This window comes from Streptomyces endophyticus (genome assembly GCF_035798155.1).
Taxonomy (GTDB): Bacteria; Actinomycetota; Actinomycetes; order Streptomycetales; family Streptomycetaceae; genus Streptomyces; species Streptomyces endophyticus.
This window is the reverse complement of the sequence record NZ_JAOZYC010000013.1, coordinates 1-57671: the sequence shown is the minus strand read 5'-3', so window position 1 is coordinate 57671 and position 57671 is coordinate 1. Positions and strand designations below refer to the sequence as shown.

Sequence of the window (57671 nt, the reverse complement as noted above, 5' to 3'; positions counted from 1 at the left end):
GGCTTCGAGGCGATCGCCATCCAGGTGCCGAACGCCGAGGAGGCCAAGACCGCCGAGGTCGCCGCGTACTGCTGGAAGGCCCTCGGGCAGTCCAACTTCACGCGCTCCGACGTCGTCGTCGGCGTCGGCGGCGGCGCGACCACGGACCTCGCCGGGTTCGTGGCCGCGACCTGGCTGCGCGGCGTGCGCTGGATCGCCATCCCGACGACCGTGCTCGCCATGGTGGACGCGGCGGTCGGCGGCAAGACCGGCATCAACACCGCCGAGGGCAAGAACCTGGTGGGCGCCTTCCACCCGCCGGCCGGAGTCCTCTGCGACCTGGCGGCTCTGGACTCCCTCCCGGTGCACGACTTCGTGTCCGGTCTCGCCGAGGTCATCAAGGCCGGTTTCATCGCCGACGAGAAGATCCTCGAACTCATCGAGGAGGACCCGGAGTCGGCCCGCACACCGACCGGCAAGCACACCGCCGAGCTCATCGAGCGCGCCATCAGGGTCAAGGCCGAGGTCGTCTCGTCCGACCTGAAGGAGGCGGGCCTGCGCGAGATCCTCAACTACGGGCACACGCTCGCGCACGCCATCGAGAAGAACGAGCGCTACAAATGGCGGCACGGCGCGGCCGTCTCCGTCGGCATGCTCTTCGCCGCCGAACTCGGCCGCCTGGCCGGGCGGTTGGACGAGGCGACCGCCGACCGCCACCGCACGGTCCTGGAGTCGGTGGGTCTCCCACTGACCTACCGCTACGACCAGTGGCCCAAGCTCCTCGAAACGATGAAGGTCGACAAGAAGTCCCGCGGCGATCTGCTGCGCTTCATCGTCCTCGACGGCCTCGGCCGGCCGACCGTCCTGGAGGGGCCCGACCCCGCCGTGCTGCTCGCCGCGTACGGCGAAGTGGCGGAATAGGGCGGTCCGTTCACGTTCGGGCACGTCGTGACCTCCCCGGCCGTTCACACAACGGCGGCCGGGGACGGTACCGTTCAGTAGCGCCCCGTTCGCCGGCGCCCAAGTGACCGTCGTACGAGATGGAGTGGCACCGGATGCAGCACGCAGGGGGGTCTCCGCTGCCGCCGCCCCATCGGCCGGGGCACATGTCGGCAGGCCCCTTGCCGCAGGCGAGTCACGCACAGCAGCCGCCACCGCCCGGCGTGCCGGGCTTCAGCGGAGCGCCGCCGCACCACCCGCCCGCCCAGCCGCCGCACATCCAGGCGCCGCAGGCCCCGGCCCCGCCACCGCCGCAGGTCGCGCATCCGCAGCAGCAGCCGCCGCGTGAGACCACCGGCCATGTGCAGCTCCCGACCGGGGCTCCCGTCGCCGTGCCGAGTCCGCCGCCCGCGCAGGCGCCCGCCGACTCGACCTCGACCACGCTCGCCGTACTGCTCATCGGTCCCGCGGGCGCGGGCAAGACGAGCGTCGCCAAGTACTGGGCGGAGAGCCGTCGGGTCCCGACGGCCCACATCAGCCTCGACGACGTACGGGAATGGGTGCGCTCGGGCTTCGCCGACCCGCAGAGCGGCTGGAACGACAACAGCGAGGCGCAGTACCGGCTGGCCCGCCGCACCTGCGGTTTCGCCGCGCGCAACTTCTTGGCGAATGGAATCTCCTGCATCCTCGACGATGCGGTGTTCCCGGACCGGCCGGTGGTCGGCCTGGGCGGCTGGAAGCGGCACGTGGGCCCCGGCCTGCTGCCCGTGGTCCTCCTCCCCGGCCTGGAGATCGTCCTGGACCGCAACTCCCGGCGCAGCGGCAACCGTCGCCTCACCGACGAGGAGGTCGCCCGTATCCACGGGCGCATGGCGGGCTGGTACGGCTCGGGCCTCCCGATCATCGACAACTCCCAGCTGGACGTCCCCGGCACGGCCCAGGTCCTGGACGAGGTCCTGGCCCGAGCGATCACGAGCCCACCGAAATGGTGACGACGCCGTAGGCAGGCGGGGTGGGCCGGGGTTCCCCCGCCACCCCCAGGGACCCGTCCGGACGCGCTGAGACGGCCGCGTCGCCCACCCGCTCGTACGCTCGGCGACATGGCAGAGGTGCACGCGGCCCGACGGGACCGGCTCAGAGAGCGCGCGACGGCTGGTGGCAGCGCGGCCGCCCTCGTCTCGCGGCCCGCTAACGTCCGCTACCTGGCGGGAACGGCACCGAACGGCGCCGTCCTCCTGCTGGGCCGGGACCTCGGCGGCGGTGACGACCTCCTGCTGTGTGCGCAGGCGCCCAGCGACGAACCCGTCGAAGGACGGCTCGACGAGGCGCTGCGGGTCCAGGTCCTGGACGTACCCGCAGGCGACCCGGCCGTCGCCGCCGCGGACGTGGCAGCGTCCCGCGGAGCCGACTCGCTCGCCGTCGAGGAGCACCACCTGACGGTGGCCCGGCACCGCGCGGTCGGCTCTGTGGCCCCCCGGCTCCGTCTGCTGGACCTCAACAGCGGGGTCGAACAGCTGCGTCTCGTCAAGGACGAGGAGGAGATCTCCTGTCTGCGGATCGCGGCCGAGATCGCCGACCAGGCTCTCGGTGAGCTGCTCGAGTCCATCCTCGTCGGCCGCACGGAGCGTCACCTCGCCCTCGAACTGGAGCGTCGACTTGTCGACCACGGCGCCGACGGTGCCGCCTTCCCCACCTCCGTGGGCACGGGTCCGAACTCGGGGCGGGTGATCCACCGGCCCACCGACCGCCGGGTCGAGGAGGGTGATTTCCTCTCCGTGTGCCTGGGAGCGACGTACCGCGGCTACCGCTGTGAGATCGGCCGTACGTTCGTCATCGGAACCTCGCCCGCGGACTGGCAGATCGAGCTGTACGACCTCGTCTTCGCCGCTCAGCGGGCCGGACGCGAGAGTCTGGCGCCCGGCGTCGAGTGCCGCGAAGTGGACCGGGCCGCCCGTCACGTCCTGGACGCGGCAGGGTATGGTGACGGGCTCGCGCCGCTGACCGGACACGGGGTGGGACTCGAAATCGACGAGGACCCGCAGTTGGCCCCCGCGGCCATGGGTAAACTGGAGACTTGTGTGCCGGTCACCGTCGAGCCGGGGGTCCACCTCCCGGGTCGGGGCGGCGTCCGGATCGATGACACGCTCGTCGTCCGCCCCGAGGCGGACGGCGGACCCGAGCTACTCACCATCACGACCAAGGAGCTGCTCGCGCTCTAGCCCGCAAAGGCTGTTCGCGTGCCCCTGGGTCGTCCACGTCAGTCCAGGAGATTCCGCAACCGTGGCTTCCACGAACGACCTCAAGAACGGCCTGGTGCTCAAGCTCGACGGGGGCCAGCTCTGGTCCGTCGTCGAGTTCCAGCACGTCAAGCCCGGCAAGGGCCCTGCCTTCGTGCGCACCAAGCTCAAGAACGTGCTCTCCGGCAAGGTCGTCGACAAGACGTTCAACGCCGGCGTCAAGGTCGAGACGGCCACCATTGACAAGCGCGACATGCAGTTCTCGTACATGGACGGGGACTACTTCGTGTTCATGGACATGGAGACGTACGACCAGCTGCACGTCGACCGCAAGGCCGTCGGCGACGCCGCCAACTTCCTGATCGAGGGCTTCACCGCCTCCGTCGCGCAGCACGAGGGCGAGGTGCTCTTCGTCGAGCTGCCGGCCGCCGTCGAGCTCGTGATCAAGGAGACCGAGCCGGGCGTCCAGGGCGACCGCTCCACCGGCGGCACCAAGCCCGCCATCCTGGAGACCGGCCACCAGATCGGCGTCCCGCTCTTCATCACGCAGGGCGAGAAGATCAAGGTCGACACCCGCACGAGCGACTACCTCGGCCGGGTGAACAGCTAACCGTGGCTGCCCGTAATACGGCCCGCAAGCGCGCCTTTCAGATCCTCTTCGAGGCAGACCAGCGCGGCGCCGACCCCCTGACGGTCCTCGCGGACTGGATCCGGCACTCCCGCAGCGACACGCGGCAGCCGCCCGTCAGCGAGTACACGATGGAGCTGGTCGAGGGGTACGCCAAGCAGGCGTCCCGGATCGACGAGCTCATCTCGCAGTACGCCGTCGGGTGGACCCTTGACCGGATGCCGGTCGTCGACCGCAACATCGTGCGGCTCGGCGCCTATGAGCTGGTCTGGGTCGACGGGACCCCGGATGCCGTGGTGCTCGACGAGGCCGTTTCGCTGGCCAAGGAGTTCTCCACCGACGAGTCCCCGGCGTTCATCAACGGACTGTTGGGTCGCTTCAAGGACCTGAAGCCGACCCTGCGCCGCGACGAGGCCTGAGCCCCGCCGCCGCACGCAGCATCGTTTCGCGGGCCCGGAGCAGAACATGAACAATGTTCTGCTCCGGGCCTGGTGCGTTTCCAGGGATCTTCATTAAGTTCTGGTCATGTCACCGACAGGCCTCCCCGCGCGCGTGCGCATCGGCTACGGGCTCGGCTCCTTCGCCACCGGCACCTTCGGCACGGTCCCGGGCCTGTTGCTGCTGTACTACCTGACCGACGTGCTCGGCATCGGGGCAGGCCTGGCCGGGCTGCTCGTCTTCCTGCCCAAGGCGTGGGACGTGCTGTTCAACCCGTGGGTCGGCGCACGCTCCGACCGCAGCACCCGATCACGCCTGGGCCCGCGCCGCTCCTGGATGCTGCTCGGCGCGCTCACCCTGCCGGTCTGCTTCGCGGGCATGTTCGCGGCGCCCGCGGGCCTCGAAGGCGGGCCCGCCGCCACGTACGTGGCCGCCCTGTTCCTGCTCAGCGCCTCCGCGTACGCCTGCTTCCAGGTCCCGTACGTCGCGCTGCCCGCGGAACTCACGGCGGACCCGGACGAACGGGCCCGCGTCATGGCCTGGCGCGTCGCCTTCCTCGCCGTGGCCATCCTGCTGTCCGGATCCGTCGCCCCGGTGCTCGCCGACGCGGGCGGCTACCGGCTGATGGGTGTGGTGATCGGTGCGCTGCTCGCCGCCGGGATGCTGGCCGCCGTGTGCGCGACGGCCGGAACGCGCAGCGTCGTCCGGACAACGAGCGAGGCCGGCCTGCGCGCGCAGCTGCGCGCCGCCCGGGGCAACGCACCCTTCGGATGGCTGTTCGGCGCGTACGTCGTGCAGGCCGCCGCGTCCGGCCTGATGCTCGCCGGCACCCAGTACTTCGCGACGTACATCCTCGGCCGGCCGGGCGCCACCACCGTGCTGTTCGCCTGCCTCATCGTGCCGTCCCTCCTCGCGATGCCCCTGTGGCTGGCCATGGGCCGGCGAACGGGAAAGCGGAACGCGGCACTCGGGGCCTCCGTGTGCTTTCTGCTGGGGGCGCTCGGCGCCGCCGCGGGACGTGAACTGCCGACGGCGCTGATCTACGCGGCCGTGGCCGTGGCCGGCATCGGGTACGCGGGCATGCAGATGCTGCCGCTCGCGATGCTCGGCGACGCGATCGCCGCCGACGCCTACACCAGCGGGCGGCGCAGAGCCGGCGTCCTCACCGGCCTGTGGACCGCCGGCGAGACACTCGGACTCGCCCTGGGCCCCGGCCTGTTCGGCCTCGTCCTCGCGCTCGGCGGGTTCGTCTCGTCCGACGCCACCGACCGGGTCACGCAGCCCGGCTCGGCGCTGACCGCGATCATCATCGGCTTCGGCGCGCTGCCCGCCCTGCTGCTCGCCCTGAGCCTTCCGCTGTTGGCGAGGTACCGCCTCACCGAGTCCGAACTGATCCGCCTGCGCGCCGACTTCGACGCGTCCTTCGCGCCAGGCGAGCACCAAGAGCCCACCCAGCGAGACGAGGAGTCCGCATGACGACCGACGACCCGATACTGGCGCGGCTGACCGCACTGCGCGCGGGTGACCTGCCGGTACACGGCGGGCGCACCATGGCGTACGTCTACGACTCCGGCCTCGAAGGGCTCGACGAACTCGCGAACGCCGCGCAGGCCGCCTTCGCCGGGGTCAACGGGCTCGACATGACAGCGTTCCCGAGCGTCGTGGAGCTGGAGAACGACCTGGTGCGGCGCGCCACCGCGCTGCTCGGCGGCGGTGCGGGCACGTTCACCAGCGGCGGCACCGAGAGCTGTCTGCTCGCCGTCCTGACCGCGCGTCAGTACGCCCGCAAGGAGCGCGGGGTGACCGAGCCCGAACTCGTGCTGCCGGAGACGGCGCACGCCGCTTTCCACAAGGCCGCCGAGCTCTTCGGGCTGCGCGTGGTGAACGTCCCCGTCGACCCGGACACCTTCAAGGTGCGCCCGGCCGACATGGCCGCGGCGATCTCCGACCGCACCGCCCTGGTCGTCGTCTCCGCCCCCTCGTACGCGCACGGAGTCATCGACCCGGTCGTCGAGGTGGCACGGGAGGCGGAGCGGCGTGGGGTGCTGTGCCACGTCGATGCGTGCATCGGCGGGTGGTACCTCGGGCATCTGCGGCACGCCGCGCGGCAGGGGCAGGACGTACCGGGCGTCCCGGAGTTCGACCTGTCTGTCCCCGGCGTGACGTCGCTCTCCGTCGACCTGCACAAATACGCGTACACGGCGAAGGGTGCCTCGCTGCTGCTGTTCCGCGACGCGGGGCTGCGCCGGCACGGCTGGTTCGCGCACGCCGCCTGGCCCGGCTACCCCGTGGTCAACTCCACGCTCCAGGGCACCAAGTCGGCCGGGCCCCTCGCGGCGGCCTGGGCGGTGACGGAGCGCGTCGGCGCCGGAGGTTACGCGGTGCTGTCGACGCGCGTACACCGGACGACCCGCGTGCTCGCTGACGGTGTCGAACGGATCGAAGGTCTGCGGCTCGCCGCGCGGCCCGAGGCTTCCCTGATCGCTGTCGCCTCCGACGACCCGGACATCGATGTCTTCGTGGTGGCGGACGAGCTGCGGGGGAGCGGCTGGTATCTGCAGCCGCAGCCGGCCTTCGGGGCCTCACCGGCCACGCTGCATCTGACAGTGACCGCGGCGGTGGCGCAACCGGAGACGGCACGGCTGCTCCTCACCGAACTGGAGAAAGCGGTGGAACGGGCTCGTGAGCTGGGGCCCGTTCGGGTGGATCCCGAGGTCGTCGAGGCCGCGGCCACACTGGATCCGGACGCGCTGACCCCGCAGGAGGTCGAGATCGCGCTCGCGCTCGCCGGGGTGGGGGAGGGCGGTCGGCTGCCGGAGCGGATGGCGCCCGTGCTCGCGGTGCTCCAAGAGCTCCCGCCGAGGCTGAGCGCCCGCCTGCTGCCCGAGGTCATCGGGCGGCTCTTCCGGACCTGAGGGACAGCAACGAGGCCCGGGGACACCTGAGGGGGCGGAGCCCAATCGCTCCGCCCCCTCAGGGCTGTGACGTTTCTGCTGGGTGTGGCGGGATCAGACGTCGTCGTGCGCCACCGCGCGACGTGCGTCCGCGTCGAGCACGCCCCAGCTGATCAGCTGCTCGGTCAGGACCGAGGGCGACTGGTCGTAGATGACGGCGAGGGTGCGCAGGTCGTCCTGGCGGATCGACAGCACCTTGCCGTTGTAGTCACCGCGCTGCGACTGGATCGTGGCGGCGTAACGCTGCAGCGGGCCCGCCTTCTCCGGCGGCACGTGGGCCAGCCGCTCCAGGTCGAGGCGCAGCTTCGGCGGCGGCTCGGCGGCGCCACCCGGGGTGGTGCCCGGCAGCAACTCCTGCACCGGCACGCCGTAGAAGTCCGCCAGTTCGGCGAGGCGCTGCACGGTCACGGCACGGTCGCCGCGCTCGTACGACCCCACCACGACCGCCTTCCAGCGTCCCTGGGACTTTTCCTCGACACCGTGGAGGGAAAGGCCCTGCTGGGTACGGATCGCGCGGAGCTTGGCCCCGAGCTGTTTGGCGTATTCGCTGGACATATAGCTCCCCGGACACTGCATCACTAAGCGGCTGCGCCGCGTGGCTGTAACTCACTGTGAGGTTACGCAGCGTTACTTGGCCGCGTCAAGCCGAATGGTCCGTACCGACCTTCTCGTGAATTCGTCGCTCTCGCACCTCCAGGCGGGTGATCAGCGATGTTGTGGAGGCTGGTAGTGTTGACGACGCAAATCCGACGTCCTTTAAGGTCCGTCCCGTGAGGCGGAGAAGGGGGTCCGTTTCGTATGGACACACAGCATTCCGATGCCCGGCCGGTACTCGAAGGCCCTGACATCGCGCGGGTACTGACCCGCATCGCCCACGAGATCGTCGAGCGCGCCAAGGGTGCCGAGGACGTGGTTCTCCTGGGCATTCCCACGCGAGGCGTCTTCCTCGCCCGCCGACTGGCCGAGAAGCTCGAAGAGGTCACCGGCCGCGCCATCCCCGTCGGCTCGCTCGACATCACGATGTACCGCGACGACCTGCGCATGCACCCGCCGCGCGCGCTCGCCCGCACCGAGATCCCGGGTGACGGCATCGACGGCCGCCTCGTCGTCCTCGTCGACGACGTGCTCTTCTCCGGCCGTACCATCCGCGCCGCCCTCGACGCCCTGAACGACATCGGGCGCCCGCGTGCCGTGCAGCTCGCGGTCCTCGTCGACCGCGGCCACCGCGAACTTCCCATCCGTGCCGACTACGTCGGCAAGAACCTCCCCACGTCGCTGCGGGAGACGGTCAAGGTCCAGCTCGCCGAGGAGGACGGCCGCGACGCCGTGCTGCTCGGTGCCAAGCCGGACGCCCAGGCGGCCGAGCAGTAGCACCCCTTCACTGTCGTGCGCGCGCCCGCGCACGGCCCGACAGGTGTGCCCTCGCGCGCCCGTATGTCCTGAATCTCCTGAACTGCCTTACGGAGCACCCCAGATGATGCGACACCTCATCTCGGCCGCCGACCTCTCCCGCGACGATGCCGTACTCATCCTCGACACCGCCGAGGAGATGGCCCGCGTCGCCGACCGGCCCATCAAGAAGCTGCCCGCGCTGCGCGGCCGGACCATCTGCAACCTGTTCTTCGAGGACTCGACGCGTACGCGGATCTCGTTCGAGGCCGCCGAGAAGCGCCTGTCCGCCGACGTCATCAACTTCGCCGCCAAGGGGTCGAGCGTCTCCAAGGGCGAGTCCCTCAAGGACACCGCCCAGACCCTTGAGGCCATGGGCGTCGACGCCGTCGTCATCCGGCACGGCGCGTCCGGCGCCCCGTACCGGCTCGCCACCTCCGGCTGGATCGACGCGCCGGTCATCAACGCCGGCGACGGCACCCATCAGCACCCCACGCAGGCGCTGCTCGACGCCTTCACGATGCGCCGCCGGCTCGTCGGCAAGGACGCCGGGATCGGCCGGGGCCTCGACGGCAAGCGCGTCACGATCGTCGGCGACGTGCTGCACAGCCGCGTCGCCCGCTCGAACGTCGACCTGCTGCACACGCTCGGCGCCGAGGTCACCGTCGTCGCGCCGCCCACCCTGGTGCCGGTCGGCGTCGAGAGCTGGCCGTGCGAGGTGTCGTACGACCTGGACTCCACGCTCACCAAGTCCGACGCCGTGATGATGCTGCGCGTGCAGCGGGAGCGGATGAACGCCGCGTTCTTCCCGACCGAGCGCGAGTACTCGCGCCGCTACGGGCTCGACGGCGACCGCATGGCGAGGATGCCGGAGCACTCCATCGTGATGCACCCGGGGCCGATGGTCCGCGGCATGGAGATCACCGCCGAGGTCGCGGACTCCGACCGCTGCACGGTCATCGAGCAGGTCGCCAACGGCGTGCACACGCGGATGGCCGTCCTGTACCTGCTTCTCGGCGGCAACGAGCCCGCCGTCAGCCACACCCGCCCCACCACTGGTTCCGAGGAGAGCAAGTAATCATGAGCAAGACCCTGATCCGTGGTGCGAAGGTGCTCGGCGGCGAGCCGCAGGACGTCCTGATCGACGGCGGCGTGATCGCCGAGGTCGGGACCGGGCTGAGCGCCGAGGGCGTCGAGACCGTCGTCGAGGCCGAGGGCAAGGTCCTTCTGCCGGGCCTCGTCGACCTCCACACCCACCTGCGCGAGCCCGGCCGCGAGGACTCCGAGACCGTCCTCACCGGCACCCGCGCCGCCGCCTCCGGTGGCTACACGAACGTGTTCGCCATGGCCAACACCTTCCCGGTCGCCGACACCGCCGGTGTCGTCGAGCAGGTCTACCGGCTCGGCCAGGAGCACGGCTACTGCGACGTGCAGCCCATCGGCGCCGTCACCGTCGGCCTGGAGGGCGTCAAGCTCGCCGAGCTGGGCGCCATGCACGAGTCCGCCGCCGGCGTCACCGTCTTCTCCGACGACGGCAAGTGCGTCCACGACGCCGTGATCATGCGCCGCGCCCTGGAGTACGTGAAGGCCTTCGGCGGCGTCGTCGCGCAGCACGCGCAGGAGCCCCGCCTCACCGAGGGCGCCCAGATGAACGAGGGCACCGTCTCCGCCGAGCTGGGCCTCGGCGGCTGGCCCGCCGTCGCCGAGGAGTCGGTCATCGCCCGCGACGTGCTGCTCGCCGAGCACGTCGGCTCCCGCGTGCACATCTGCCACCTGTCGACCGCCGGTTCCGTCGAGATCATCCGCTGGGCCAAGTCCCGCGGCATCGACGTCACCGCCGAGGTCACCCCGCACCACCTGCTCCTCACCGACGAGATGGTGCGCTCGTACAACCCGGTCTACAAGGTCAACCCCCCGCTGCGCACCGAGAAGGACGTCATGGCGCTGCGCGAGGCGCTGGCCGACGGCACGATCGACATCGTCGCCACCGACCACGCCCCGCACCCGGAGGAGGACAAGGACTGCGAGTGGGCCGCCGCCGCCATGGGCATGGTGGGCCTGGAGACCGCGCTGAGCGTGGTGCAGCAGACCATGGTCGAGACGGGCCTGCTGAGCTGGGCCGGGGTCGCCGACCGGATGTCCGTGAAGCCCGCCGAGATCGGGCAGGCCCACGGCCATGGACGTCCCGTCTCGGCAGGTGAGCCCGCGAACCTGGTTCTGGTCGACGCCGACTACCGTGGTGACGTGGACCCCGCGGGCTTCGCCTCCCGCAGCCGCAACACCCCGTACGAGGGCCGTGAGCTGCCGGGGCGCGTCACCCACACCTGGCTGCGGGGCAAGGCCACCCTCGCCGACGGGAAGCTCGCGTGACACCTCTGCAACCACTCGCTGTCCTCGCCGCCGAACAGAAGTCGGCGGACGTGACGGACTGGCCGAACAGGATCGGCTGGATCGTCGGTCTGCTGCTGTTCATCGCGCTCGTCTACTGGCTGATGCGTCAGGGCTGGAAGTGGCGCGGCACCCTGCAGGGTGACCTGCCGCCGCTGCCCGACGCGCCGACCGAGCAGGGCCCGGTGAAACTGGAGCTGAGCGGCCGGTACCACGGCTCCACCAGCGCCGGGCAGTGGCTCGACCGCATCGTGGCGCACGGCCTCGGCACCCGCAGCCGCGTCGAGCTGACGCTCACCGACGCGGGTCTGACCGCCGTACGCCCCGGAGCGAACGACTTCTTCGTCCCGGCGGAGGCGCTGCGCGAGGCCCGGCTCGACAAGGGAATCGCCGGCAAGGTCCTCACGGAGGGCGGCCTGCTCATCGTCACCTGGGCGCACGGCGACAAGCTGATCGACTCCGGATTCCGCTCCGACCACGCCGCCGAGCAGGCGGAGTGGGTCACCACCCTGAACGACATGATCAACACGACGGAAGGCACCGCACGATGACCACCTCCACCAGGGGAACTGAGAAGGTTCCCGCCGTGCTCGTCCTGGAGGACGGCCGGGTGTTCCGCGGCCGCGCCTACGGGGCCGTGGGGGAGACCTTCGGCGAGGCCGTGTTCTCCACCGGCATGACCGGCTACCAGGAGACCCTCACCGACCCGTCGTACGACCGCCAGATCGTGGTCGCGACCGCCCCGCAGATCGGCAACACGGGCTGGAACGACGAGGACGACGAGTCGAAGCGCATCTGGGTCTCCGGCTACGTCGTGCGCGACCCCGCGCGCGTGCCGTCCAACTGGCGCGCCACGCGCAGCCTGGACGACGAGCTGGTCGCGCAGGGCATCGTCGGCATCTCCGGCATCGACACCCGTGCCCTCACCCGCCACCTGCGCGAGAGCGGCTCCATGCGCTCCGGGATCTTCTCCGGCGAGACGCTCCCGGCCGACGCCGAGCTCGTCTCCCGCGTGCAGGCGCAGCCCGCGATGAAGGGCCTGAGCCTGTACGAGGAGGTCGCCACCAAGGAGGCCTACGTCGTCCCGGCGATCGGTGAGAAGAAGTTCACCGTCGCCGCCATCGACCTCGGCATCAAGGGCATGACCCCGCACCGGATGGCCGAGCGCGGCATCGAGGTGCACGTACTGCCGGCCACCGCGTCCGTCGACGACGTGTACGCCGTCAACCCCGACGGTGTGTTCTTCTCCAACGGCCCGGGCGACCCGGCCACCGCCGAGGGCCCGGTCGCGCTGATGACCGCCGTCCTGGAGCGGAAGACGCCGCTGTTCGGCATCTGCTTCGGCAACCAGATCCTCGGCCGCGCGCTCGGCTTCGGCACGTTCAAGCTGAAGTACGGCCACCGCGGCATCAACCAGCCGGTGCAGGACCGCACCACCGGCAAGGTCGAGGTCACCGCCCACAACCACGGCTTCGCCGTGGACGCGCCGCTGGACAAGGTGAGCGACACCAGGTTCGGCCGCGTCGAGGTCTCCCACGTGTGCCTCAACGACGACGTCGTGGAGGGGCTCCAGCTGCTCGACCAGCCGGGCTTCTCCGTCCAGTACCACCCCGAAGCGGCGGCCGGTCCGCACGACGCCGCGTACCTGTTCGACCGCTTCACCTCTTTGATGAGCACAGTTCTGATGGAGTCCGCCCGTGCCTAAGCGCAATGACCTGAATTCCGTACTCGTCATCGGCTCGGGCCCGATCGTCATCGGCCAGGCCGCGGAGTTCGACTACTCCGGCACCCAGGCCTGCCGGGTGCTGAAGCAGGAGGGCCTGCGGGTCATCCTGGTCAACTCCAACCCGGCGACGATCATGACCGACCCGGAGATCGCCGACGCCACGTACGTCGAGCCGATCACCCCCGAGTTCGTCGAGAAGATCATCGCCAAGGAGCGCCCCGACGCGCTCCTGCCGACCCTCGGCGGCCAGACCGCGCTCAACACCGCGATCTCGATGCACGACCAGGGCGTCCTCGAGAAGTACGGCGTCGAGCTGATCGGCGCCAACGTCGAGGCGATCAACAAGGGCGAGGACCGCGACCTCTTCAAGGGCGTCGTCGAGGAAGTCAACAAGAAGATCGGGCACGGCGAGTCCGCGCGCTCGTACATCTGCCACACCATGGACGACGTGCTCAAGGGCGTCGACGAGCTGGGCGGCTACCCCGTGGTCGTCCGCCCCTCCTTCACCATGGGCGGCGCGGGCTCCGGCTTCGCGCACGACGAGGAGGAGCTGCGCCGCATCGCGGGTCAGGGCCTCACGCTCTCGCCGACCACCGAGGTGCTCCTGGAGGAGTCCATCCTCGGCTGGAAGGAGTACGAGCTGGAGCTGATGCGCGACAAGAACGACAACGTCGTGGTCGTCTGCTCCATCGAGAACTTCGACCCGATGGGCGTGCACACCGGTGACTCGATCACCGTCGCCCCGTCGATGACCCTCACCGACCGCGAGTACCAGCGGCTGCGCGACATCGGCATCGCGATCATCCGCGAGGTCGGCGTCGACACCGGCGGCTGCAACATCCAGTTCGCGATCAACCCCGAAGACGGCCGCGTCATCGTCATCGAGATGAACCCGCGCGTCTCGCGCTCGTCCGCCCTCGCCTCCAAGGCCACCGGCTTCCCGATCGCGAAGATCGCCGCCAAGCTGGCCGTCGGCTACACGCTGGACGAGATCCCGAACGACATCACCGAGAAGACGCCGGCCTCCTTCGAGCCGACGCTCGACTACGTGGTCGTGAAGGCCCCGCGCTTCGCCTTCGAGAAGTTCCCGAGCGCCGACTCCACGCTGACCACGACCATGAAGTCGGTCGGCGAGGCCATGGCCATCGGTCGCAACTTCACGGAGGCGTTCCAGAAGGCGCTGCGCTCCCTGGAGAAGGCGGGCTCGCAGTTCACCTTCGTCGGCGAGACCGGCGACAAGACCGCCCTCCTCGAAGAGGCCGTGCGCCCCACCGACGGCCGCATCAACACCGTCATGGAGGCGATCCGCGCCGGTGCCACGCCCGAGGAGATCTTCGACTACACGAAGATCGACCCGTGGTTCGTGGACCAGCTCTTCCTCATCAAGGAGGTCGCCGACGAGCTCGCCGCCGCCCCCGAGCTGACGCGTGAGCTGATCGCCGAGGCCAAGCGGCACGGCTTCTCGGACCACCAGATCGCCGAGATCCGCGGCCTGCGCCAGGACGTCGTCCGCGAGGTCAGGCACGCCCTCGGCGTCCGCCCGGTCTACAAGACGGTCGACACCTGCGCCGCCGAGTTCGCCGCCAAGACGCCGTACTTCTACTCCTCGTACGACGAGGAGAGCGAGGTCGCGCCGCGCGAGAAGCCCGCCGTGATCATCCTCGGCTCCGGCCCGAACCGCATCGGCCAGGGCATCGAGTTCGACTACTCCTGCGTCCACGCCTCCTTCGCGCTCAGCGACGCGGGCTACGAGACCGTGATGGTCAACTGCAACCCGGAGACGGTCTCCACGGACTACGACACGTCCGACCGCCTCTACTTCGAGCCGCTGACCCTCGAGGACGTCCTGGAGATCGTCCACGCGGAGTCGCTCGCGGGCCCGATCGCGGGCGTCATCGTGCAGCTCGGCGGCCAGACCCCGCTGGGCCTCGCGCAGGCGCTCAAGGACAACGGCGTGCCCGTCGTCGGCACACCCCCGGAGGCGATCCACGCCGCCGAGGACCGCGGCGCGTTCGGCCGCGTGCTCGCCGAAGCGGGCCTCCCGGCCCCGAAGCACGGCACCGCCACGACGTTCGCGGAAGCGAAGGCAATCGCCGACGAGATCGGCTACCCGGTCCTCGTCCGCCCGTCGTACGTGCTCGGCGGCCGCGGCATGGAGATCGTCTACGACGAGACCCGCCTGTCCTCGTACATCGAGGAGTCCACCGAGATCAGCCCGTCGCGCCCGGTCCTGGTCGACCGCTTCCTCGACGACGCCATCGAGATCGACGTCGACGCCCTGTACGACGGCGAGGAGCTCTACCTCGGCGGCGTCATGGAGCACATCGAGGAGGCCGGCATCCACTCCGGCGACTCGGCGTGCGCCCTGCCCCCGATCACGCTCGGCGGCTACGACATCAAGCGCCTGCGCGCCTCTACGGAGGGCATCGCCAAGGGCGTCGGCGTGCGCGGACTCATCAACATCCAGTTCGCCATGGCGGGTGACATCCTCTACGTCCTGGAGGCCAACCCGCGCGCCTCCCGCACGGTCCCCTTCACCTCGAAGGCGACCGCGGTGCCGCTCGCGAAGGCCGCCGCCCGCATCTCGCTGGGCGCCACCGTCGCCGAGCTGCGCGCCGAGGGCCTGCTCCCGAAGACCGGCGACGGCGGCACGCTGCCGATGGACGCGCCGATCTCCGTCAAGGAGGCCGTCATGCCGTGGTCGCGCTTCCGCGACATCCACGGCCGCGGCGTCGACACGGTCCTCGGCCCGGAGATGCGCTCCACCGGCGAGGTCATGGGCATCGACTCCGTCTTCGGCACGGCGTACGCCAAGTCGCAGGCGGGCGCCTACGGTCCGCTGCCGACGAAGGGCCGGGCGTTCATCTCCGTCGCCAACCGCGACAAGCGCTCGATGATCTTCCCGGCGCGCGAGCTGGTGGCCCACGGCTTCGAGCTGCTCGCCACCTCCGGCACCGCCGAGGTCCTCAAGCGCAACGGCATCAACGCCACGGTCGTGCGCAAGCAGTCCGAGGGCGAGGGCCCGAACGGCGAGAAGACGATCGTCCAGCTGATCCACGACGGCGACGTCGACCTGATCGTCAACACCCCGTACGGCACCGGCGGCCGCCTCGACGGCTACGACATCCGGACGGCGGCGGTCTCCCGCTCCGTGCCGTGCCTGACCACGGTCCAGGCGCTCGCCGCGGCCGTCCAGGGCATCGAGGCGCTGGGCCACGGCGACGTGGGCGTGCGCTCACTGCAGGAACACGCGGAGCACCTGACGGCGGCCCGCGACTAAGGATCCAGCAGCCCAAGAGGGGGACACCACAAGGTGTCCCCCTCTTCATGAGGCCACCGCCTCATGAAGACCTATAGGACTTCAGGCATGTACAAGCTGTTCTTCAACCTCGTCTTCAAGCGCATGGACCCCGAGAAGGCCCACTACCTGGCCTTCCGCTGGATCCGCCTCGCGGCCCGCACACCTGTTCTGCGCACCTTCGTAGCCGCGTACTTCGCGCCGCGCCACAAGGAGCTGCGTACGGAGGCGCTGGGTCTGCGCATGCACGGCCCCTTCGGGCTCGCCGCCGGCTTCGACAAGAACGCCGTCGCGATCGACGGCATGTCGATGCTCGGCTTCGACCATGTCGAGATCGGCACCGTGACGGGCGAGGCCCAGCCGGGCAACCCCAAGAAGCGGCTGTTCCGCCTCGTGCAGGACCGCGCGCTCATCAACCGCATGGGCTTCAACAACGAGGGCTCGCTGGCCGTGGCGGCCCGTCTGGCCTCCCGCAACCCGGTCTTCAGGACCACGGTCGGCGTGAACATCGGCAAGACCAAGGTGGTGCCGGAGGACGAGGCCGCCGGCGACTACGTGAAGTCCACCGAGCGGCTCGCCGCGTTCGCCGACTACCTCGTCGTGAACGTGTCCTCGCCGAACACGCCGGGGCTGCGCAACCTCCAGGCCACGGAGGCGCTGCGGCCGCTCCTGAGCGCCGTGCGCGAGGCGGCCGACCGCACGGTCACGTCGCGCCGTGTCCCGCTCCTCGTGAAGATCGCGCCCGACCTCGCCGACGCGGACATCGACGCGGTCGCCGACCTGGCCGTGGAGCTCGGCCTCGACGGCATCATCGCCACGAACACGACGATCACCCGCGAGGGCCTCGCCACCAAGGGCGACGTCGTGAACGAGACCGGCGGGCTGTCCGGCGCGCCCCTCAAGGACCGCTCCCTGGAGGTCCTGAGGCGTCTGTACGCGCGCGTGGGCGACCGGATCACACTCGTGGGCGTCGGCGGCATCGAGAACGCCGAGGACGCCTGGCGGCGCATCCTCGCCGGTGCCACGCTCATCCAGGGCTACTCGGCCTTCATCTACGAAGGCCCCTGTTACGCCCGCGCGATCCACAAGGGCCTCGCCGCCCGCCTGCGCGACTCCCCGTACGCCACGCTCGCCGACGCGATCGGCGCCGATGCGAAGAAGGTTTCCGCATGACAGTCATGGAGCCCTTCGGCGCCCGCCTGCGCCGTGTCATGGACGAGCGGGGCCCGCTCTGCGTCGGCATCGACCCGCACGCGGCCCTGCTGTCCTCCTGGGGCCTGAACGACGACATCAAGGGCCTGGAGACCTTCACGCGCGCGTGCGTCGACGCGCTGGCCGACACGGTCGCCGTGGTCAAGCCGCAGATGGCGTTCTTCGAGCGGTTCGGCTCGCGGGGCGTCGCCGTCCTGGAGCGGGCCGTGGCGGACCTGCGCGCCGCCGGGACCCTCGTCGTCATGGACGCCAAGCGCGGCGACATCGGCTCCACCATGGCCGCGTACGCGGAGACCTTCCTGCACAAGGACTCCCCGCTGTTCTCGGACGCCCTGACCGTCTCGCCGTACCTGGGCTACGGGTCCCTGAAGCCCGCCGTGGACCTGGCCCGCGAGTCCGGAGCCGGCCTCTTCGTGCTCGCGCTCACCTCGAACCCCGAGGGCGGCGAGGTCCAGCACGCGGTCCGCGCCGACGGCCGCAACGTAGGAGCGACGATGCTCGCGCACCTCGCGCAGGAGAACGCGGGGGAGCACCCCATGGGCTCCTTCGGAGCCGTGGTCGGCGCGACGCTCGGCGATCTGTCCTCCTACGAGCTCGACATCAACGGTCCGCTCCTCGCCCCCGGCATCGGGGCGCAGGGTGCCACGGCGGCCGATCTCCCGTCGGTGTTCGGCTCCGCCGTGCGCAATGTCGTACCGAATGTGAGCCGTGGAGTTCTCAAGGCGGGACCCTCGGTCGCCGCCCTTCGGGACGCCTCCGTGCGGTTCGCGGACGAGGTGCGCGAGGCCGTCGCGGGGGCCTGACGCGAGAGGTTTAGGGGTGGCACTCCGTGCCGACCTTGGGTTTTGCGTCCGAATCCTGTCCTGTTTACCGGTCGATTTGTCCAGAATGTACGGCTCGGCAGAGGCTGACCAGGACTTTTCGTCTGTTCTCGCTGACTCTGGCGGCCATGCCCGCTAGTCTCCGTCGAGAGTCAACGGCCAACTGCACGCCAGCGGGTTGTTCGTTGCTCCCCAGGTGTGGGGCGACTAGGTTCCTCACCGGTCCGTATCCGACAGTTCGACATCCGAGGTGACGTAGGCGTGGCTCTTCCGCCCCTTACCCCTGAACAGCGCGCAGCCGCGCTCGAAAAGGCCGCCGCGGCTCGCCGGGAGCGGGCCGAGGTCAAGAATCGACTCAAGCACTCCGGCGCCTCCCTCCACGAGGTCATCAAGCAGGGCCAGGAGAACGACGTCATCGGCAAGATGAAGGTCTCCGCCCTCCTGGAGTCCCTGCCGGGCGTGGGCAAGGTCCGCGCCAAGCAGATCATGGAGCGGCTCGGGATCTCCGAATCCCGCCGGGTGCGCGGTCTCGGTTCCAATCAGATCGCCTCCCTGGAGCGCGAGTTCGGCAGCACCGGAGCCTGAGTGACCGCGGCCACCCCGGGTTGGTTCCCGGGGCTGGTCCGGGCACTCCGGAACAACTGGAATAATCGCTGCATGAGTGAACGTCCGCGGCTGACCGTGCTCTCCGGCCCCTCGGGGGTCGGCAAGAGCACGGTTGTCGCCCATATGCGCAAGGAACACCCCGAGGTCTGGCTCTCGGTGTCGGCCACGACCCGCAAGCCGCGCCCCGGCGAGCAGCACGGTGTCCAGTACTTCTTCGTCACCGACGAGGAAATGGACAAGCTGATCGCCAACGGTGAGCTCCTCGAGTGGGCAGAGTTCGCGGGGAACCGCTACGGCACCCCGCGCCGGGCCGTGCTCGACCGCCTTGAGGCGGGGGAGCCGGTGCTGCTCGAGATCGACCTCCAGGGTGCACGCCTGGTCCGGGAGTCGATGCCCGAGGCGCAGCTGGTCTTTCTGGCCCCGCCGAGCTGGGAGGAGCTGGTCCGCCGGCTCACCGGGCGCGGCACGGAGGCACCGGAGGTCGTCGAGCGCCGTCTCGAGGCCGCCAAGGTGGAGCTCGCCGCCGAGTCGGAGTTCGACACCACGCTTGTCAACACCTCCGTCGAGGGTGTGGCCCGTGAGCTGCTAGCCTTGATGAAAGTTCTTTGATCTTTAACCCCATCGGAAGGCAGAGAGTGTCCTCTACCATCACCGCGCCCGAGGGCATCATCAACCCTCCGATTGATGAGCTCCTCGAGGCTACCGACTCGAAGTACAGCCTGGTCATCTACGCCGCCAAGCGCGCGCGTCAGATCAACGCGTACTACTCGCAGCTCGGTGAGGGCCTGCTCGAGTACGTCGGCCCGCTGGTGGACACGCACGTCCACGAGAAGCCGCTCTCGATCGCTCTTCGTGAGATCAACGCGGGTCTGCTGACGTCCGAGGCCATCGAGGGCCCGGCACAGTAACGCTCGTAGTTTCGGTACTTCAGGCCCGGCAGCGCAGCTGTCGGGCCTGTGGTGTGTCATGGAGTCGTACGTTTCCGAAGTCAGGGGAGAACCGGTGTCGTCGAAGCCGAAGGTCGTACTGGGGGTCAGCGGTGGAATCGCCGCCTACAAGGCGTGTGAGCTGCTGCGTCGACTGACGGAGTCGGGCCACGACGTGCGCGTCGTGCCGACGGACTCGGCGCTGCACTTCGTCGGCGCCGCGACCTGGTCGGCGCTCTCCGGCAACCCGGTCTCCACGGAGGTCTGGGACTCGGTCCACGAGGTGCCGCACGTGCGCATCGGCCAGCACGCGGATCTGGTGATCGTCGCGCCGGCCACCGCCGACATGCTCGCCAAGGCGGCCCACGGCCTCGCCGACGACCTTCTGACGAACACGCTCCTCACCGCCCGATGTCCGGTGGTCTTCGCCCCCGCGATGCACACCGAGATGTGGGAGCACCCGGCCACCCAGGAGAACGTCGCCACGCTGCGCCGCCGCGGCGCCCTCGTCATCGAGCCGGCGGTCGGCCGCCTCACGGGCGTCGACACCGGCAAGGGCCGCTTCCCCGACCCGGCGGAGATCTTCGAGTACGCACGCCGGGTCCTTGGGCGCGGCGACGCCCCGCGGGACCTCGTCGGCCGCCACGTGGTCGTCAGCGCCGGCGGCACCCGTGAGCCCCTCGACCCGGTCCGCTTCCTCGGCAACCGCTCCTCCGGGAAGCAGGGCTACGCCCTCGCCCGCACGGCGGCGGCGCGCGGCGCCCGCGTCACGCTGCTCTCCGCGAACGCGGACCTGCCGGATCCGGCGGGCGTCGACGTCGTCCACGTAGGGACGGCCGTTCAGCTGCGCGAAGCGGCCCTCAAGGCGGCCGCCGACGCCGACGCGGTCGTCATGGCCGCGGCCGTCGCCGACTTCCGCCCCGAGGCCTACGCCACCGGGAAGATCAAGAAGAAGGACGGTGAGGAGCCCGCGCCGATCGTCCTCGTCCGCAACCCGGACATCCTCGCCGAGCTGTCCGCCGACCGCGCCCGTCCGGGGCAGGTCGTCGTCGGCTTCGCCGCGGAGACCGACGACGTCCTCGCCAACGGCCGTGCCAAACTCGCCCGAAAGGGCTGTGACCTGCTCGTCGTCAACGAGGTGGGGGAGCGCAAGACCTTCGGCTCCGAGGAGAACGAGGCCGTGATCCTGGGCGCCGACGGGCACGAGACGCCGGTCCCCTACGGCCCGAAGGAAGCGCTCGCCGACCGTATCTGGGACGAGGCGGCGCGGCGCCTCGCGCCCGCGACGGCCGACTGAACCTTTGTCGAACACGCGCGAAACCGGATCGGTGCGTGAAATTCACATTCGTCGCGTCTGACGCAGGGAAACCCCGAAAACACGCCAATTTCGGGCGAGCAGTACCCTTCCGAAGACCGATCGTCGTATCGCACAATGCGGTGTCGCAGGTCACAGCACTCCCAGTAGGCGAGACACGTGACCCGGCGGCCGAGTACGACCGATAAACTGTTCCCGGACGGTGCCGGGCGCAGCCCCCCGCACCAACCGTCAAATGATCAGCCAGCAGCCGCTGCAACCACAGGGAGCGTTGTGTCCCGTCGCCTGTTCACCTCGGAGTCCGTTACCGAGGGTCACCCCGACAAGATCGCTGACCAGATCAGCGACACCATTCTCGACGCGCTGCTCCGCGAGGACCCCTCGTCCCGCGTCGCCGTCGAGACGCTGATCACCACCGGCCTGGTGCACGTGGCCGGCGAGGTCACCACCAAGGCGTACGCCCCGATCGCGCAGCTCGTGCGCGACAAGATCCTCGAGATCGGCTACGACTCGTCGAAGAAGGGCTTCGACGGCGCGTCCTGCGGCGTCTCGGTCTCCATCGGCTCGCAGTCGCCCGACATCGCGCAGGGCGTCGACACGGCGTACGAGAAGCGCGTCGAGGGCGATGAGGACGAGCTCGACAAGCAGGGCGCGGGCGACCAGGGCCTGATGTTCGGCTACGCGTGCGACGAGACGCCGGAGCTCATGCCGCTCCCGATCCACCTCGCGCACCGCCTCTCGCGCCGCCTCTCCGAGGTGCGCAAGAACGGGACGATCCCCTACCTGCGCCCCGACGGCAAGACCCAGGTCACCATCGAGTACGACGGCGACAAGGCGGTCCGTCTGGACACGGTCGTGGTCTCCTCGCAGCACGCGAGCGACATCGACCTGGACTCCCTGCTCGCCCCCGACATCCGCGAGTTCGTGGTGGAGCCGGAGCTGAAGGCGCTGCTCGAGGACGGCATCAAGCTGGAGACCGAGAACTACCGCCTGCTGGTCAACCCGACCGGCCGCTTCGAGATCGGCGGCCCGATGGGCGACGCCGGCCTGACCGGCCGCAAGATCATCATCGACACGTACGGCGGCTACGCCCGCCACGGCGGCGGCGCCTTCTCCGGCAAGGACCCGTCCAAGGTCGACCGCTCGGCCGCGTACGCGATGCGCTGGGTCGCCAAGAACATCGTGGCCGCGGGTCTCGCCGCGCGCTGCGAGGTCCAGGTCGCGTACGCGATCGGCAAGGCCGAGCCGGTGGGTCTGTTCGTGGAGACCTTCGGTACGGCGACGGTCGACACGGACAAGATCGAGGCCGCGATCTCGGAGGTCTTCGACCTCCGCCCGGCCGCGATCATCCGCGACCTCGACCTGCTGCGCCCGATCTACTCCCAGACGGCCGCGTACGGCCACTTCGGTCGCGCGCTGCCCGACTTCACGTGGGAGCGGACGGACCGCGTGGACGCGCTCCGCAAGGCCGCGGGGCTCTAGGCCTTGCGTCATTGATCGGCCCGTAGGGCCCGGTTCTCCTCTGGGAGGGCCGGGCCCTACGGCGTTTCCGGGCCGCTTCGGGGCGGGCCCGGTGTCAGTCCCCTCTGGTAGGAATGCACGTGTGAGCAGCGAGAACGACAGGGGCGACGAGGGCGGGGAGCCGGAGCAGCTTGCGTTGATCCGGGAGAGCGTGCGGGCCGCCAAAGTGCCGAAGGCGAAGCCGCGGACGTGGCGGGGGGCGCCGTTGGCCGGGGAACTGCCGGTGGCGCGGGTGCTCGTGGACAAGGGGGTGCTGCATCTCGACCGGTACTTCGAGTACGCGGTGCCGAAGGAGCTGGACGCCGCCGCGCAGCCGGGCGTGCGGGTGCGGGTCCGGTTCGGTGCGGGGAACCGGAACGTGCGGGACGGGCGGCGTGAAGGGGGTGGGTTGATTGACGGGTTTCTTGTCGAGCGGGTGGCCGAGGCCGAATATCAGGGCCCGCTCGCCGCGATCGCACAGGTAGTGTCGCCGGAACCCGTGCTCGATGCGGAGTTGCTCGGGCTGACCCGGGCCGTTGCCGATCGGTATGCGGGGAGCCTCGCCGATGTGCTGCAGCTCGCGATTCCGCCGCGGCACGCCAAGGCCGAGGCCCGGGAGTTCGCGGCTCCTCCCGCCCTGCCGGGGGCACCGGAGACCGGTTCCTGGGCGCGGTACGAGCGGGGGGCCGATTTCCTGGCCTCGCTGACGGCGGGCGGCGCGCCTCGGGCCGTGTGGACCGCGCTGCCCGGGCCCGAGTGGGCCGACGAGATCGCTCGGGCCGTGCGGGCGACGCTCGCCTCGGGGCGGGGGGCCCTGGTCGTCGTGCCGACCGTGCGGCTCGCGGCGCGCGTCGATGCCGCGCTGCGGGAGGAGTTGGGAGACGGGCAGCACGCGTTGCTGACCGCTGACGCCGGGCAGCAGCGGCGGTATTCCGAGTGGCTTGCCGTGCGGCGGGGGACCGTACGGGCCGTCGTGGGGACGCGTGCGGCCATGTTCGCTCCCGTACGGGACCTGGGACTCGTCGTGGTGTGGGAGGACGGGGACCAGCACCACAGCGATGATCACGCGCCCTTCCCGCATGTGCGGGAGGTTCTGGAGCTGCGGGCCACGCGCGACAAGTGTGCGTTCCTGCTGGGGAGTTGGAGCTGCACCGTCGAGGCCGCCCAGCTGGTGCGCAGCGGGTGGGCCGCTGCCATGAGCGCGCCGCGGGACGTCGTACGACGGGTCGCTCCGCTCGTCCGCACCGTGGGGGACCGGGACGTGGCGCGCGACGAGGCGGCGCGGGCCGCCCGGTTGCCGAGTCTCGCGTGGGAGGTGGCGCGGACCGCGCTGCGCGAGGGCCCGGTGCTGGTGCAGGTGCCGAGGCGGGGATACGTTCCGCGGCTCGCGTGTCAGCGGTGCCGTGAGCCCGCCCGGTGCCGGCAGTGCGCGGGGCCGCTGGAGGCACGGGAGGCGACCGGCGCGCTCGCGTGCGGGTGGTGCGGGCGCGAGGAAGGGCGCTGGCAGTGCGCCGAGTGCGGGGGGACCCGGTTGCGGGCGCAGGTCGTCGGGGCGCGACGCACCGCCGAGGAGTTGGGGCGGGCGTTCTCCGCTGTACCGGTGCGGACGTCGGGGCGGGAGCAGGTGCTCGACACGGTTCCGGGGACACCCGCGCTCGTCGTGAGCACGCCGGGGGCCGAGCCGGTCGCCGAGGGCGGGTACGCGGCGGCGCTGCTGCTCGACGGGTGGGCGATGCTGGGGCGGGCCGATCTGCGGGCGGGCGAGGAGGCGCTGCGACGGTGGATCGCGGCGGCCGCGCTGGTGCGGCCGCAGGAGGTGGGGGGCGCGGTGGTCGTGGTCGCCGAGCCAACGCTCCGGCCCGTGCAGGCGCTGGTGCGGTGGGATCCCGTGGGGCACGCGGTGCGGGAGCTCGCGGACCGGGCCGAGCTCGGGTTTCCGCCCGTGTCGCGGATGGCGGCGGTCACGGGGACGGCGGAGGCGGTCGCCGGATTCATGGGGGCGGTGGAACTTCCGGGGGACGCGGAGGTGTTGGGACCCGTACCGGTGCCCGAGGCGATACCCGGTGCGGCTCGGCGGGGCGGGGGGCCTCCGGCCGGGGAGCAGTGGGAGCGGGTGCTGGTGCGGGTGCCGCCGGGGAGCGGCTCCGTGCTCGCGCGCGCCCTGAAGCAGGCGCAGGCGGCGCGGATGGCGCGGGGTGCGGGCGAGCCCGTACGGGTGCGGGTGGATCCGCTCGATATCGGGTGAGCGGGGGCTTCTGGTCGGCCGTGGTTGGCGCCGTCCGGCACCGTGGTTGACGCCGTTTGTGGGTGTGCGCGGCACCGGGGTGCCGCCTTGCCCACCCTGCCGCCCAAGGCGGCAGATTGCCCAAGGCGGGGCGGGGCGGGGCGGGGTGGAAGTACTGCTGCCTCCCCGTGCGCGACCGGGCGTACGGGGAGGCAGTGGTATGCGTGGCGTGGTGGCTCAGCCGTGGCTCAGCCGTGGCTCAGCCGTGGCGCGGGCCGGGGAAGGCGCTGGGGCGCGCGTCGTCGCGCAGGCCCGTGGTGACCGCGGACGGCTGGGTGGGCAGCGCGCGGGCGGCCGGGACCGATGACAGCGGGCCCGCTCCCATCGGCATGGGGGGACGCGGGGCTCCCGCCGGAGACGGCACGGCGGATGCCGGCGACGCCGGGAGCTCCGCCCCGCGCTCGGCCTCGGCCGCCGCCTGGGTGACCGCCCTGCGCGCCCCGTACCTGCGGTGGACCGCCTGCTTGGTGACGCCGAGCGCGGAGCCCACCGCGTCCCATGAGAAGCCCAGCGAACGGTCGAAGTCCACGGCTGCGGTGACCAACGTCTCGACGCTGTCGCGCAGTTCCTGGGCGAGACGGACGGTGGGGGCGGGCGCCCTCCCGTAGACGACGAACCCCGCGGAGGGGCCCGAGCGGCGCGGGCGGTAGACGTTGCCCAGCTGTGCGGTGAGGGTGCGCAGCGCGTCCACCTGACGGCGGACCCGCTCGATGTCCCGCACAAGAAGATGCAGGCTGGCCCGTGCCTGGGCGTCGTGGGTTGCGTGGTCGGCCATGAACAAGCCTCTCGAACCGGCGATGAAAAAGGATCGGGCCACGCTCGCGTCAAGCGACACCGACGAAGGCGAGTGAACGATGACGGATGACTGATTGCGGCCCATTGACTGGTCAACTCTTTCTTGACCAACGCGCCATTCGGTGAGTGGTCACGCTGTTCGGGCGCATCCGCATATGCGAGGGGCGCACGTCATGACGTGCGCCCCCTGCGCGCCCGCCGCACGGCGCCCATAGACTGGTGCGCTGCCCTTGACCCTGCCCCGAGAGGCTGTAAGCCACCGATGAAGCTCGTCTTCGCAGGCACCCCCGAGGTCGCCGTTCCCGCCCTGGACGCCCTGATCGCCTCCGGCCGGCACGAGGTGGCCGCGGTCGTCACCCGGCCCGACGCACCGGCGGGGCGCGGCCGTCGTCTGGTCGCGAGCCCGGTCGCCCAGCGGGCCGAGGAGGCCGGCATCGAGGTGCTCAAGCCGGCCAAGCCGCGCGACGAGGAGTTCCTGGCGAGGCTGCGGGAGATCGCTCCCGACTGCTGCCCGGTCGTCGCGTACGGGGCGCTGCTCCCGAAGGTCGCGCTCGACGTGCCCGCCCACGGCTGGGTCAATCTGCACTTCTCGCTGCTGCCCGCGTGGCGGGGCGCCGCGCCCGTGCAGCACGCGGTGATGGCGGGTGACGAGATCACCGGCGCGTCCACGTTCCTCATCGAGGAGGGGCTCGACTCCGGGCCCGTGTACGGGACGGTGACCGAGACGGTCCGTGCCACCGACACCAGCGGTGACCTGCTGACCCGGCTCGCGTTCGCGGGCTCCGGGCTGCTCTGCGCGACGATGGACGGGATCGAGGACGGCACGATCGAGGCCGTGCCGCAGCCCGCCGACGGCGTCACCCTCGCGCCGAAGATCACCGTGGAGGACGCCCGTATCGACTGGCACGCGCCGGCTCTGCGGGTCGACCGGGTCGTGCGGGGCTGCACGCCCGCGCCGGGTGCCTGGACCGAGTTCCGCGGCGAGCGGCTCAAGGTGCGCACGGCCGTCCTCGCGCCCGACAGGACCGACCTGGCGCCGGGTGAGATCGGCGCGGGCAAGAAGAACCTGTACGTGGGCACCGGTTCGCACGCCGTCGAGCTGCTCTGGGTGCAGGCGCAGGGCAAGAAGCCGATGGCCGCGGCGGACTGGGCGCGGGGCACCCGGATCGCCGAGGGGGAGACCCTGGGCTGACGAGCCCACGAGGACCGCTGTCGGGCCGGGACGTACCCTGGGAGGGTTCATCCCGGCGTACGACCCGTGCGTAGCGCCCGTACGATCCCAGCAGCGGAGCACCTTTGAGCGACCAGCCCGGCCGGCCCCCTCGTAAGCCCGGCAAGCCCCACCGTCGTCCCAAGAAGGACGCCGTGCGCATCCTCGCCTTCGAGGCGTTGCGCGCGGTGGACGAGCGGGACGCGTACGCGAACCTCGTGCTGCCGCCGCTGCTGCGCAAGGCCCGCGAGAAGGGCGACTTCGACGCACGCGACGCGGCGCTCGCGACCGAGCTCGTGTACGGGACGCTGCGCAGGCAGGGGACGTACGACGCGATCGTGTCGGCCTGTATCGACCGGCCGCTGCGGGAGGTCGATCCGCCGGTTCTCGATGTGCTCAACCTCGGCGTGCATCAGCTGCTCGGCACGCGGATCCCGACGCACGCCGCCGTGTCCGCGTCGGTCGAGCTGGCGCGCGTCGTGCTCGGTGACGGGCGGGCCAAGTTCGTCAACGCCGTGCTGCGGAAGGTCTCGCAGCACGACCTCGACGCGTGGGTCGAGCGGGTCGCGCCGCCCTACGACGACGATCCCGACGACCATCTGTCCGTGGTGCATTCGCACCCGCGATGGGTTGTCTCTGCCTTGTGGGACTCGCTGGGCGGTGGACGTGCCGGGATCGAGGATCTGCTCGAAGCCGACAATGAGCGGCCCGAGGTGACGCTCGTGGCGCGGCCCGGACGGGCCACGGCCGAGGACGTACTTGCCGAGGTGGGCGAGGACTCGGGGCTTCCGGGGCGCTGGTCCCCGTACGCGGTTCGGCTTGCCGAGGGCGGTGAGCCGGGCTCGTTCGACATCGTGCGGTCGGGGCGGGCCGGTGTGCAGGACGAGGGCAGCCAGCTGGTGGCCATCGCACTCGCGAACGCTCCGGTCGAGGGCCGCGACGAGAAGTGGCTCGACGGCTGCGCGGGTCCCGGCGGCAAGGCGGCCATGCTCGCCGGGCTCGCCGCCGAGCGCGGGGCGACGTTGCTCGCGTCGGAGAAGCAGCCGCACCGGGCCGGGCTCGTCGCGAAGGCGCTGGCAGGCAACCCGGGTCCCTACCAGGTGATCGCCGCGGACGGGACGCGGCCGCCGTGGGGTCCCGAGACCTTCGACCGGATCCTGATGGACGTGCCCTGTACGGGACTTGGTGCGCTGCGGCGGCGCCCGGAGGCGCGGTGGCGGCGGCGTTCCGAGGACCTGGAGGGGTTCGCCCCGCTGCAGCGGGACCTGCTGCGCAAGGCGCTGGAGTCCGTGCGGGTGGGGGGCGTCGTGGGGTACGCGACGTGCTCGCCGCATCTCGCGGAGACGCGGGCGGTCGTCGGGGACGTGCTGAAGCAGTTCGCCGGGGCGGAGCTTGTCGACGCGAGGCCGTTGATGGAGGGGGTGCCGGCGTTGGGGGAGGGGCCGGATGTGCAGTTGTGGCCGCATCTGCATGGGACCGATGCGATGTATTTGGCGCTGATTCGGCGTACGGCGTGAGTCGTGTTGCGGTGGTCCGGGGTTGACGACTCGGGGCGCTGCCCCGGACCCCGCGCCTCAATCGCCGGCGGGGCTTGAGCGGCTCGGCCACCAGACCTTGTCGCCCACATCCAGGAACAGGGACGTCACCAGGATCGACCTGACGATGAACGTGTCCAGGAGTACGCCCACCGCCACCGCGAAGCCGAGTTCCGCGAAGGCGACCATCGGGAGGGTGCCCAGGGCGGCGAAGGTGCCCGCCAGGACCAGGCCCGCCGAGGTGATCACCGCGCCGGTCGCGGCCAGGCCGGTGAGGGCACCGGTCCTGGTGCCCTGGCGCGCGGCCTCCTCACGGATGCGGGTCGTGAGGAAGATGTTGTAGTCGATGCCGAGTGCCACCAGGAACACGAAGACGAACAGCGGGAAGTCCGTCGACTCGCCCGCGTAGTCGAAGAGGTGGCGGAAGGCCAGCGCGCTGATGCCGAGGGCCGCGGCGAAGGACAGCACGACCGTCGCGATCAGCAACAGGGGTGCCACCAGGGCCCGCAGCAGCAGGCAGAGGATCAGCAGGACGACGACCAGGACCAGCGGGATCACCAGCTTGTTGTCGTGCGTGGTCGCCCGTTCCATGTCGAGCAGCGCCGCCGAGCCGCCGCCCACCTTGGCGTCAGCGCTGTCCACCTTGTGCACCGCGGCCCGCACCCGGTCCACCGTGTCCTTGGCGGCCTGGCTGTCGGACGGCGCGGTCGTCGTCGCCTCGAAGAGGACCCGGCCGTCCGCCGCGGGCCTGGTGTTCGGTGGCACGCCGATACTGCCGCGGACGACGCCCTTCGTCGTGGCGACCGCACGCCTGACCTGCTCGCCCTGGGCCTGGTTCGCGACGATGACCAGGGGGTCGCCGGTGCCCGCGGGGAAGTACTCCGCCGAGATCTCCTGTCCCACGATCGAGTCGGGTTTGTCGGTGAACGAGTCGGCGTTGCCGATGCCCTCCGCCTTCAGCTGGATCAGGCCGAGGGAGAGCAGCGCGAGTGCCGCCGCCGTCGCGATCCAGACCAGGCGCGGGCGGCGCGCGATCCTTCGTCCGGTGCGCGCCCACACGCCCCGCTCGGTGGGTTCCGGCGAGCCGACGTGCGGGACCACCGGCCAGAAGAGCCAGCGGCCGAAGATCACCAGGAGGGCGGGGAACAGCGTCAGCATCGCGAGCAGGGCGACGGCGACGCCGATCGCGGCGACCGGCCCGAGGCCTCGCGTCGAGTTCATGTCGGCCGTCAGCAGGACCAGCATGCTCAGGACGACCGTCGCGCCCGAGGCGAGCACCGCGGGGCCCGCCCGGTGCAGGGCGAGCGCCATCGCCTCGTGGCGGTCCTCGTGCCGGCGCAGCTCCTCGCGGTAGCGGGCGACGAGCAGCAGCGCGTAGTCCGTCCCCGCGCCGAACACGAGGACGGTGAGGATGCCCGCGCTCTGCCCGTTCACGGTGAGCCCCGCGTGCTGGGCGAGGAGGTAGATCAGCGCCTGCGCCGTGAACAGGGCCGCCACCACGCTCAGTACCGGTACGAGCAGCAGGGACGGGCTGCGGTACGTGCACAGCAGGATCACGACCACGATGCCGAGCGCCGAGAACAGCAGCGTCGAGTCGATGCCGTCGAAGGCCTCGGAGAAGTCCGCGGAGGTGCCGCCGGGACCGGTGATGTGGATCCGCAGGCCGTCCGCCGACGTGCCGCTGCGGTCACGGATGGAGTCCACGGCGGGCGCGATCCGCTCCCAGCCCTTCTCGTCCATCGTGATCGGGACGTAGACCTGGGCCGCCGAAGGGCCCGGCCGCTTGTCGAAGACCGGGCCGCGGGTCTCCGTGCCCCGCACGCCGTGGGCGCTCAGCTGCTTGATCTGGGCGACGTCCTTGGCGATCCGGGCCCGGTCCGCGACCGTGAGCCCGCCCTCGCGCGCGTAGATCACCACGGCCGGGATGGTCTCCGGCCTGAAGTCCTTGGACAGGTCGAGGACTTGGGTGGACTCCGCGGAGCCGGGCAGCCAGGACTGCGCGTCGTTGTCCTGCGCGTCGGTGAGCTTCTGGGCGAGCGGCGCCGTGCCGACGATGACCACCAGCCACAGCAGCAGCACCAGCCACTTGCTGCGCCGCCCGCACACCAGCCACGCGACACCGCGGCGTCCGGGCGCCGTGCTCACCGTGCTCTGCTCGTCCGCCATGGCGTCCCCCGCTGCGTCGTGCGCGGTGCTCCCCAGGGACCGGAGGCCGGCCCCTCCTGCGAGCCGCCAAGAATGGCACGGGCGGGCACGGCTCGGTATCGGTCTCAGGTATGGACCGGACCGAGGCGGAGCGGGGGCCCCGGGCATGGCACGCTTGGGGCATGGCCGTGCAGATCAACCCCAGCATCCTGTCCGCGGACTTCGCCCGCCTTGCCGACGAGGCAAAGGCCGCCGAAGGCGCCGATTGGCTCCATGTCGACGTCATGGACAACCACTTCGTCCCGAACCTGACCCTCGGGGTTCCGGTCGTAGAGTCGCTGGCGCGCGCGACGGACACGCCGCTGGACTGCCATCTGATGATCGAGGACCCCGATCGCTGGGCCCCGCAGTACGTCGAAGCGGGTGCCGGGTCCGTCACCTTCCACGCGGAGGCGGCCGCCGCCCCCGTCCGCCTCGCGCGCGAGATCCGCGCCAAGGGCGCCCGCGCCTCGATGGCCCTGAAGCCCGGGACGCCGATCGAGCCGTACGAGGATCTGCTCCCCGAGCTCGACATGCTGCTGATCATGACGGTTGAGCCGGGATTCGGGGGGCAGGCGTTCTTGGACATCATGCTGCCCAAGATCCGCCGCACCCGTGAGCTGATCGGAAAGCACGGTCTGGAGCTGTGGCTGCAGGTCGACGGCGGAGTGTCCGCCGCGACGATCGAGCGGTGCGCCGAGGCGGGCGCCGACGTCTTCGTAGCCGGTTCGGCCGTCTACGGGGCGAAGGATCCGGCGGAGGCGGTACGTGCACTGCGCACCCAGGCGGAAGGCGCTACAGCGTCCGCGGCCTGGGCGTGCGACCACTGAGCCACGGGTTCGTGAACGGCGCCCATCGGGGCTGATCAACCGCGTCGGATCTGCAAGGATGACGGCGTATCCAGGTTGTGGACAGCAGTCGATTAGTGAGCCGTAGTCGATTTCATGACTTAAGAGAAGTTTCGTGACTTAAGAGAAGTGAGGAGAACGCCGTGTCCGCATCATCGGCGGGACGGGCGGCCCTGCGGATGGGACCCGCGGAGCTGGTGCAGGCGGCGGCCATGGCCCGTCGCTTCTACCTCGAGAACAAGTCCAAGATCCAGATCGCCGAGGAGTTCGGCGTGAGCCGCTTCAAGGTGGCGCGGGTCCTCGAGACCGCCCTCGAGCGGGATCTCGTCCGCATCGAGATCCGAGTCCCTGCCGAGCTGGACGCCGAGCGTTCCGACGCGCTGCGGGCCCGCTACGGACTGCGCCACGCGGTCGTCGTCGAGTCGCCCCCCGACGTGGACGAGTCGCCCGACCCGGAGAACCTCGGCGAGGTCGCCGCCGATCTGCTCGGCGAGCTGGTCACCGAGGGCGATGTGCTCGGCCTCGCGTGGGGCCGCTCCACCATCCACATGGCGGCCGCCCTCGACCGGCTTCCGCCGTGCACCGTGGTGCAGTTGACCGGCGTGTACGACGCGGGGACCGCGGAGCGCGGATCCGTGGAGGCCGTGCGGCGTGCCGCGCAGGTCTCCGGCGGTGACGCCCACCCGATCTACGCGCCGATGCTGCTGCCGGACGCCGCGACGGCGTCGGCGCTGCGCAACCAGACGGGGATCGCCCGCGCCTTCGAGTACTTCGACAAGGTCACCGTCGCGTGCGTGTCCATCGGTTCCTGGGAGCCCGGTATCTCGACCGTGCACGACATGCTGAGCGACGAGGAGCGCGCGCACTACGCGTCCCTGGGCGTCGCCGCCGAGATGTCCGCGCACCTCTTCGACGCGCAGGGGCGTCGGGTCGGCCGGGACCTGGGGGAGCGGTGCATCACCGTCGAGGCGGATCGCCTCCGGCGGATACCGGAAGTCGTCGCGATCGCGGGTGGGCAGCGGAAGGCTGCCGCCATTGACGCGGTGCTGCGGTCCGGGCTTGTGACCAGTCTGGTCACGGACACGGCTGCGGCCGATTACCTGTTGGCGGCAGGGTCCGCGCCGAAGCCGGCGCTGCAGCGGGCGGATCCCGACGGGGTGTGAGGCCGGCAGAGGGGGTGCGGTCTCGGGGCGCTGCCCCGGACCCCGCGCCTCAATCGCCGGCGGGGCTTGATGCGGAGTCGTTCAAGGTGGTGCTTCGATGAGCGGGCTGCCCGCTTCGCCGGCCCGGTGGACCGTCCGCGGGCTCGACCTCGACGGGATCACCGACAAGGCCGGGTTCATGGACCGGTGCGCCAGTGCGCTGGAGCTGCCCGAGTGGTTCGGGCGGAACTGGGACGCGCTCGCCGATGCGCTGAGTGACCCCGGACAGCTTCCCGAGACGGATCCTGACGGGGCGCTCGTGCTCGTCGTGTCCGGGTGGCAGGAGTTCAAGGAGCGCGGGCCGGGGCAGTGGGAGATCGCCTGTGAGGTGTTCGCACAGGCCTCCGCGGCGAAGGTGCTGCTCGCGCTCGGATGATCATCCAAGGCGGGGTGCCCCCCCTTGGGAGGTTCGCCCCGGAGACGTGATCCTTGTCGACGTGGGAAAATGAAGTACGTGCTTTGTGCCCCGGGAGCAGACTTCTGGAGCCCCCTTCTACCGACTGGGATGTCCGCACGTGCGTTTCCTCAATGACATCAAGCCCGCGTACGACCTGACGTACGACGACGTCTTCATGGTGCCGAGCCGGAGCGCCGTCGGCTCCCGGCAGGCCGTGGATCTGTCCTCGCCGGACGGCACGGGCACCACGATCCCGCTGGTCGTCGCCAATATGACCGCGATCGCCGGGCGTCGTATGGCCGAGACCGTCGCCCGCCGCGGTGGCCTCGTCGTCATTCCGCAGGACATTCCGATCGAGGTCGTCACCGAGGTCATCTCCTGGGTCAAGACGCGCCACCTGGTGCTCGACACCCCGATCGTCCTCGCGCCGACGCAGACCGTCGCGGACGCCCTGGCGCTGCTCAACAAGCGTGCGCACAACGCCGGTGTCGTCGTCGACGACGAGCAGCGGCCCGTCGGCGTCGTCACCGACCAGGACCTGACCGGCGTCGACCGCTTCACGCAGCTCTCCGAGGTCATGGCCAAGGACCTGCTGCTGCTCGACGCGGACATCGATCCGCGCGACGCCTTCAACAAGCTGGACGGCGCCAACCGCCGCTACGCCCCGGCCGTGGACAAGGACGGCAGGCTCGCCGGCATCCTGACGCGCACCGGCGCCCTGCGCGCGACCCTCTACACCCCGGCCACCGACGCCGACGGCAAGCTGCGCATCGCCGCCGCCGTCGGCATCAACGGCGACGTGGCGGGCAAGGCCAAGCAGCTGCTCGACGCCGGCGCGGACACGCTCGTCATCGACACGGCTCACGGCCACCAGGAGTCGATGATCGAGGCGATCAAGAAGGTCCGCGCGCTCGACCCGCAGGTGCCGATCGTCGCGGGCAACATCGTGGCCGCCGACGGCGTCAAGGACCTGATCGAGGCCGGCGCCGACATCATCAAGGTCGGTGTCGGACCCGGCGCCATGTGCACCACGCGCATGATGACCGGCGTCGGCCGGCCGCAGTTCTCCGCCGTCCTGGAGTGCGCCGCCGAGGCCAGGAAGCACGGCAAGCACGTGTGGGCCGACGGCGGCGTTCGGCACCCGCGCGACGTCGCCATGGCGCTCGCCGCCGGTGCCTCCAACGTCATGGTCGGCTCGTGGTTCGCGGGGACGTACGAGTCGCCCGGCGACCTCCAGCACGACGCCAAGGGCCGCGCCTACAAGGAGTCCTTCGGCATGGCCTCCGCGCGCGCCGTGAAGAACCGGACCTCCGACGAGTCCGCCTACGACCGCGCCCGCAAGGCGCTCTTCGAGGAGGGCATCTCCACCTCGCGGATGTTCCTCGACCCGGAGCGTCCGGGCGTCGAGGACCTGATCGACTCGGTCATCGCGGGTGTCCGTTCCTCCTGCACGTACGCCGGTGCCAACTCGCTCGCCGAGTTCGAGGAGCGGGCCACCGTCGGCATCCAGTCCGCCGCCGGATACGCCGAGGGCAAGCCGCTGCACGCCAGCTGGAGCTGACCCCTCCCGCACCCCGCCGCGAACCCCGCGCCCCTCTCCCGAGGGGCGCGGGGTTTTGTCGTATCCGGTCAATCCGTACGCAACGGACGAAAGGTCGTACGCAACGATCGTCCGACTCTCGGAACGTAGCGCAACGATCATGCGCGACTGCGCAAGGTTGCTGCATTACACCTGAGAAGAGAACTCCTCTAGAGTCATCCGCTGTACGTTGCGTGGCGGGGGTTCGGCCTGCTCGGCGGGACCCGTTTTCCGGGTGTGCTCCGCCGCGTCCCCTCGCTGCGGTCAACCCCACCCGGCAGCGATCAAGGAGCCAGTCCGTGCTCGATCACGGCGCACCCCCGCGCACCCCGCAAACCGCCCCCGCCGCCGCGGGGATCGGTGCTCGCCTCATGCGGCGCAAACCGGTGGATCTCCTGGTCGCGGAGGGCGGCCAGGGCGAAGGTGGATCGCTGCGGCGCTCCCTGGGGCTCTGGCAGCTGACCATGATCAGCATCGGGGCCACGCTCGGCACCGGCATCTTCGTGGTGCTCGGCGAGGCCGTGCCGAAGGCCGGTCCCGCCGTCACGCTGTCCTTCGTGATCGCCGGTCTCACCGCGCTCTTCTCGGCGCTCTCGTACGCCGAACTGGCCGGCACCATCCCGGTCGCCGGATCCTCCTACTCGTATGCGTACGCAACGATGGGCGAACTGCTCGCCTGGGTGTGCGGCTGGTGTCTGGTCCTGGAGTACGGGGTCTCGGTCGCCGCGGTCGCCGTCGGCTGGGGCGAGTACCTCAACGAGCTGCTCGACGGGACGATAGGCGTCACCATCCCGGCCGCGCTGTCCGCGCCGCCCGGTGACGGCGGGATCTTCAACCTGCCCGCGCTCATCGTGGTGCTGCTCGCCATGGTGTTCCTGCTGGGCGGCGCCAAGGAGTCGGCGCGGGCCAACACGATCATGGTCGCCGTGAAGATCGCGGCCCTGATCCTCTTCTGCGTCATCGGCTTCATGGGCTTCAAGTCCGGCAACTACGAGGACTTCATGCCGCTCGGCATGGCGGGCGTGAGCGCCGCCGGTGCCACGCTCTTCTTCTCGTACATCGGCTTCGACGCCGCCTCCACCGCCGGTGAGGAGGCGAAGAACCCGCAGCGCGACCTGCCGCGCGCCATCATGCTGTCGCTGATCATCGTCACCGCGCTGTACGTCCTCGTGGCCGCCGTCGCCGTGGGCGCCCGCCGTTGGACGGACTTCAGCGACTCCGAGGCGACGCTCGCCGCGATCATGAAGGATGTCACCGGCCAGCCGTTCTGGGGCACGGTGCTCGCCGCCGGTGCCGTCATCGCCATCGCGTCCGTCGTGCTCACCGTGCTCTACGGGCAGACCCGTGTGCTGTTCGCGATGTCCCGCGACGGCCTCGTGCCCAAGATCTTCGCCAAGGTGCACCCGAAGACCGGGGCGCCGCGCGCCAACACGGTCATCGTGTCCCTGTTCTGTGGTGTCCTCGCGGCGGCCGTCCCGCTCGGCCAGCTCGCCGATGCCACCAGCATCGGCACGCTCTTCGCGTTCGCCCTGGTCAACATCGCCGTGATCATCCTGCGCCGGACCCGCCCCGACATGAAGCGCACCTTCCGCGTGCCGCTGTCGCCGGTCCTGCCGGTCATCGGTTTCGCGCTCTGCGTGTGGATGATGGGCAGCCTGTCCGCTATCACCTGGATCGTCTTCGGTGTCTGGATGGCCGTCGGTCTCGTGTTCTACTTCAGTTACGGGATGCGCCGCTCCCGCCTGGCCGCCCCGGAATCCGGCCCCGTAGACGCAGAAAAGTGAACCTCCTGCCTTGCTGAACGATCTCGACGAACGCATCGTGCACGCCCTCGCCGAGGACGCCCGCCGCTCCTACGCCGACATCGGCCAGCAGATCGGCCTGTCCGCGCCCGCCGTGAAGCGCCGCGTGGACCGGCTGCGGGCCACCGGCGCGATCACCGGGTTCACGGTGCGGGTCGACCCGGCCGCGCTCGGCTGGGAGACCGAGGGGTTCATCGAGATGTACTGCCGCTCCAACACCTCGCCGGAGGCGATCCGGCGGGGCCTGGAGCGTTACCCCGAGGTCGTGTCCGCCTCCACCGTCACCGGTGAGGCGGACGCGATCGTCCAGGTCTTCGCCTCCGACATGCGGCACTTCGAGCGGGTCCTGGAGCGGATCGCGGGGGAGCCGTTCGTCGAGCGGACGAAATCCGTGCTCGTCCTGTCGCCGTTGATGCGCCGCTTCACGTCGGGTTCGCCCGCGTAACGAGGCCGGAGCGAGGCCCGAGCGGGGCCCGAGCGAGCCCCACGGGCCCCGCGCAACGAATCGCCGTTCGGCGCGAAAATCACGCAACGAACAGCTCAGCAGCGTGCAACAGGTGCTCCTTGTCCACGGTGGCGGGCCCCCGTAGCTTTTTGGTGACCCCGAACCCCGCCCCGTACCGGTTGAGGACACCCATGCGCACCGCCCTGCTCCAGAGCTCAGGACACCCCGGCTCGACCGCCGCGAACCTCAAGGTTCTCGACGCGGCCGCGGGGCGGGCCGCCGCGGCGGGCGCCGAGATCCTCGTGACCTCGGAGATGTTCCTGACCGGGTACGCGATCGGTGACGACGTGGCCCGGCTCGCCGAGCCCGCCGACGGGGACGCGGCCGACGCGATCGCCGAGATCGCGCACCGGCACGGCCTCGCCGTCGCCTACGGATACCCGGAGCGCGCGGGCGGCCCCGACGGCCCGGTCTTCAACTCCGTACAGCTGATCTCCGCCGACGGCACCCGCCTCGCGAACTACCGCAAGACGCACCTCTTCGGCTGCTTCGAGCGCGAGCAGTTCACGCCCGGCGAGCAGCCGGTCGTGCAGGCCGAGCTGAACGGTCTGCGGGTCGGCCTGATGATCTGCTACGACGTCGAGTTCCCGGAGAACGTCCGGGCCCACGCCCTCGCGGGCACCGACCTGCTGCTCGTGCCGACGGCGCAGATGCACCCCTTCCAGTTCGTCGCCGAATCGGTCGTGCCGGTGCGCGCCTTCGAGAACCAGATGTACGTCGCGTACGTCAACCGGGTCGGCGCGGAAGGGGAGTTCGAGTTCGTCGGGCTCTCCACGCTCGCGGGCCCCGACGGCGTGGCCCGCGCCCGCGCGGGCCGCGGCGAAGAGCTGGTGTTCGCCGATGCCGACCCCGACCTCCTCGCCGCCTCCCGCGCGGCCAACCCGTATCTGAGCGACCGCCGCCCTGCCCTCTACGGCCCGCTCACCTCCTGAGTCCCGGCCGCCCCGGCCGCCTCAACTCCCGCTTCCTGCCCCGCACTTCAGTACCCGCAAGGAGTCCGTACCCCATGACGTCCACGGTGCCCACCGCCGCCCAGCACACCGAGGGCCAGCCGCCCATCACGATGTTCGGGCCGGACTTCCCGTACGCGTACGACGACTTCCTCGCCCACCCGGCGGGCCTCGGCCAGATACCCGCGACCGAGCACGGCACCGAGGTCGCGGTCATCGGCGGCGGCCTGTCCGGCATCGTCGCCGCGTACGAACTGATGAAGATGGGCCTCAAGCCCGTCGTGTACGAGGCCGACCAGATCGGCGGCCGGCTGCGTACGGTCGGCTTCGAGGGCACCCCGGCGCAGGCCTCGGGACTGACCGCCGAGATGGGCGCGATGCGCTTCCCGCCGTCGTCCACGGCGTTGCAGCACTACATCGACATGGTGGACCTGAAGACGCGGGCGTTCCCCAACCCCCTCTCGGAGGCCACGCCCTCGACCGTCGTCGACCTCAAGGGCGAGTCGCACTACGCCGAGACGCTCGCCGACCTGCCGCAGGTGTACCGGGACGTCGCCGAGGCCTGGAACAAGTGCCTCGACGAGGGCGCCGACTTCTCCGACATGAACCAGGCGATGCGCGAGCGCGACGTGCCGCGGATCCGCGAGATCTGGGGCAAGCTCGTCGAGAAGCTCGACAACCAGACCTTCTACGGGTTCCTCTGCGAGTCGGAGGCGTTCAAGTCCTTCCGGCACCGGGAGATCTTCGGCCAGGTCGGCTTCGGCACCGGCGGCTGGGACACCGACTTCCCGAACTCCATCCTGGAGATCCTGCGCGTCGTCTACACCGAGGCCGACGACCACCACCGCGGCATCGAGGGCGGCTCGCAGCAGCTGCCGCTGCGCCTGTGGGAGCGCGCGCCGGAGAAGATCGTGCACTGGGCGCCCGGGACCTCGCTGTCCACCGTGCACGTGGACGGCAAGCCGCGCCCGGCCGTGACCCGGCTGTCCCGCACCGCCGGCAACCACATCACCGTCACGGACGCCGACGGCGACATCCGCACGTACAAGACGGCGATCTTCACCGCGCAGTCGTGGATGCTGCTGTCCAAGGTGGACTGCGACGACTCGCTGTTCCCGATCGACCACTGGACGGCGATCGAGCGCACGCACTACATGGAGTCCAGCAAGCTGTTCGTGCCGGTCGACAGGCCGTTCTGGCTCGACAAGGACGAGGTCACAGGCCGTGACGTCATGTCGATGACGCTGACGGACCGGATGACGCGCGGGACGTACCTGCTCGACGACGGGCCCGACAAGCCCGCCACGATCTGCCTCTCCTACACGTGGTGCGACGACAGCCTGAAGTGGCTGCCGCTGTCGGCGAACGAGCGGCTCGAAGTGATGCTGAAGTCGCTCGGCGAGATCTATCCGAAGGTCGACATCCGCAAGCACATCATCGGCAACCCGGTGACCGTGTCCTGGGAGAACGAGCCGTACTTCATGGGCGCGTTCAAGGCGAACCTGCCCGGCCACTACCGCTACCAGCGCCGCCTGTTCACGCACTTCATGCAGGAGACCCTGCCCGAGGACCGGCGGGGCATCTTCCTCGCCGGTGACGACATCTCGTGGACGGCCGGGTGGGCCGAGGGCGCCGTGCAGACCGCTCTGAACGCGGTGTGGGGCGTCATGCACCACCTGGGCGGCAGCACGGACGCGTCGAACCCCGGTCCGGGCGATGTGTTCGACGAGATCGCGCCGGTGGAGCTCCCGGAGGACTAGGACCTGTTGTCCTAGACCCCGGCCGCCCGCGCCTTCCCGTACAGCTCCGCCGCGACGTCCTTGAGCTCCTCGGCGTCGCGGGCCTGGCCCTGAAGTTCGATCAGGATCTCCTCCAGGCCCACCTCGTCGTGCGCGACCAGGTCCTCCACGATCTGGTCGACGCTGCCCTGGAACGGCTTGCGGTCCTCGCCGGTGTACGGCTCGCGGGTGTGGACCGTGTTGACGCGCAGCACCGTTTGCAGGGGAGCGGTGCGGCCGCGCTCCTCGGCGAGCGCCTGGAGCCGGTCCCACTGCTGCTTGAGGCCCTCGGCCCCCATTGCCGCGGGCATCCAGCCGTCTCCCCGGTCGACCAGGCGGCGGGCGGACTTCGGGCTGTTCGCCGGGAGCAGGATCGGCAGCGGTCCGGCCGGCTTGGGGCCGACCACGGACGGCGCGATCGTCGTCAGCTCGCCCTCGTACGACACCGGGTCCGGGCCCCACACCGCGCGGCACACGTCGATCAGTTCGTCGAGCACCTTGCCGCGCCGCTCGAAGGGGGCCACGCCGGCCGCCGCGTACTCGTCGTGCGACCAGCCCGTGCCGAGCCCCGCGACGACGCGGCCCCCGCTCGCCGCGTCCAACGAGGCGAGTGAGCGGGCGAGTTGGAAGGGGAGGTGCAGCGGCGCCACGAGGACGCTGGTGCCGAGCCGCGCGCGGGACGTCGCCGACGCCGCCAGGGTGAGCGCGACGAGCGGGTCGGCGACCGAGCGATACTGATCGGGCCAGGGCAGGCCCGGGATCCCGTACAGGCCCTGGGTGGCGGGCTCGGGGTACAGGATCCGCTCGAACACCCACAGGCTGTCGTAGCCGACCGCCTCCGCGGCGCGTGCCACGTCCGGCACGTCCCTGCCGATGTCGTACTGCTTCATCTGGGGCAGTCCGAGGCCGAGTCGGGTCGTCGTCGCCATGCTCGTGCTCCTTTGCTCGACAGTGCGGGTCCTTGTGCCAACGCGCCTGTGCTGTACGGATGTTCCCGGGGCGTCGGCCGGGTCAGTCGGGCAGCGGGGTGAGCAGCATCCGGCCGACCAGGCCCACCGAAGTGTCGAGCCGGTGGGCGAACTCGGCCTCCACGGACGGCAGGCCGCGCAGCGCCCACAGGGCGCGGGCCGCACCCCACGCGCCGTCACGGGCACGCTCCAGGCTCCACGCGCCGAGCAGGTGGGTCAGCGGATCGGCGACCTGGAGCAGATCGGGGCCCGGCATCAGCTCTTCGCGGATGCGCTCCTCCAGCGAGACGAGGAGGTCGCCCACGCGCTCGAACTCGTCCTCCAGTGCGTCCGGTTCGCAGCCCAGCGTGCGACACGCGTCCACGACGGCGAGCGCCAGATCGTGCCCGATGTGCGCATTGATGCCCGCGAGCGCGAACTGCAACGGGCGTACGCCGGGATGCCGGCGGAACTGGAACAGGGGCCGCCAGCAGGCGGGCGGGCGCGCGCCGTGCACCGCCGCGTCGACCGCCACGAGATAGCGCTCGGCGAACCGGACGTCCAGCGTGACCGCCGCTCCCCGGTCCGGGAAGCCGCCCGCGAGGCCCCCGTCGATCGCCCGGCCGATCTCCTCCGTGACGGAGAGGTAGACCCGGTTGAAGACGGCCACGCCGTCGCGCGGTGGCAGATCCGCGCCGAGCGCGCGCATTCGTGCGATCACGATGTCGACCCCGAGAGCCGGGATCCGGGCCTGTGCGAACCGCTCCAACTGCGCCATGCACGCAGCGTCGCAGCCGTAGCCTTACGCGGACGTCGGCTGGCCGGGGGCTTCCCCAGAACGAGGGAACGGCGGACCTGGAAGGGGAGGGTGCGGTGTCGGGCTTACGCGCGCGTCGGCTGGCCGAACGGCGGGCGGAGCGGCGCCGCAGGACCGTGCGCGGGACGCTCGCCGCGGCGGCCTCGGTCGTGGTGGCCGTCGGCACCGTCGCGGGCCTCGTGTCCGCCCTGGACCGCGACAAGGCCGGCGCCGACGAGGCGCGGCCGACCGCGAGCGCGACCCCGAGCCTGCGCCCACTGCCGGCGCTGCCGACCGCGTCGCCGACCGGCAATTCGCCCTCGCCGTCGCAGAGCGCACGGGCGAAGCCGAAGAAGAAGACGCCGAAGCCGACCCCGACCCCGGCTCCGGAGAAGGCGCGGCCGTCGAGCGCCGCGAGCGACCTCTACCGCTACGGCGACTCCCAGGTACTCGACTGGGTGCGGGCCAACCGCTCCGACCCGCGCCGCCCGCTGATCGAGTCCCGGATAGCGAACCGCCCGGCCGCCGTCTGGTTCGCCGACTACGCGCCCGCCACGATCACCGCGCGGGTCCGCGCGGTCACCTCGGCAGGGGCGCGCGCCGGACAGGTGCCGGTGCTCGTGCCGTACGCCGTCCCCGACCGGGACTGCGGCGGGCACTCGGAGGGCGGGGCGCCCGACCTGGACGCGTACGGCGACTGGATCGAGAGGTTCGCGCGCGGCCTCGGCTCCCGCGAGGTCGTCGTGATCCTGGAGCCCGACGCCCTGTCCCAGACCGAGTGCCTCTCCAGGGGCCAACAGGCGGACCGTTACGCCGCGTTGGCGCACGCGGGCCGGGCCCTCAAGTCCGCGAACCCGCGCGCCCGCGTCTACTACGACGCCGGACACTCGGCCTGGAACCCGCCCGGCACCCAGGCCGCGCGGCTGCGGGCGGCGGGCGCCGCCTCCGCCGCGTCGTCCGACGGCGTGTTCACCAACGTCTCCAACTTCCACCGGACGTCGGACGAGATCGCGTACGCCCGCAAGGTGCTCGCAGCGCTGGGCGGGCCGAGCGGCCTGGGCGCCGTCATCGACACGAGCCGCAACGGCAACGGCGCCCCGGCAGACGGCGAGTGGTGCGACCCCGACGGCCGCAAACTGGGCCGGGCCCCGACGCTGCGCACCAGTGAGGCCGGGATCGACGCCTACCTGTGGGTGAAGCTGCCCGGGGAGTCGGACGGGTGCAAGGGCCGGCCGGGGACGTTCACGGCGGACTACGCGTACGAGTTGGCGGACTGAGCCACTGATTGCGGGGCGGGTCCCGCAAGTCCCGTACGTACTTGAGGGGTTGACAGTTTCGGTGGCCGGAATATGTTGCATGCAATGTGAAATATGGCCGATGCCCGAGATTCCTGGACCCTGGAGGCTCAATGGACTCCGTGCGGCAGTGCGACCTTTTGTTCACCGGAGGCCATGTGGTCACCGTGGACGACGGCAGGAACGTGTACGAACCCGGCGCCGTCGCGGTGGCGGGCGACCGGATCGTGGCGGTGGGTCCGGCGGCGGAGATCGAGGCCGGGTGGCGGGGCGCGCGGGTGGTGGACTGCCGGGGCCGGGCGGTGCTGCCGGGGTTCGTGGACGGGCACAGTCACCTGTTCCAGGCGCTGGCCAGGGGGCTCGGCGAGGGGCAAGCCATCTGGCCGTGGCTGTGCGAGTTCATGTGGCCGTACTCGATCGCCGTGGACGCCGAGGACGCGCGGGTCGCGGCGACGCTCGGCGCGGTGGAGGCGCTGCGCTCCGGCATCACCACGGTCGTCGACAACCACTACGCGCCGACCGACGCCGAAACGGTTCTCTCGGTGGCCGGCGCGATCGAGGCGACCGGGCTTCGCGGCGTCGTGGCGCGCGGCATGATCGGGCACAAGACCGCCGTCGCCGCCGCCCGCGGACTGCCCGACGAGCTCTTCCGCTACTCCGTGGCGGAGGAACTCGACATCACGCGGGACTGCATGCGGAGCCGGCCGCGCGGATCCGCCGTCGAGATCTGGCCCGCCCCGCTCAACCTCAGCTACGGCGACCAGGAACTGATGCGCGGCGCCGCCGGGCTGGCCCATGAGTTCGGCGTCCGGTGGCACACGCACTGCAGCGAGGGCGCCAAGGACCCGGCGAGCTACCTCGACGCGTACGGGATCAGGCCCGTGAGCTGGCTCGCGGCGGAAGGTCTCCTCGACGAACGCGCCACCCTCGCGCACGCCGTCTGGCTCGACGACGCCGAGACCAAGGCGGTCGGGGAACGCGGCGCGGCGGTCGCCCACAACCCGGCCTCCAACGCGTACCTCGCCTCGGGAGTGATGCCGCTGCGCCGACTGCGCGACGCCGGGGCCGTGGTGGCGCTGGGCACCGACGGGCCGAGCGCCGGGCACCGCCAGGACATGTTCGAGGTGATGAAGCAGGCGCTGTTCGCCCAGCGCCTCGACACGCTCGACCCGGCGGTGGCGCGCTGCGAGGAGGCCCTGGAACTGGCCACCAGGGAAGGCGGCCGGTACGTCGGCAACGGCGCCGGGGTGCTCGCGCCCGGCGCCCCCGCCGACCTCGCCGTGGTGGCGCTCGACCGCCCCCACCTGCGCCCGCTGCACCGCGCGGTGGCCGCGCTCGTCTACTCCGCGCGCGGCGGCGACGTGGAGATGACCGTCGTCGGCGGACGCGTCGTCGTCGAGGAGGGCCGCTGCACCCTCGTCGACGAGGAGGCGCTGCTGGAGGAGGCCCAGGAACGGGCCGAACGCCTCGTCCACCGGGCCGGCTTCGGCCCACTCACCACCCCCTGGCAGCACTGACAGCCACAGGTACAGCTAGCGGCCGTCCGTCCAACGGCCCCCCGGTAAGTGCGCACGAGACAACACCCGGACCACCGGGTGGAGGGAGTAACGCACATGTCCGAGAAGGAAGTTCAGGACGGTACGCACGATACGCAGGGTGGGGCGGCGGAGGCGGCGGCGGAGGCGGTCGGCACCGAGGCGCCGCGCAAGGACGCGGTCGATTCCGTGCCCTCCGTGTGGCGCCTCGTCGTCTACGGGTTCCAGCACGTGCTCGCGTTCTACGCGGGCGCCGTCGTGATGCCGCTGCTCGTCGCCGAGGGCATCGGCATGAAGGGCGACGACATCGCCCTGCTCGTCAACGCCTCACTGCTGACCTGCGGCCTCGCCACGCTCCTGCAGTCCGCCGGGTTGCCGGGCATCGGCATCCGGCTGCCGGTGGTACAGGGCACGTCCACCACCGCGGTGCCCTCGCTGGTTTCGGTGGGGCTCGCGGCGGGCGGGGCGAAGGCCGGCCTGCCGACCGTGTTCGGGGCGGTGATCGCGGCGGGGCTCGCCCTGTTCGTGGTGGCGCCCGTCTTCAGCAGGCTGGTGCGCTTCTTCCCGCCGCTGGTCACCGGCACGATCGTGACCATCGTGGGGATCACGCTGCTCGCCGTCGCCGCGCGGCAGGTGGGCGGGGGAGACCCGAGCCAGGGCTCGTTCGGCTCCCCGCAACACCTGGGGCTCGCCGCCGTCACCCTCGTCGTCATCCTGCTCCTGCACAAGCTGTCGCGCGGCTTCCTCGCGACGGTGGCGGTCCTGGTCGGCCTGTTCATCGGCACGGTCGTGGCCGCGTTCGCCGGGTTCGCCGACTTCTCGGGGATCGCCTCCACGCCCTGGCTGGGCACCGCGGCGCCGCTGCACTACGGGGCGCCCCGGTTCGACGTCCTCGCGGTGCTCTCGATCGTCCTGGTCATGATCATCATCGCGGTCGAGTCCATCGGGCAGTTCTTCGCCGTCGGCGAGATCGTGGACCGGAAGGTCGAGGGCAAGCACGTGACCCGCGCCCTGCGCGCCGACGGCCTCGCCACCGCGGTCGCGGGCGTCCTCAACTCCTTTCCCAGCACCGTCTATTCGCAGAACATCGGCCTGATCCGGCTCACCAGGGTCAAGTCCCGGTGGATCGTCGCGTCCTCCGGCGTGATCATGATGGTGCTCGGGCTCGTGCCGAAGGTGGGGGCGATCGTCGCCGCGATGCCGGCCTCGGTCCTCGGCGGCGCGACGATCGTGCTCTTCTCCACCATCGCGGTCGTCGGCGTGCAGATCCTCTTCCAGGCCGACCTGACGGACCAGCGCAACACCATCCTCGTCGCCGCGAGCGTGGGCGTGGGCTTTCTGCCCACCGCGTTCCCGCAGTTCGCCGAGCAGATGCCGGGGCGCCAGCTGCATGCGCTCTTCGAGAGCGGCATCATCCTCGGCACGCTCACGGCGGTGTGCCTGAACCTCTTCTTCCACCACCTGCGGCTTCCCTTCGGGCGTGGGCGGGAGCGCCGGGATCGTCGGGATCGTCGGGAAGGGGCCTCGGACGCTGCCGGATCCATTGACGCGTCCGAACATTACATGCAACATGTATCTCCAACGGGCAAGCAGTGAGGGGGAGTTGAGATGAGCGCAGAGCGGGCGGTCAATCCGGTCGCGGCCGGCAGCCTCCTGGCGGACCGGGCGTACGAGGAGCTGAAGGGTGCGGTCCTGGCGAACCGGCTGCGCCCCGGCGACCCGCTCTCCGTGCCCGCCCTCGCCGCGCAGCTGAGCATCAGCCGCAGCCCGGTGCGCGAGGCGGTCCAGCGCCTCATCCACGACGGCCTGGCCACGCACGTCCCGCACAAGGGGGCCGTGGTCGCCACGGTCGACGTGGAGGACGTGCGGCAGCTGTACGTCGTCCGTGAGGTGATGGAGGGCCTCGCCGCCCGCCTGGCCACCGAGCGGCTCGACGCCTCACGGGTCGCCGAACTGCGCGAACTCCTGGAGCGGCACGAGCGCGAGGTCGGCACCGGAGTCGACGAGCGCACGCACATCGAGATGGACATGGCCTACCACCGGATGATCCGCGAGGTGGCCGACAACCCGCACCTCACCACGGCCCTCGACACCATCCAGGGCCGCGCCCACCTCGCCCTGCACCAGTTGTGGCGCGGCCAGGAGGCGCCGCGGCTCGCCGTCGCCGAACACCGCCGCATCTTCGAGGCGATGACATCGGGCGACCCGGACGCCGCCGATCTCGCGGCCCGCGACCACATCCGCAGGCTCCGCATCCGCCTCTCGCAGGCCGTCGCGCCGGGACCGTCGGAGTCCTCCGGGCCCGGCCGCGTACGCCCCGTCGAATAGCGCCACCGCACCACGTTCGAGTTTCAACTCCCGTTCAGCGCAAGCCAGAAGGGATGTGAACGACCGTGAGCACCGCAACCGGCACCGCCACCGCTGTCCGTGACGGCGTCGGGGCCAGCACCACGCGCCCCGACGGCCGACTGAAGGTCAAGGGCGACTTTGCCTACTCATCCGACCTGCGGGCCGAGGGCATGGTGTGGGGCGCGACCCTGCGTTCACCGCACCCGAGCGCCCGCATCGTGCGGCTCGACACGACCGCGGCGCTGCGGCTGCCCGGGGTGCTCGCGGTGCTCACCCACGAGGACGTTCCCGGGCAGGCGACGTACGGCATGAAGGTCTCCGACCAGCCGGTACTCGCCGCCGACCGCGTCCGTTACCAGGGTGAGCCGGTGGCCCTCGTGGCCGCGGACCACCCCGAGACGGCCCGCAGGGCACTGGCGTTGATCGACGTCGCGTACGAGGAGCGGTCCGCGCTGACCGACCCCGAGGACGCCGTGCGGGGCCTGGGGCCGCTCGTCCATGAAGCGCGTGTCGACGGCAAGCACGGCAACGTCGTCCGGCACGTCCGCATCCGCCACGGCGACGTAGCGGCAGCCCGCGCCGAGGCCGACGTGATCGTCAGCGGCACGTACGAGGTCGGCATGCAGGACCAGGCCTTCCTCGGCCCCGAGTCCGGGCTCGCGATCCCCGCGCAGGACGGCGGCGTCGACGTCTACGTGTCGACGCAGTGGCTGCACGACGACCAGCACCAGATGTGCGCCGCGCTCGGCCTGCCGCCGGAGAAGGTACGGCTCACGATGTCCGGTGTGGGCGGCGCGTTCGGCGGACGCGAGGACGTGTCCGTGCAGATCCACGCGGCGATGCTCGCCCTGCGCACGGGACGTCCCGTGAAGATGAGCTACAACCGCGAGGAGTCCTTCTACGGCCATGTGCACCGCCACCCGGCCCGCATGTGGTTCGAGCACGGGGCGACGCGCGAGGGACGCCTCGTCTTCGTCAAGGCGCGCCTCCTGCTCGACGGCGGCGCCTACACCTCCACCTCGCAGGTCGTCATCGCCAACGGCTCCTACTTCGCGGCCGGCGCCTACGACGTGCCGCACGCCGAGATCGACGGCTACTCCGTCTTCACCAACAACCCGCCCTGCGGCGCGATGCGCGGCTTCGGCGCCGTCCAGTCCTGCTACGGCGTCGAGTCGAACCTCGACAAGCTGGCGCGTGAACTCGGCATGGATCCGGTCGAGTTGAGGGTGCGCAATGCCATGACCACCGGGACGGTGCTGCCGACCGGACAGGCGGTGGACGGCCCGGCGCCGGCGGCGGAGCTGCTGGAGCGGCTGCGCGCCCGGCCGCTTCCAGGGGTGGGGCAGGGGGCGTTCGGGAATCCGGGCGGGCTGAACAACACCAGCCATGGAGAGGGGGTGAGGCGCGGAGTCGGGTACGCGATCGGGGTCAAGGCCATCGGCTTCTCCGGCGGCGTCGACGACCGCTCCGTGGCCCGCGTCCGGCTCGTCCTGAACGGCGGCGAACCCGTCGCCGAGGTGCACACCGCCGCCGCCGAGTGCGGCCAGGGCATCGTCACCGTCCAGACGCAGATCGTACGGACCGAGCTCGGAGTCGAGCGGGTGGTCGTGCTCCCCGCCGACACGCAGGTGGGCGACGCCGGTTCGTCCTCGGCCTCCCGCATCACCTGGATGAGCGGGGGAGCGGTCCAGGGCGCGTGCAAGGTGCTGAGCGAGCGGATCACGGCGCTGGGGGACCGGCCGCTTCCCGAACTGCTCGCTGAGAGCGGGCCGTTGGAGGCGGAGTACGAGTACGCGCACCGCCGCACGTTCCCTGTCGACGACGCACGCGGGCAGGGCGACGCGCACATCGCGTTCGCGTTCGCCGCGCACCGGGCCGTCGTGGACGTGGATACCGATCTCGGCCTGGTGAAGGTGGTCGAGCTGGCGACCGCCCAGGATGTCGGCAAGGCGATGAATCCCCTTGCCGTGGAGGGCCAGATCGAGGGCGGCAGCGCGCAGGGCCTCGGGCTCGCGGTGATGGAGGAGCTGAGGGTGGAGGGCGGGAGGGTACGCAACCCGTCGTTCACGGACTACTTGATTCCGACGATCGCCGACATGCCGCACGTCCCCATCGACCTGCTCGAACTTCCGCACCCGGACTCTCCGTACGGCCTCAACGGCGTCGGTGAGCCGCCCACCCTGTCGTCGACTCCGGCCATCGCGAACGCGCTGCGTGCCGCGACGGGACTTGAGCTGGCGAAGGTGCCGGTGCGGCCCGAGGACATCGCCGGCCCCGGTGACATCGTCGACAGCGAAGGGAGGTGAGGCGGGCCCTGCCCTGGGTCCCCAAACGGTCCACCACAGAACACGGTTGGCACCAGCTGGGAAGGAAACAAGACCTTGATCATCGACACCCATATGCACCCGACCAACATCGTCGACCAGGCGTGGCGGCACGACGGCTCCCCGTTCACGGGCGAGCGCACGCTGGAGATGATGGACGGCCCGTACATGATCAACGGAAAGCCGCGCCGCATCGACTACGGCTGCATCATGCCGCCCCCCGGCAACTCCGTCTGGCAGGACGGGATGCGCACCGGGCGCGAGGGCATCCGCGACTACATGGCGTACATCACCGAACTGGTCACCACGTACCCCGACCGGTTCATCGGGAACTTCATGTACAACCCGCGCTTCGGGCCCGAGAACGGGGCGAAGGAGCTGGAGTTCCACGTCAAGGAGTACGGCTACAAGATGCTGAAGCTGCATGCCAACATGCACGCTTACCGGCCCGACCGGGCCCTCGACTGGCTCCGGCCCATCCTGCGGGTCTGCGACGAACTGGGTGTCGTCGTCCTCATCCACACCGGCGACGGGCCGTACTCGATCCCGACGCAGTTCTACCCGATCATCCGGGAGTTCACGAACGTGAACTTCATCCTCGCCCACTTCGGTGTGCAGACCGGTGGCGTGTACTGCTTCGAGGCGCTCTACATGATCCTCGACTCGCCGAACGTGTACGGGGAGTCCGGCTGGCTGCTGCAGTCGCGGATCGTGGAGTTCGCGCAGCAGATGGAGAAGCACCAGCTGGTCTTCGGTACGGACTCGCCGCCGAACGAACCGGGCATGTGGGCGCGGGAGTTGGAGGTGCTGTGCGGTCCGCCGCCGCAGGGCATGCACCTCTCCGAGGAGCACCTGGAGGGGTACCTAGGCAACAACATGGCCAAGCTCCTCGACCTGAAGCCGACGCCTCCGCCGCGCAACCAGGAGGAGGCGAAGCTTCGCCTCACGGATACGTACGCGTCGTTGGACACGGTTACGCGGAGGTGAGGTGGGCCGGGGTCGGGGTTACGCCTCGACCCCGGTCGTGCCCGGGTGGGGGTGGGGTCTGGGGCTGCGCCCCGGCCCGCCGTCGCCCTTCGGGCTCCTTGTCCTCAATCGCCGGACGGGCTTGATTCACCCACCCCCCGCCCCACACACACGCCTATCTCCCACCCACCCGCCCCCTCCGGGGGCGTCGGCCCGACGGGGTGCGGCGGACGTTGACTGCGACTTGGGTGACCGGCCGTCGTCCACGGCTCCCCACCCGTTACGGCCGACGCCGCCCCCGACTTGGGCAATCTGCCGCCGACCACGGCTCCCCACCCGTTGCGGTCGACCGCTCCCGACTTGGGCAATCTGCCGCCTTGGGCGGCAGGGTGGGCAAGGCGGCGCCCGGTGCGGCGCAACGAAGGCAACGGGACCCGGCCCCGGCGCCGGGGCGCAACCTCGGTGCTGCCGCACGGGCGGTGGACAGGCCCCGGTGTGGCACAGCAGGCACGGCGGACACCGACCCGAGCCACCCACGGGGGCCGAAGCCCCCGGAGGGGGCGGGTGGGTGGGAGATGAGCGGGCCCCGGCGCAGCCGGAGGAGGCCCGGCGCCGCGCAACAGGCCCCGGTCAGCACCGCGCAACACGCGCCACCCCGGCGCCCGGCCGGCGCCGCGCAACAGGCACCACCCCGCCCCGCCACCGGCACCCCGCAACAGCCACGACGACCCCGACCACCACCCCCGCCACGACCCACCGCAACAGACAGGACCCGCCCCCATGCAACGCATAGGTCACCTCCTCCCCGCCACCTCCCTCGGCGCCGACCGCTGGGTGGCCCAGATCTGCGCCCCGGTCCAGGTGGACATCGCCCACCCCACCGCCCGCGCCCTCCTCCCCGAGTTCCAGTACGGCCCGGCCCTCACGCCCACCCACACCGCCGAACTCCAACGCGGCGCCGAACAGTTGGCCCAGGCCGGCGCCGACGCCATCGTGTGGCACGGCACATCCGGCGGCCTCGACGGCGCCGCCCACGCCCGCACGGTCGCCCGCGTCATCGAGCGCACGGCCGGCGTCCGCGTCTCCACCGTCACCCTCGGCCAGCTCGACCTCCTGGCCCGCGCCGCGACCCACTCCATCGCCCTCGTCACGGCCGGCTCCGAACAACAGGCGGGCCGCCTCGCCGACACCTGCCTCGCCGCGGGCCTCCGCATCGCCTCCCTCACGGCCCTCGATCTGGCCACCCCGCGCGAGGCGGCGGAGCTCCCCGTGTCGAAGGTCCGCCGGATCCTCCTCGACGCCGATTCCGCCGACGCCGAGTGCCTGGTGGTGGCCGGCACCGAACTCCCGGTCGCACCCGTCGCGGCCATGGTGGAACGGGAGTTGGGCAAGCCGGTGCACGACGGCGCGCGGGTCGCGGTCCGTACAGGGCTCGACCTGCTCGGCACCGGCGTCGAATCGCCCGCGTGGGGCGGGCTGTTCACGGGCGGCGTGCACGCGGGAGTCTGCTGTGACACCCACTGAGCGCGCCGCCCACGGCACCGGCTACCAGGACTTGCACGCCTTCCTCGACGCCTACCGCGCCACCCACCCCGATGACGTACTCACGGTCGACGAGAAACTGGAGGGCGAGGACGTCGCCGCCCTCGTCGCCGAACTCGCCGCGCGCGGGCGCTCCGAACTCCTGCTCTGCTCAAGGGTGTCGGGCCTCGACGGCACGCCCCTCGTCACCAACCTCTTCGCCTCGCGCACCCGCGTCGCCCGCCTGCTCGGCACGGACCCGGCCGGCCTGCACCACGCCTACCAGCGGGCCGCCGCCCGCCGCACCGAACCCCGCGTCGTCCCCACGGGCCCCGTCCTCGACACGGTCGCCGAGGGCCCGGACGTCGACCTGACCACGCTCCCGCTCCTCAAGCACTTCGACTCGGACCGCGGCCCGTACATCACCAGCGGCGTCATCACGGCCGAAGCACCACCGGCCGCCCCCGACGCCCCCGACGCGCCCGGCCGCTCCGGCAACCTCAGCTACCACCGCGCCCTCGTGCACAGCCGCACCGAACTCGCCACGAGCCTGCACTCGCGCGGCCACCTGTGGCAGCTGCTGCGCCTCGCCGAACAGCGCGGCGAACCGCTGCCGGTCGCGATGGTCATCGGCGCCCACCCCCTCTTCCAGCTCGCGGCCTCCGCCCGCGTAGGCCCCGACGTCGACGAACGCACCCTGGCGGGCGGCCTGTTGGGGGCGCCCCTGGACGTCGTACGCACCCCACGGCACGGCATTCGCGTCCCGGCCTCCGCCGAACTCGTCCTCGAAGGCGTCATCGACCCGGCGCGCACCGCGCCCGAGGGCCCCTTCGGCGAGTTCTCCGGCTACTCCTCCGACCGCTCCACGAACAACGTGCTCATCGTGCACAGCGTGCTGCGCCGCCGCGACGCCGTCCTCCTCGACATCGTCGGAGGCAACAGCGCCGAACACCTCAACCTGGCCCGCATCCCGCGCGAATCCGAGATGGCGGAACAGCTCACGTCCCGCTTCCCCGAGGTCACGGCGCTGCACTACCCGACCTCCGGCACGCACTTCCACGCCTACGTAGCCCTGCGCCAGGCCCGCCCCGGACAGGCCCGGCAGATCATGCTCGCGCTGCTTGGCTGGGACCCGTACCTGAAGACGGTCGTCGCGGTCGACGACGACGTGGACATCACCCGCGACGCGGACGTGCTGTGGGCGCTCGCGACCCATCTCCAGCCGGGCGCCGACGTGTTCACGGTCGACGGACTGCCCGGCAGCCCCCTCGACCCCTCGTCCACCCCGGACGGCACCACGTCCCGCATGGGCCTCGACGCCACCCGCGCCCCGCACTTCGACGCCGTACGCATCCGCACGGACCCGGCCCGCGTCGCGCGCGCCCGCGACCTCCTTGACCAAGGACCGGCGTGCGGCTGATCGTCGGGATCACGGGCGCGACCGGCGCGGCCTACGGCATCCGCCTCCTGGAGGCCCTGCGCGCCGCGCCCGACGTCGAGACGCATCTGATCCTGACGCGCTGGGCCCGTACGACCATCGAGCTTGAGACGGACCGGAGCGTCGGCGACGTACAGAAACTCGCCGACGTCGTGCACCGTCCCGGCGACCAGGCGGCCGCCGTCTCCTCCGGCTCGTTCCGCACCGACGGCATGGTGATCGCGCCGTGCAGCATGAAGACGCTCGCGGGGATCCGCGCCGGGTACGCGGACGGGCTGATCGGCCGGGCGGCCGACGTCGTCCTCAAGGAGCGCCGCCCGCTGGTCCTCGTCCCGCGCGAGAGCCCGCTGCACGAGATCCACCTGGAGAACATGCTCGCCCTCGCGCGGATGGGCGCCCGGATCGTGCCGCCGATGCCGGCCTTCTACCAGCGCCCGAAAACGATCGAGGACCTGGTCGACCACACGGTCGCCCGGGTCCTCGATCAACTCTCCCTGCCGGGCCCGGAGGTGGACCGGTGGGCGGGCGGGTGACTACTTGTCGCCGGCCGGCTCCTCGTCGTACGACGACGTCCCCTCGTCGAGCAGCGGCGCTTGCGTCTTGAGGTGCGCGGGGGCCATCGCCCGCAGCGCGTGGTAACCCGTGATCACGACGATCGTGCCGAGGGCGATGCCGCTCAGCGAGAAGGTGTCGGTGAACTTCAGGGAGACGTCGCCGATGCCGATGATGATGCCCGCGGCGGTCGGCACCAGGTTCAGCGGGTTGCGCAGGTCGACCCCCGCGTTGATCCAGATCTGCGCGCCGAGCAGTCCGATCATGCCGTAGAGGATGACCGTGATGCCGCCGAGCACGCCGCCCGGGATCGCCGCGACGATCGCGCCGAACTTCGGGCAAAGGCCGAAGAGCAGGGCGAAGCCGGCCGCCGCCCAGTACGCCGCCGTCGAGTAGACGCGGGTCGCGGCCATGACGCCGATGTTCTCGGAGTACGTGGTGTTGGGCGGGCCGCCGACGGCCGTGGAGAGCATCGACGCGGCGCCGTCCGCCGAGATCGCCGTGCCGAGCTTGCCGTCGAGGTTGTCGCCGGTCATCTCGCCGACGGCCTTGACGTGGCCCGCGTTCTCCGCGATCAGCGCGATGACGACCGGCAGGGCGACGAGGATCGCCGACCACTGGAACGAGGGCGCGTGGAAGGTCGGCAGGCCGATCCAGTCCGCGTGGCCGACGCTCGACAGGTCGAGCCGCCAGTGGTCGACGGCCTTGCCGCCGCTGTTCGGCGAGTGGATCTGGCCGAAGACCCGGTCGAGGACCCAGGAGATCCCGTAGCCGAAGACCAGGCCGAGGAAGATCGCGATGCGCGACCAGAAACCGCGCAGGCACACCACGGCCAAACCGGTGAACAGCATGACGAGCAGCGCCGTCCACTGGTCGGTCGGCCAGTACGTGGAGGCGGTGACCGGCGCGAGGTTGAAGCCGATCAGCATCACGACCGCGCCGGTCACCACCGGCGGCATCGCCGCGTGGATGATCCGCGCCCCGAACTTCTGCACCGCGAGGCCCACCAGGAACAGCACGACGCCCACGACGAAGACCGCGCCCGTGACCGTGGCGCTGGTGCCGCCCTGCGCCCGGATCACGGCCGCGACGCCCACGAAGGAGAGCGAACAGCCCAGATAGCTGGGGACCCGGCCGCGCGTCGCGAGCAGGAAGATGACCGTCGCGACGCCGGACATCATGATCGCGAGGTTCGGGTCGAGGCCCATCAGGACGGGCGCCACGAAGGACGCGCCGAACATCGCGACCACGTGCTGTGCGCCGAGCCCGATCGTGCGCGGCCAGGAGAGCCGCTCGTCGGGGCGGACGACCGCGCCGGGAGCCGGCGTGCGCCCGTCGCCGTGCAGTTTCCAGCGCACGCCGAGGTCCATGAGAGATTCCGCCTTCTGTGGTGGCCGTGAGGTGGGTGGTGCCTGTGCGGCTCGAAATGATCGCTTCATGTTAGTGCGACGTAAGTGCGAGTTCGTACCGAGCCACCGCCCACCTGTCCGGCTCTACGACGCGTGATCCGCCGCCCGCGCGCCGCTGGGCTCCGTCGTCCCCGTCCGCGTACGGTCGCCGCCGCGCAGCACCTTCGCGAACACCACGAGGCCGGTCGCCAACACGGTCACCAGGCCGAACGACACCACCAGGCTGGTCGCGTCCGCGATCGTGCCGATCGCCGAGGGCGCGATCAGGCCCGAGGTGTACGTGATGGTGGCGACACCGGCGATGGCCAGGCTCGGGTTCCGGCCGCTGCGCCCGGCCGCGGCGAAGCAGAGCGGCACCACGACCGCGATGCCGAGCCCCACCAGTCCGAATCCGGCCATCGCGATGCCCGGGTTCGGCGCGACCACCACGAGCAGCGCGCCGAGCGTGGCCACGAGGCCGCTGATCCGCACGGTGCGCACCGCGCCGAACCGGTCCACCACCGCGTCGCCCGCGATCCGCGCCACCGCCATGGTGAGCGTGAACGCCGTGGTGCAGGCGGCCGCGAGCCCGGCCGATGTGCCGAGCACGTCCCGCAGGTACACCGCCGACCAGTCCAGGCTCGCGCCCTCCGCGAACACCGCGCAGAACCCGACGGCCCCGATGAGGACCGCCGACTTGGGCGGCAGCGCGAAGCGCGGCGGCGCCTCCTCTTCCTCCGTCGGCCGCACGTCGAGCACCCAGCGGCAGACGATCAGGCCCGCCACGGTCAGGACGCCCGCGGCGAGCGCGTGGTGCAGCCGGGCGTCCGAGCCCAGATGCGCGGCGAGGGTGCCGCCGACCGAGCCGATCAGGGCGCCCACGCTCCACAGCCCGTGCAGGCCCGACATGATCGACTTGTCGAGCCGGGTCTCGATCTCGACGCCCAGCGCGTTCATGGCGACGTCCGACATGCCCGCGGTCGCCCCGTACACGAGCAGCGCGGCGCAGAGCGTGAGCAGACTGGGCGCGAGCGAGGGCAGGATCAGGGCCAGCGTCCACAGCGCGAGCAGCCCGCGCAGCCCGGCGCGGGCGCCGAAGCGGTGGGTGACGCTGCCGGCCAGCGGCATCGCGAGCGAGGCGCCGATCGCGGGGAAGGCGAGGGCGAGGCCCAACTGCCCCGCGCTCACGCCCGCGTGCTCCTGGATCCAGGGCACCCGCGTCGCGAACGACCCCGTCACGGCGCCGTGGATGCAGAAGACGGTGGCGACGGCGTACCGCGCCCGCTTCAACTCCCTTGGTGCGTACGTCAGTTCCTGCATCCCGCGGGCCCTCCCCAAGTCTCCCTTGCGTGCCGCCGTAAACTATCAGGAACCCTGCCTGATAATGCCAGTGATATCCGCGTAGGATCCCGCCATGCCCGCATCGCCGAGAACCGCCCGAGCCATCAACGACCGGCTCGCGCTGCGCCTCCTCCAGGAGGAAGGGCCGCTCACCGCAGGGCAGTTGAAGGAACGCACCGGCCTGTCCCGGCCCACCGTCGCCGACCTCGTCGAGCGGCTCACCGCGGCCGGCCTCATCGAGATCGTCGGTGAGGCGGGCGCCGAGCGGCGCGGCCCCAACGCCCGGCTCTACGGGATCGTCGCAGGGCGCGCCCACCTCGCCGCGCTCGACGTGCGCACCGGAGGCGTACGGCTCGTCGTCGCCGACCTCGTGGGCACCGTGCTCGCGCAGGCGTCGGTGCCGGTCGAGGTGGGGGAGGGGGCGGGCGCCGCCGTCGAGCGCACCGTCACGACCCTGGAGCGGACGGCGAAGGAGGCGGGCATCGCGCGGCTGCACACCGTCGGCGTCGGCGCCCCCGGCCTCATTGACCCCGCGTCCGGCGAACTGCGGGACTCCTCCGGCCTGCCGGGCTGGCACCGCGCCCTGGTCGCCGCGCTACAGGAACGGCTGCCCGCGCGCGTGCTGGTGGAGAACGAGACGAACCTGGCCGCCCTCGCCGAGCGCCGTGACGGCGCCGCCCGCGACCGGGACACCTTCGCGCTGCTATGGCTGGGCCTCGGCATCGGCGCCGCCGTCGTCCTGGACGGAAGGCTGCGGCGCGGCGCGTCCGGCGGCACCGGGGAGGTCGGGTTCCTGCCGGTGCCGGGCACGGGCGGACTGCCGTCCGCGTCCGGCTGCGACGGGGGGTTCCACTCGCTGGCCGGCTCGGCGGCGATCCTCGAACTGGCCGTCGCGCACGGCCTCGTGGATCCCGGCGAACCGCTGGAGCGGGCGGCCGACGTGGTGCGCTGCGGCGACGCGGCCTTCCTCGACGCGCTGGCCGACCGGATCGTGCTCGGTGTCGCCGCCGTGGTCGCCGTGCTCGACCCCGGCTGCGTGGTGCTCGCGGGCGAGGTCGGCCGGGCGGGCGGCGATGCGCTCGCCCGGCGCGTGGCGGAGCGCATAGCGGTGATGTCACCGCTGCTCACCGACGTACGCGCCGGTGAGCTGGGCGGCGGGGCCGTGCTGGGCGGGGCCCTGCTGATGGCCCGGGAGGCCGCTCAGGAGCGGGTGTTCGCTCCGTAGCGGCTCCCGCCGACCGCACCTGCCCGAGGGCCCCGCGTCAGGAGCGGCGTCCCCGGCCCCGGGCGCCGCGCGCGACGAGGACGAGCGCGCCGCCCACGGAGACGAGCGCCACGGTGCCCCAGACGGCCCAGCGGTTCACGGACCCCGCGCCGGTCTCCGCCAGAGCGGGCGGCTTGGACGGTTGCGGGGCCTGCGTCGCGGACGGCGTCGGGGCGCTCGGCGTCGGGGTACTGGTCGGTTCCGTGGCGGTGGGCGTCGGCGTCGGGGTGTCGGTCGGCGTGGGAGTGGGCGTCGGTGAGGGCGACTCGCAGTCGTGCCACTCCAGGGCCATCTCGCCGTCCCCGGCGCGGGCCCCCGTGGTGAACGTCGAGCCCGCCGGGCCGAGGCTTGAGCCCCCGCCGCCGCCACCCGAACCCATGCTCGCCGCGGTGGAGGACCCGCCCGCGCCGCCGCCGTGGGCCCCGCCGCCGCCCCCGCCACCGGCGACGACCAGCGTTCCGCTCGTCGTGGCGACGGTCGTGGCGCCGCCTCCGCCCGCGGCCGTGGCGCCGTTGCCCGCGCTGGGGTCG

Annotated in this window: 48 protein-coding genes and 1 pseudogene (1 of these 49 running past the window's edge); 41 read left to right on the top strand and 8 right to left on the bottom strand. The window is 71.4% G+C overall.

The features are described 5' to 3' along the window. From aroB to OKJ99_RS03525, 7 genes are all read left to right on the top strand, one after another. Positions 1-900: the 3' portion of a 3-dehydroquinate synthase gene (gene aroB, locus OKJ99_RS03555; protein WP_326014244.1), read on the top strand. It extends 192 nt beyond the left edge of the window; 900 of the gene's 1092 nt are visible here — the last part of the coding sequence; its start codon lies beyond the left edge, outside the window; its stop codon occupies positions 898-900. A 134-nt stretch (positions 901-1034) separates the two neighbouring features. Beyond that, positions 1035-1910 (top strand): Pro-rich N-terminal domain-containing protein, encoded by an 876-nt coding sequence (locus tag OKJ99_RS03550; RefSeq protein WP_326014243.1) that lies wholly within the window; start codon positions 1035-1037, stop codon positions 1908-1910. 108 nt (positions 1911-2018) lie between these two features. Continuing rightward, positions 2019-3137, top strand: coding sequence for an aminopeptidase P family protein (locus tag OKJ99_RS03545; protein ID WP_326014242.1), 1119 nt, complete (start codon positions 2019-2021; stop codon positions 3135-3137). A 61-nt stretch (positions 3138-3198) separates the two neighbouring features. After that, entirely contained in the window at positions 3199-3765 is a 567-nt protein-coding gene (gene efp / locus OKJ99_RS03540; protein ID WP_326014241.1) for an elongation factor P, read from the top strand. A gap of 2 nt (positions 3766-3767) precedes the next feature. Continuing rightward, positions 3768-4202: a transcription antitermination factor NusB gene (gene nusB, locus OKJ99_RS03535; RefSeq protein WP_326014240.1), complete on the top strand. Its 435-nt coding sequence runs from the start codon at positions 3768-3770 to the stop codon at positions 4200-4202. A gap of 106 nt (positions 4203-4308) precedes the next feature. Next, positions 4309-5697, top strand: a complete 1389-nt coding sequence (locus tag OKJ99_RS03530) for an MFS transporter (RefSeq protein WP_326014239.1) — start codon at positions 4309-4311, stop codon at positions 5695-5697. Beyond that, positions 5694-7136, top strand: a complete 1443-nt coding sequence (locus OKJ99_RS03525) for a pyridoxal phosphate-dependent decarboxylase family protein (RefSeq protein ID WP_326014238.1) — start codon at positions 5694-5696, stop codon at positions 7134-7136. Before OKJ99_RS03530 ends, OKJ99_RS03525 begins: the two co-directional genes overlap by 4 nt. Positions 7137-7229: 93 nt before the next feature. On the opposite strand, the gene bldD is transcribed toward OKJ99_RS03525, so the two are convergent. Then, on the bottom strand, positions 7230-7730 hold the full coding sequence (bldD, locus tag OKJ99_RS03520; protein WP_266721805.1) for a transcriptional regulator BldD: 501 nt from the start codon (positions 7728-7730) through the stop codon (positions 7230-7232). A gap of 243 nt (positions 7731-7973) precedes the next feature. On the opposite strand from bldD, the gene pyrR reads away from it, so the two are divergent. The 14 genes from pyrR to OKJ99_RS03450 all read left to right on the top strand — a co-directional run bounded on the left by pyrR (position 7974) and on the right by OKJ99_RS03450 (position 24601). Next, complete coding sequence (gene pyrR, locus OKJ99_RS03515) at positions 7974-8546, top strand: bifunctional pyr operon transcriptional regulator/uracil phosphoribosyltransferase PyrR (RefSeq protein ID WP_326014237.1); 573 nt, start codon at positions 7974-7976, stop codon at positions 8544-8546. Positions 8547-8649: 103 nt separating this feature from the next. Next, complete coding sequence (locus OKJ99_RS03510; protein WP_326014236.1) at positions 8650-9642, top strand: aspartate carbamoyltransferase catalytic subunit; 993 nt, start codon at positions 8650-8652, stop codon at positions 9640-9642. A 2-nt stretch (positions 9643-9644) separates the two neighbouring features. Then, positions 9645-10934: a dihydroorotase gene (locus tag OKJ99_RS03505; RefSeq protein ID WP_326014235.1), complete on the top strand. Its 1290-nt coding sequence runs from the start codon at positions 9645-9647 to the stop codon at positions 10932-10934. Then, positions 10931-11503: a PH-like domain-containing protein gene (locus OKJ99_RS03500; RefSeq protein WP_326014233.1), complete on the top strand. Its 573-nt coding sequence runs from the start codon at positions 10931-10933 to the stop codon at positions 11501-11503. Before OKJ99_RS03505 ends, OKJ99_RS03500 begins: the two co-directional genes overlap by 4 nt. Further along, positions 11500-12657, top strand: a complete 1158-nt coding sequence (carA, locus tag OKJ99_RS03495) for a glutamine-hydrolyzing carbamoyl-phosphate synthase small subunit (RefSeq protein ID WP_326014231.1) — start codon at positions 11500-11502, stop codon at positions 12655-12657. Before OKJ99_RS03500 ends, carA begins: the two co-directional genes overlap by 4 nt. After that, complete coding sequence (gene carB, locus OKJ99_RS03490) at positions 12650-15958, top strand: carbamoyl-phosphate synthase large subunit (RefSeq protein WP_326014229.1); 3309 nt, start codon at positions 12650-12652, stop codon at positions 15956-15958. The genes carA and carB overlap by 8 nt, the downstream gene beginning before the upstream one ends. 87 nt (positions 15959-16045) lie before the next feature. Next, the gene (locus OKJ99_RS03485) at positions 16046-17149 is read left to right on the top strand and encodes a quinone-dependent dihydroorotate dehydrogenase (RefSeq protein ID WP_326014227.1); all 1104 of its coding nucleotides are present in this window, start codon (positions 16046-16048) and stop codon (positions 17147-17149) included. Continuing rightward, positions 17146-17991, top strand: a complete 846-nt coding sequence (gene pyrF / locus OKJ99_RS03480) for an orotidine-5'-phosphate decarboxylase (protein ID WP_326014225.1) — start codon at positions 17146-17148, stop codon at positions 17989-17991. Before OKJ99_RS03485 ends, pyrF begins: the two co-directional genes overlap by 4 nt. 279 nt (positions 17992-18270) lie before the next feature. Then, entirely contained in the window at positions 18271-18594 is a 324-nt protein-coding gene (locus tag OKJ99_RS03475; RefSeq protein WP_026246651.1) for an integration host factor, read from the top strand. Between the two features lie 72 nt (positions 18595-18666). After that, positions 18667-19224 carry a guanylate kinase gene (gene gmk / locus OKJ99_RS03470; RefSeq protein ID WP_326014224.1) on the top strand — a complete coding sequence of 186 codons (558 nt, stop codon included), beginning with the start codon at positions 18667-18669 and terminating at the stop codon, positions 19222-19224. A 26-nt stretch (positions 19225-19250) separates the two neighbouring features. Then, positions 19251-19523, top strand: a complete 273-nt coding sequence (gene rpoZ / locus OKJ99_RS03465) for a DNA-directed RNA polymerase subunit omega (protein WP_326014223.1) — start codon at positions 19251-19253, stop codon at positions 19521-19523. 58 nt (positions 19524-19581) lie between these two features. Then, the gene (gene coaBC, locus OKJ99_RS03460) at positions 19582-20838 is read left to right on the top strand and encodes a bifunctional phosphopantothenoylcysteine decarboxylase/phosphopantothenate--cysteine ligase CoaBC (RefSeq protein WP_326014222.1); all 1257 of its coding nucleotides are present in this window, start codon (positions 19582-19584) and stop codon (positions 20836-20838) included. Between the two features lie 291 nt (positions 20839-21129). Beyond that, complete coding sequence (gene metK, locus OKJ99_RS03455) at positions 21130-22338, top strand: methionine adenosyltransferase (RefSeq protein WP_326014220.1); 1209 nt, start codon at positions 21130-21132, stop codon at positions 22336-22338. Positions 22339-22459: 121 nt separating this feature from the next. After that, positions 22460-24601: a primosomal protein N' gene (locus OKJ99_RS03450; RefSeq protein ID WP_326014219.1), complete on the top strand. Its 2142-nt coding sequence runs from the start codon at positions 22460-22462 to the stop codon at positions 24599-24601. Between the two features lie 238 nt (positions 24602-24839). On the opposite strand, the gene OKJ99_RS03445 is transcribed toward OKJ99_RS03450, so the two are convergent. After that, positions 24840-25415, bottom strand: coding sequence for a hypothetical protein (locus OKJ99_RS03445; protein ID WP_326014218.1), 576 nt, complete (start codon positions 25413-25415; stop codon positions 24840-24842). A 282-nt stretch (positions 25416-25697) separates the two neighbouring features. On the opposite strand from OKJ99_RS03445, the gene fmt reads away from it, so the two are divergent. Further along, positions 25698-26627: a methionyl-tRNA formyltransferase gene (gene fmt, locus OKJ99_RS03440; protein ID WP_326014216.1), complete on the top strand. Its 930-nt coding sequence runs from the start codon at positions 25698-25700 to the stop codon at positions 26625-26627. 104 nt (positions 26628-26731) lie between these two features. Beyond that, complete coding sequence (locus tag OKJ99_RS03435) at positions 26732-28162, top strand: RsmB/NOP family class I SAM-dependent RNA methyltransferase (protein WP_326014215.1); 1431 nt, start codon at positions 26732-26734, stop codon at positions 28160-28162. A gap of 57 nt (positions 28163-28219) precedes the next feature. Here OKJ99_RS03435 and OKJ99_RS03430 read toward each other — a convergent pair whose 3' ends face one another. Then, a complete protein-coding gene (locus OKJ99_RS03430; RefSeq protein WP_326014213.1) occupies positions 28220-30346 on the bottom strand; it encodes an MMPL family transporter in 2127 nt (708 codons plus the stop codon). A 161-nt stretch (positions 30347-30507) separates the two neighbouring features. Here OKJ99_RS03430 and rpe point away from each other — a divergent pair, with 161 nt between their 5' ends. The 8 genes from rpe (at position 30508) to OKJ99_RS03390 (ending at position 39407) form a co-directional block, all read left to right on the top strand. Further along, a complete protein-coding gene (gene rpe, locus OKJ99_RS03425) occupies positions 30508-31194 on the top strand; it encodes a ribulose-phosphate 3-epimerase (protein WP_326014212.1) in 687 nt (228 codons plus the stop codon). A gap of 197 nt (positions 31195-31391) precedes the next feature. After that, positions 31392-32375, top strand: coding sequence for a sugar-binding transcriptional regulator (locus OKJ99_RS03420; protein WP_326014343.1), 984 nt, complete (start codon positions 31392-31394; stop codon positions 32373-32375). Between the two features lie 97 nt (positions 32376-32472). After that, positions 32473-32790 (top strand): barstar family protein, encoded by a 318-nt coding sequence (locus OKJ99_RS03415; RefSeq protein WP_326014211.1) that lies wholly within the window; start codon positions 32473-32475, stop codon positions 32788-32790. Positions 32791-32929: 139 nt separating this feature from the next. Further along, complete coding sequence (locus OKJ99_RS03410) at positions 32930-34372, top strand: GuaB1 family IMP dehydrogenase-related protein (protein ID WP_326014210.1); 1443 nt, start codon at positions 32930-32932, stop codon at positions 34370-34372. A gap of 317 nt (positions 34373-34689) precedes the next feature. Beyond that, positions 34690-36174, top strand: a complete 1485-nt coding sequence (locus OKJ99_RS03405) for an amino acid permease (RefSeq protein WP_326014209.1) — start codon at positions 34690-34692, stop codon at positions 36172-36174. 10 nt (positions 36175-36184) lie between these two features. Then, positions 36185-36637, top strand: a complete 453-nt coding sequence (locus tag OKJ99_RS03400) for an Lrp/AsnC family transcriptional regulator (protein ID WP_266721849.1) — start codon at positions 36185-36187, stop codon at positions 36635-36637. 191 nt (positions 36638-36828) lie between these two features. Next, the gene (locus OKJ99_RS03395) at positions 36829-37629 is read left to right on the top strand and encodes a carbon-nitrogen hydrolase family protein (protein WP_326014208.1); all 801 of its coding nucleotides are present in this window, start codon (positions 36829-36831) and stop codon (positions 37627-37629) included. A gap of 74 nt (positions 37630-37703) precedes the next feature. Next, complete coding sequence (locus tag OKJ99_RS03390; protein WP_326014207.1) at positions 37704-39407, top strand: flavin monoamine oxidase family protein; 1704 nt, start codon at positions 37704-37706, stop codon at positions 39405-39407. Positions 39408-39418: 11 nt separating this feature from the next. On the opposite strand, the gene OKJ99_RS03385 is transcribed toward OKJ99_RS03390, so the two are convergent. Next, a complete protein-coding gene (locus tag OKJ99_RS03385) occupies positions 39419-40354 on the bottom strand; it encodes an LLM class F420-dependent oxidoreductase (RefSeq protein ID WP_326014206.1) in 936 nt (311 codons plus the stop codon). An 82-nt stretch (positions 40355-40436) separates the two neighbouring features. Next, positions 40437-41150 (bottom strand): DUF5995 family protein, encoded by a 714-nt coding sequence (locus OKJ99_RS03380; protein ID WP_326014205.1) that lies wholly within the window; start codon positions 41148-41150, stop codon positions 40437-40439. A 155-nt stretch (positions 41151-41305) separates the two neighbouring features. Here OKJ99_RS03380 and OKJ99_RS03375 point away from each other — a divergent pair, with 155 nt between their 5' ends. The 9 genes from OKJ99_RS03375 to OKJ99_RS03335 all read left to right on the top strand — a co-directional run bounded on the left by OKJ99_RS03375 (position 41306) and on the right by OKJ99_RS03335 (position 53129). Then, on the top strand, positions 41306-42445 hold the full coding sequence (locus tag OKJ99_RS03375; protein WP_326014342.1) for a glycoside hydrolase family 6 protein: 1140 nt from the start codon (positions 41306-41308) through the stop codon (positions 42443-42445). A 131-nt stretch (positions 42446-42576) separates the two neighbouring features. Further along, a complete protein-coding gene (locus OKJ99_RS03370) occupies positions 42577-43980 on the top strand; it encodes an amidohydrolase family protein (protein ID WP_326014204.1) in 1404 nt (467 codons plus the stop codon). Between the two features lie 96 nt (positions 43981-44076). Further along, positions 44077-45594, top strand: a complete 1518-nt coding sequence (locus tag OKJ99_RS03365) for a nucleobase:cation symporter-2 family protein (RefSeq protein WP_326014203.1) — start codon at positions 44077-44079, stop codon at positions 45592-45594. A gap of 12 nt (positions 45595-45606) precedes the next feature. Next, positions 45607-46326, top strand: a complete 720-nt coding sequence (locus tag OKJ99_RS03360) for a GntR family transcriptional regulator (RefSeq protein WP_326014202.1) — start codon at positions 45607-45609, stop codon at positions 46324-46326. 65 nt (positions 46327-46391) lie between these two features. After that, positions 46392-48653: a molybdopterin cofactor-binding domain-containing protein gene (locus OKJ99_RS03355; protein ID WP_326014201.1), complete on the top strand. Its 2262-nt coding sequence runs from the start codon at positions 46392-46394 to the stop codon at positions 48651-48653. A gap of 75 nt (positions 48654-48728) precedes the next feature. After that, a complete protein-coding gene (locus OKJ99_RS03350) occupies positions 48729-49658 on the top strand; it encodes an amidohydrolase family protein (RefSeq protein ID WP_326014200.1) in 930 nt (309 codons plus the stop codon). A 759-nt stretch (positions 49659-50417) separates the two neighbouring features. Beyond that, on the top strand, positions 50418-51161 hold the full coding sequence (locus OKJ99_RS03345; protein ID WP_326014199.1) for an aspartate racemase/maleate isomerase family protein: 744 nt from the start codon (positions 50418-50420) through the stop codon (positions 51159-51161). After that, positions 51148-52578, top strand: a complete 1431-nt coding sequence (locus OKJ99_RS03340; protein ID WP_326014197.1) for a UbiD family decarboxylase — start codon at positions 51148-51150, stop codon at positions 52576-52578. Before OKJ99_RS03345 ends, OKJ99_RS03340 begins: the two co-directional genes overlap by 14 nt. Next, positions 52569-53129 carry a UbiX family flavin prenyltransferase gene (locus OKJ99_RS03335; protein WP_326014196.1) on the top strand — a complete coding sequence of 187 codons (561 nt, stop codon included), beginning with the start codon at positions 52569-52571 and terminating at the stop codon, positions 53127-53129. The genes OKJ99_RS03340 and OKJ99_RS03335 overlap by 10 nt, the downstream gene beginning before the upstream one ends. On the opposite strand, the gene OKJ99_RS03330 is transcribed toward OKJ99_RS03335, so the two are convergent. Together OKJ99_RS03330 and OKJ99_RS03325 are read right to left on the bottom strand one after the other, a co-directional pair. After that, positions 53130-54518 (bottom strand): uracil-xanthine permease family protein, encoded by a 1389-nt coding sequence (locus OKJ99_RS03330; protein WP_326014194.1) that lies wholly within the window; start codon positions 54516-54518, stop codon positions 53130-53132. A 123-nt stretch (positions 54519-54641) separates the two neighbouring features. Beyond that, positions 54642-55856, bottom strand: a complete 1215-nt coding sequence (locus OKJ99_RS03325; RefSeq protein WP_326014193.1) for an MFS transporter — start codon at positions 55854-55856, stop codon at positions 54642-54644. A 94-nt stretch (positions 55857-55950) separates the two neighbouring features. Here OKJ99_RS03325 and OKJ99_RS03320 point away from each other — a divergent pair, with 94 nt between their 5' ends. Further along, positions 55951-57102 carry an ROK family transcriptional regulator gene (locus OKJ99_RS03320; protein WP_326014192.1) on the top strand — a complete coding sequence of 384 codons (1152 nt, stop codon included), beginning with the start codon at positions 55951-55953 and terminating at the stop codon, positions 57100-57102. A 37-nt stretch (positions 57103-57139) separates the two neighbouring features. Here OKJ99_RS03320 and OKJ99_RS03315 read toward each other — a convergent pair. Beyond that, a pseudogene (locus tag OKJ99_RS03315) lies at positions 57140-57671 on the bottom strand (hypothetical protein); the annotation flags it as partial.

Coding starts and splice junctions, on each gene's coding strand:
- OKJ99_RS03550 (WP_326014243.1), top strand. CDS start 1,035: ATGCAGCACGCAGGGGGGTCTCCGCTGCCGCCGCCCCATCGGCCGGGG.
- OKJ99_RS03545 (WP_326014242.1), top strand. CDS start 2,019: ATGGCAGAGGTGCACGCGGCCCGACGGGACCGGCTCAGAGAGCGCGCG.
- OKJ99_RS03530 (WP_326014239.1), top strand. CDS start 4,309: ATGTCACCGACAGGCCTCCCCGCGCGCGTGCGCATCGGCTACGGGCTC.
- OKJ99_RS03525 (WP_326014238.1), top strand. CDS start 5,694: ATGACGACCGACGACCCGATACTGGCGCGGCTGACCGCACTGCGCGCG.
- bldD (WP_266721805.1), bottom strand. CDS start 7,730: ATGTCCAGCGAATACGCCAAACAGCTCGGGGCCAAGCTCCGCGCGATC.
- pyrR (WP_326014237.1), top strand. CDS start 7,974: ATGGACACACAGCATTCCGATGCCCGGCCGGTACTCGAAGGCCCTGAC.
- OKJ99_RS03510 (WP_326014236.1), top strand. CDS start 8,650: ATGATGCGACACCTCATCTCGGCCGCCGACCTCTCCCGCGACGATGCC.
- OKJ99_RS03505 (WP_326014235.1), top strand. CDS start 9,645: ATGAGCAAGACCCTGATCCGTGGTGCGAAGGTGCTCGGCGGCGAGCCG.
- carA (WP_326014231.1), top strand. CDS start 11,500: ATGACCACCTCCACCAGGGGAACTGAGAAGGTTCCCGCCGTGCTCGTC.
- OKJ99_RS03485 (WP_326014227.1), top strand. CDS start 16,046: ATGTACAAGCTGTTCTTCAACCTCGTCTTCAAGCGCATGGACCCCGAG.
- pyrF (WP_326014225.1), top strand. CDS start 17,146: ATGACAGTCATGGAGCCCTTCGGCGCCCGCCTGCGCCGTGTCATGGAC.
- gmk (WP_326014224.1), top strand. CDS start 18,667: ATGAGTGAACGTCCGCGGCTGACCGTGCTCTCCGGCCCCTCGGGGGTC.
- coaBC (WP_326014222.1), top strand. CDS start 19,582: ATGGAGTCGTACGTTTCCGAAGTCAGGGGAGAACCGGTGTCGTCGAAG.
- OKJ99_RS03445 (WP_326014218.1), bottom strand. CDS start 25,415: ATGGCCGACCACGCAACCCACGACGCCCAGGCACGGGCCAGCCTGCAT.
- fmt (WP_326014216.1), top strand. CDS start 25,698: ATGAAGCTCGTCTTCGCAGGCACCCCCGAGGTCGCCGTTCCCGCCCTG.
- OKJ99_RS03430 (WP_326014213.1), bottom strand. CDS start 30,346: ATGGCGGACGAGCAGAGCACGGTGAGCACGGCGCCCGGACGCCGCGGT.
- rpe (WP_326014212.1), top strand. CDS start 30,508: ATGGCCGTGCAGATCAACCCCAGCATCCTGTCCGCGGACTTCGCCCGC.
- OKJ99_RS03420 (WP_326014343.1), top strand. CDS start 31,392: ATGGGACCCGCGGAGCTGGTGCAGGCGGCGGCCATGGCCCGTCGCTTC.
- OKJ99_RS03415 (WP_326014211.1), top strand. CDS start 32,473: ATGAGCGGGCTGCCCGCTTCGCCGGCCCGGTGGACCGTCCGCGGGCTC.
- OKJ99_RS03395 (WP_326014208.1), top strand. CDS start 36,829: ATGCGCACCGCCCTGCTCCAGAGCTCAGGACACCCCGGCTCGACCGCC.
- OKJ99_RS03390 (WP_326014207.1), top strand. CDS start 37,704: ATGACGTCCACGGTGCCCACCGCCGCCCAGCACACCGAGGGCCAGCCG.
- OKJ99_RS03385 (WP_326014206.1), bottom strand. CDS start 40,354: ATGGCGACGACGACCCGACTCGGCCTCGGACTGCCCCAGATGAAGCAG.
- OKJ99_RS03380 (WP_326014205.1), bottom strand. CDS start 41,150: ATGGCGCAGTTGGAGCGGTTCGCACAGGCCCGGATCCCGGCTCTCGGG.
- OKJ99_RS03370 (WP_326014204.1), top strand. CDS start 42,577: ATGGACTCCGTGCGGCAGTGCGACCTTTTGTTCACCGGAGGCCATGTG.
- OKJ99_RS03365 (WP_326014203.1), top strand. CDS start 44,077: ATGTCCGAGAAGGAAGTTCAGGACGGTACGCACGATACGCAGGGTGGG.
- OKJ99_RS03360 (WP_326014202.1), top strand. CDS start 45,607: ATGAGCGCAGAGCGGGCGGTCAATCCGGTCGCGGCCGGCAGCCTCCTG.
- OKJ99_RS03345 (WP_326014199.1), top strand. CDS start 50,418: ATGCAACGCATAGGTCACCTCCTCCCCGCCACCTCCCTCGGCGCCGAC.
- OKJ99_RS03330 (WP_326014194.1), bottom strand. CDS start 54,518: ATGGACCTCGGCGTGCGCTGGAAACTGCACGGCGACGGGCGCACGCCG.
- OKJ99_RS03325 (WP_326014193.1), bottom strand. CDS start 55,856: ATGCAGGAACTGACGTACGCACCAAGGGAGTTGAAGCGGGCGCGGTAC.
- OKJ99_RS03320 (WP_326014192.1), top strand. CDS start 55,951: ATGCCCGCATCGCCGAGAACCGCCCGAGCCATCAACGACCGGCTCGCG.